Source organism: Thalassococcus sp., from assembly GCF_982780845.1.
The window spans coordinates 165,090-221,277 of the sequence record NZ_CEYADA010000005.1; the positions used below are offsets into that span (position 1 = coordinate 165,090).

At 57.4% G+C, this 56,188-nt stretch carries 55 protein-coding genes, 1 tRNA gene and 1 other RNA gene (1 of these 57 running past the window's edge); 33 read left to right on the forward strand and 24 right to left on the reverse strand.

Annotated elements, in window-relative coordinates; translation table 11 throughout:
* Positions 1–175: 175 nt before the first annotated feature.
* Positions 176–394 (reverse strand): DUF1127 domain-containing protein, encoded by a 219-nt coding sequence (locus AC4FIA_RS07640; protein ID WP_490365360.1) that lies wholly within the window; start codon positions 392–394, stop codon positions 176–178.
* Between the two features lie 1,147 nt (positions 395–1,541).
* Here AC4FIA_RS07640 and mraZ point away from each other — a divergent pair.
* The 8 genes from mraZ to murD all read left to right on the forward strand — a co-directional run bounded on the left by mraZ (position 1,542) and on the right by murD (position 10,754).
* Positions 1,542–2,051, forward strand: coding sequence for a division/cell wall cluster transcriptional repressor MraZ (mraZ, locus tag AC4FIA_RS07645; RefSeq protein WP_490365361.1), 510 nt, complete (start codon positions 1,542–1,544; stop codon positions 2,049–2,051).
* A 4-nt stretch (positions 2,052–2,055) separates the two neighbouring features.
* Positions 2,056–3,051, forward strand: a complete 996-nt coding sequence (gene rsmH / locus AC4FIA_RS07650; RefSeq protein WP_490365362.1) for a 16S rRNA (cytosine(1402)-N(4))-methyltransferase RsmH — start codon at positions 2,056–2,058, stop codon at positions 3,049–3,051.
* Entirely contained in the window at positions 3,051–3,398 is a 348-nt protein-coding gene (ftsL, locus tag AC4FIA_RS07655; protein WP_287476501.1) for a cell division protein FtsL, read from the forward strand. Before rsmH ends, ftsL begins: the two co-directional genes overlap by 1 nt.
* Entirely contained in the window at positions 3,395–5,173 is a 1,779-nt protein-coding gene (locus AC4FIA_RS07660) for a peptidoglycan D,D-transpeptidase FtsI family protein (RefSeq protein WP_490365363.1), read from the forward strand. Before ftsL ends, AC4FIA_RS07660 begins: the two co-directional genes overlap by 4 nt.
* 91 nt (positions 5,174–5,264) lie before the next feature.
* Positions 5,265–6,746, forward strand: coding sequence for a UDP-N-acetylmuramoyl-L-alanyl-D-glutamate--2,6-diaminopimelate ligase (locus AC4FIA_RS07665; RefSeq protein WP_103911163.1), 1,482 nt, complete (start codon positions 5,265–5,267; stop codon positions 6,744–6,746).
* The gene (locus AC4FIA_RS07670; protein WP_490365364.1) at positions 6,743–8,179 is read left to right on the forward strand and encodes a UDP-N-acetylmuramoyl-tripeptide--D-alanyl-D-alanine ligase; all 1,437 of its coding nucleotides are present in this window, start codon (positions 6,743–6,745) and stop codon (positions 8,177–8,179) included. Before AC4FIA_RS07665 ends, AC4FIA_RS07670 begins: the two co-directional genes overlap by 4 nt.
* A gap of 57 nt (positions 8,180–8,236) precedes the next feature.
* Positions 8,237–9,319 (forward strand): phospho-N-acetylmuramoyl-pentapeptide-transferase, encoded by a 1,083-nt coding sequence (gene mraY / locus AC4FIA_RS07675; RefSeq protein WP_490365365.1) that lies wholly within the window; start codon positions 8,237–8,239, stop codon positions 9,317–9,319.
* 28 nt (positions 9,320–9,347) lie between these two features.
* On the forward strand, positions 9,348–10,754 hold the full coding sequence (gene murD, locus AC4FIA_RS07680; RefSeq protein ID WP_490365366.1) for a UDP-N-acetylmuramoyl-L-alanine--D-glutamate ligase: 1,407 nt from the start codon (positions 9,348–9,350) through the stop codon (positions 10,752–10,754).
* Here murD and AC4FIA_RS07685 read toward each other — a convergent pair.
* Positions 10,751–11,932 carry a BaiN/RdsA family NAD(P)/FAD-dependent oxidoreductase gene (locus AC4FIA_RS07685; RefSeq protein ID WP_490365367.1) on the reverse strand — a complete coding sequence of 394 codons (1,182 nt, stop codon included), beginning with the start codon at positions 11,930–11,932 and terminating at the stop codon, positions 10,751–10,753. The two genes, murD and AC4FIA_RS07685, sit on opposite strands and share 4 nt — an antisense overlap.
* Positions 11,933–12,110: 178 nt before the next feature.
* On the opposite strand from AC4FIA_RS07685, the gene AC4FIA_RS07690 reads away from it, so the two are divergent.
* From AC4FIA_RS07690 to AC4FIA_RS07705, 4 genes are all read left to right on the forward strand, one after another.
* Positions 12,111–12,821 carry an alpha/beta fold hydrolase gene (locus tag AC4FIA_RS07690; RefSeq protein WP_490365368.1) on the forward strand — a complete coding sequence of 237 codons (711 nt, stop codon included), beginning with the start codon at positions 12,111–12,113 and terminating at the stop codon, positions 12,819–12,821.
* Positions 12,822–12,884: 63 nt separating this feature from the next.
* Positions 12,885–13,287, forward strand: an RNA gene (gene rnpB / locus AC4FIA_RS07695) — RNase P RNA component class A.
* Positions 13,288–13,386: 99 nt separating this feature from the next.
* Entirely contained in the window at positions 13,387–13,554 is a 168-nt protein-coding gene (gene rpmG / locus AC4FIA_RS07700; protein WP_011454349.1) for a 50S ribosomal protein L33, read from the forward strand.
* Positions 13,555–13,678: 124 nt separating this feature from the next.
* Complete coding sequence (locus AC4FIA_RS07705) at positions 13,679–14,191, forward strand: GNAT family N-acetyltransferase (RefSeq protein WP_490365369.1); 513 nt, start codon at positions 13,679–13,681, stop codon at positions 14,189–14,191.
* 75 nt (positions 14,192–14,266) lie between these two features.
* Here AC4FIA_RS07705 and AC4FIA_RS07710 read toward each other — a convergent pair whose 3' ends face one another.
* On the reverse strand, positions 14,267–15,049 hold the full coding sequence (locus AC4FIA_RS07710) for a Bax inhibitor-1/YccA family protein (protein ID WP_287476962.1): 783 nt from the start codon (positions 15,047–15,049) through the stop codon (positions 14,267–14,269).
* Between the two features lie 113 nt (positions 15,050–15,162).
* Positions 15,163–15,372, reverse strand: coding sequence for a DUF1127 domain-containing protein (locus AC4FIA_RS07715; protein WP_490365370.1), 210 nt, complete (start codon positions 15,370–15,372; stop codon positions 15,163–15,165).
* Positions 15,373–15,491: 119 nt separating this feature from the next.
* On the opposite strand from AC4FIA_RS07715, the gene AC4FIA_RS07720 reads away from it, so the two are divergent.
* Positions 15,492–16,340 carry a LysR family transcriptional regulator gene (locus AC4FIA_RS07720; RefSeq protein WP_490365371.1) on the forward strand — a complete coding sequence of 283 codons (849 nt, stop codon included), beginning with the start codon at positions 15,492–15,494 and terminating at the stop codon, positions 16,338–16,340.
* Positions 16,341–16,344: 4 nt separating this feature from the next.
* On the opposite strand, the gene AC4FIA_RS07725 is transcribed toward AC4FIA_RS07720, so the two are convergent.
* Positions 16,345–17,304, reverse strand: coding sequence for an NADPH:quinone oxidoreductase family protein (locus AC4FIA_RS07725; protein ID WP_490365372.1), 960 nt, complete (start codon positions 17,302–17,304; stop codon positions 16,345–16,347).
* Between the two features lie 287 nt (positions 17,305–17,591).
* On the opposite strand from AC4FIA_RS07725, the gene AC4FIA_RS07730 reads away from it, so the two are divergent.
* The 3 genes from AC4FIA_RS07730 (at position 17,592) to AC4FIA_RS07740 (ending at position 20,203) form a co-directional block, all read left to right on the forward strand.
* A complete protein-coding gene (locus AC4FIA_RS07730) occupies positions 17,592–17,963 on the forward strand; it encodes a helix-turn-helix domain-containing protein (RefSeq protein ID WP_103911250.1) in 372 nt (123 codons plus the stop codon).
* Positions 17,964–18,042: 79 nt separating this feature from the next.
* On the forward strand, positions 18,043–18,846 hold the full coding sequence (gene hisN / locus AC4FIA_RS07735) for a histidinol-phosphatase (RefSeq protein ID WP_490365373.1): 804 nt from the start codon (positions 18,043–18,045) through the stop codon (positions 18,844–18,846).
* A 19-nt stretch (positions 18,847–18,865) separates the two neighbouring features.
* Complete coding sequence (locus AC4FIA_RS07740) at positions 18,866–20,203, forward strand: 8-oxoguanine deaminase (RefSeq protein WP_490365374.1); 1,338 nt, start codon at positions 18,866–18,868, stop codon at positions 20,201–20,203.
* A gap of 44 nt (positions 20,204–20,247) precedes the next feature.
* On the opposite strand, the gene AC4FIA_RS07745 is transcribed toward AC4FIA_RS07740, so the two are convergent.
* On the reverse strand, positions 20,248–22,521 hold the full coding sequence (locus AC4FIA_RS07745; RefSeq protein ID WP_490365375.1) for a hypothetical protein: 2,274 nt from the start codon (positions 22,519–22,521) through the stop codon (positions 20,248–20,250).
* Between the two features lie 218 nt (positions 22,522–22,739).
* On the opposite strand from AC4FIA_RS07745, the gene AC4FIA_RS07750 reads away from it, so the two are divergent.
* Positions 22,740–23,429, forward strand: coding sequence for a thiamine diphosphokinase (locus AC4FIA_RS07750; RefSeq protein ID WP_490365376.1), 690 nt, complete (start codon positions 22,740–22,742; stop codon positions 23,427–23,429).
* Here the strand turns inward: AC4FIA_RS07750 and AC4FIA_RS07755 are convergent.
* Both AC4FIA_RS07755 and ettA read right to left on the reverse strand, forming a co-directional pair.
* Positions 23,377–24,270: a DMT family transporter gene (locus tag AC4FIA_RS07755; RefSeq protein ID WP_490365377.1), complete on the reverse strand. Its 894-nt coding sequence runs from the start codon at positions 24,268–24,270 to the stop codon at positions 23,377–23,379. The genes AC4FIA_RS07750 and AC4FIA_RS07755 overlap by 53 nt on opposite strands.
* 100 nt (positions 24,271–24,370) lie before the next feature.
* Complete coding sequence (ettA, locus tag AC4FIA_RS07760; RefSeq protein WP_488050354.1) at positions 24,371–26,026, reverse strand: energy-dependent translational throttle protein EttA; 1,656 nt, start codon at positions 26,024–26,026, stop codon at positions 24,371–24,373.
* A gap of 225 nt (positions 26,027–26,251) precedes the next feature.
* Here ettA and AC4FIA_RS07765 point away from each other — a divergent pair, with 225 nt between their 5' ends.
* The 3 genes from AC4FIA_RS07765 (at position 26,252) to AC4FIA_RS07775 (ending at position 29,081) form a co-directional block, all read left to right on the forward strand.
* Positions 26,252–26,887: a nicotinate-nucleotide adenylyltransferase gene (locus tag AC4FIA_RS07765; RefSeq protein WP_488050355.1), complete on the forward strand. Its 636-nt coding sequence runs from the start codon at positions 26,252–26,254 to the stop codon at positions 26,885–26,887.
* Positions 26,888–26,936: 49 nt separating this feature from the next.
* On the forward strand, positions 26,937–28,442 hold the full coding sequence (gene dacB, locus AC4FIA_RS07770) for a D-alanyl-D-alanine carboxypeptidase/D-alanyl-D-alanine endopeptidase (RefSeq protein ID WP_490365378.1): 1,506 nt from the start codon (positions 26,937–26,939) through the stop codon (positions 28,440–28,442).
* Between the two features lie 84 nt (positions 28,443–28,526).
* Positions 28,527–29,081 carry a hemerythrin domain-containing protein gene (locus AC4FIA_RS07775; RefSeq protein WP_490365379.1) on the forward strand — a complete coding sequence of 185 codons (555 nt, stop codon included), beginning with the start codon at positions 28,527–28,529 and terminating at the stop codon, positions 29,079–29,081.
* Here the strand turns inward: AC4FIA_RS07775 and AC4FIA_RS07780 are convergent.
* Positions 29,078–30,379: a sensor histidine kinase gene (locus AC4FIA_RS07780; RefSeq protein ID WP_490365380.1), complete on the reverse strand. Its 1,302-nt coding sequence runs from the start codon at positions 30,377–30,379 to the stop codon at positions 29,078–29,080. The genes AC4FIA_RS07775 and AC4FIA_RS07780 overlap by 4 nt on opposite strands.
* A gap of 59 nt (positions 30,380–30,438) precedes the next feature.
* On the reverse strand, positions 30,439–31,113 hold the full coding sequence (locus tag AC4FIA_RS07785; RefSeq protein ID WP_490365381.1) for a winged helix-turn-helix domain-containing protein: 675 nt from the start codon (positions 31,111–31,113) through the stop codon (positions 30,439–30,441).
* 185 nt (positions 31,114–31,298) lie between these two features.
* Here AC4FIA_RS07785 and AC4FIA_RS07790 point away from each other — a divergent pair, with 185 nt between their 5' ends.
* The 3 genes from AC4FIA_RS07790 (at position 31,299) to AC4FIA_RS07800 (ending at position 33,382) form a co-directional block, all read left to right on the forward strand.
* Positions 31,299–32,441 (forward strand): S1C family serine protease, encoded by a 1,143-nt coding sequence (locus AC4FIA_RS07790; protein ID WP_490365382.1) that lies wholly within the window; start codon positions 31,299–31,301, stop codon positions 32,439–32,441.
* A 178-nt stretch (positions 32,442–32,619) separates the two neighbouring features.
* Positions 32,620–32,907, forward strand: a complete 288-nt coding sequence (locus AC4FIA_RS07795; RefSeq protein ID WP_490365383.1) for an I78 family peptidase inhibitor — start codon at positions 32,620–32,622, stop codon at positions 32,905–32,907.
* A gap of 67 nt (positions 32,908–32,974) precedes the next feature.
* Positions 32,975–33,382, forward strand: a complete 408-nt coding sequence (locus tag AC4FIA_RS07800) for a universal stress protein (RefSeq protein WP_287475761.1) — start codon at positions 32,975–32,977, stop codon at positions 33,380–33,382.
* Between the two features lie 43 nt (positions 33,383–33,425).
* Here the strand turns inward: AC4FIA_RS07800 and AC4FIA_RS07805 are convergent, their stop codons facing one another.
* From AC4FIA_RS07805 to uvrB, 4 genes are all read right to left on the reverse strand, one after another.
* Positions 33,426–33,611 (reverse strand): PLD nuclease N-terminal domain-containing protein, encoded by a 186-nt coding sequence (locus AC4FIA_RS07805; RefSeq protein WP_490365384.1) that lies wholly within the window; start codon positions 33,609–33,611, stop codon positions 33,426–33,428.
* 86 nt (positions 33,612–33,697) lie between these two features.
* Positions 33,698–34,099 (reverse strand): hypothetical protein, encoded by a 402-nt coding sequence (locus AC4FIA_RS07810; RefSeq protein ID WP_490365385.1) that lies wholly within the window; start codon positions 34,097–34,099, stop codon positions 33,698–33,700.
* Between the two features lie 2 nt (positions 34,100–34,101).
* Positions 34,102–34,569 (reverse strand): hypothetical protein, encoded by a 468-nt coding sequence (locus AC4FIA_RS07815; RefSeq protein ID WP_490365386.1) that lies wholly within the window; start codon positions 34,567–34,569, stop codon positions 34,102–34,104.
* Positions 34,570–34,729: 160 nt separating this feature from the next.
* The gene (uvrB, locus tag AC4FIA_RS07820) at positions 34,730–36,922 is read right to left on the reverse strand and encodes an excinuclease ABC subunit UvrB (RefSeq protein ID WP_490365387.1); all 2,193 of its coding nucleotides are present in this window, start codon (positions 36,920–36,922) and stop codon (positions 34,730–34,732) included.
* 159 nt (positions 36,923–37,081) lie between these two features.
* Here uvrB and AC4FIA_RS07825 point away from each other — a divergent pair, with 159 nt between their 5' ends.
* The gene (locus AC4FIA_RS07825; protein ID WP_287475758.1) at positions 37,082–37,393 is read left to right on the forward strand and encodes an ETC complex I subunit; all 312 of its coding nucleotides are present in this window, start codon (positions 37,082–37,084) and stop codon (positions 37,391–37,393) included.
* A 96-nt stretch (positions 37,394–37,489) separates the two neighbouring features.
* On the opposite strand, the gene AC4FIA_RS07830 is transcribed toward AC4FIA_RS07825, so the two are convergent.
* Both AC4FIA_RS07830 and AC4FIA_RS07835 read right to left on the reverse strand, forming a co-directional pair.
* Positions 37,490–38,227, reverse strand: a complete 738-nt coding sequence (locus AC4FIA_RS07830) for a glycoside hydrolase family 19 protein (protein WP_490365388.1) — start codon at positions 38,225–38,227, stop codon at positions 37,490–37,492.
* A gap of 7 nt (positions 38,228–38,234) precedes the next feature.
* Positions 38,235–38,456 carry a hypothetical protein gene (locus AC4FIA_RS07835; RefSeq protein WP_490365389.1) on the reverse strand — a complete coding sequence of 74 codons (222 nt, stop codon included), beginning with the start codon at positions 38,454–38,456 and terminating at the stop codon, positions 38,235–38,237.
* A gap of 239 nt (positions 38,457–38,695) precedes the next feature.
* Between AC4FIA_RS07835 and AC4FIA_RS07840 the strand changes: the two genes are divergently transcribed.
* On the forward strand, positions 38,696–39,325 hold the full coding sequence (locus AC4FIA_RS07840) for an alpha/beta family hydrolase (protein WP_490365390.1): 630 nt from the start codon (positions 38,696–38,698) through the stop codon (positions 39,323–39,325).
* On the opposite strand, the gene AC4FIA_RS07845 is transcribed toward AC4FIA_RS07840, so the two are convergent.
* Positions 39,322–40,593 (reverse strand): DUF2254 domain-containing protein, encoded by a 1,272-nt coding sequence (locus AC4FIA_RS07845; protein WP_490365391.1) that lies wholly within the window; start codon positions 40,591–40,593, stop codon positions 39,322–39,324. The two genes, AC4FIA_RS07840 and AC4FIA_RS07845, sit on opposite strands and share 4 nt — an antisense overlap.
* 240 nt (positions 40,594–40,833) lie before the next feature.
* On the opposite strand from AC4FIA_RS07845, the gene acuI reads away from it, so the two are divergent.
* Complete coding sequence (gene acuI, locus AC4FIA_RS07850) at positions 40,834–41,817, forward strand: acryloyl-CoA reductase (RefSeq protein WP_490365392.1); 984 nt, start codon at positions 40,834–40,836, stop codon at positions 41,815–41,817.
* 69 nt (positions 41,818–41,886) lie between these two features.
* Here acuI and AC4FIA_RS07855 read toward each other — a convergent pair whose 3' ends face one another.
* From AC4FIA_RS07855 to AC4FIA_RS07880, 6 genes are all read right to left on the reverse strand, one after another.
* On the reverse strand, positions 41,887–42,921 hold the full coding sequence (locus tag AC4FIA_RS07855; protein ID WP_287475747.1) for a fatty acid desaturase: 1,035 nt from the start codon (positions 42,919–42,921) through the stop codon (positions 41,887–41,889).
* A 203-nt stretch (positions 42,922–43,124) separates the two neighbouring features.
* The gene (locus tag AC4FIA_RS07860; protein ID WP_490365393.1) at positions 43,125–44,126 is read right to left on the reverse strand and encodes an endonuclease/exonuclease/phosphatase family protein; all 1,002 of its coding nucleotides are present in this window, start codon (positions 44,124–44,126) and stop codon (positions 43,125–43,127) included.
* Positions 44,123–45,169, reverse strand: coding sequence for an ABC transporter ATP-binding protein (locus AC4FIA_RS07865; RefSeq protein ID WP_103911197.1), 1,047 nt, complete (start codon positions 45,167–45,169; stop codon positions 44,123–44,125). Before AC4FIA_RS07865 ends, AC4FIA_RS07860 begins: the two co-directional genes overlap by 4 nt.
* A 12-nt stretch (positions 45,170–45,181) precedes the next feature.
* Positions 45,182–46,078, reverse strand: a complete 897-nt coding sequence (locus AC4FIA_RS07870) for an ABC transporter permease subunit (protein ID WP_103911198.1) — start codon at positions 46,076–46,078, stop codon at positions 45,182–45,184.
* An 8-nt stretch (positions 46,079–46,086) separates the two neighbouring features.
* Positions 46,087–46,968 (reverse strand): ABC transporter permease subunit, encoded by an 882-nt coding sequence (locus tag AC4FIA_RS07875; protein ID WP_490365394.1) that lies wholly within the window; start codon positions 46,966–46,968, stop codon positions 46,087–46,089.
* 86 nt (positions 46,969–47,054) lie between these two features.
* Positions 47,055–48,359, reverse strand: coding sequence for an extracellular solute-binding protein (locus AC4FIA_RS07880; RefSeq protein WP_490365395.1), 1,305 nt, complete (start codon positions 48,357–48,359; stop codon positions 47,055–47,057).
* A 235-nt stretch (positions 48,360–48,594) separates the two neighbouring features.
* Between AC4FIA_RS07880 and AC4FIA_RS07885 the strand changes: the two genes are divergently transcribed.
* The 7 genes from AC4FIA_RS07885 to AC4FIA_RS07915 all read left to right on the forward strand — a co-directional run bounded on the left by AC4FIA_RS07885 (position 48,595) and on the right by AC4FIA_RS07915 (position 55,441).
* A complete protein-coding gene (locus AC4FIA_RS07885; RefSeq protein ID WP_490365396.1) occupies positions 48,595–49,611 on the forward strand; it encodes a LacI family DNA-binding transcriptional regulator in 1,017 nt (338 codons plus the stop codon).
* A gap of 54 nt (positions 49,612–49,665) precedes the next feature.
* Positions 49,666–50,133, forward strand: a complete 468-nt coding sequence (locus AC4FIA_RS07890; protein ID WP_490365397.1) for a GNAT family N-acetyltransferase — start codon at positions 49,666–49,668, stop codon at positions 50,131–50,133.
* A 55-nt stretch (positions 50,134–50,188) separates the two neighbouring features.
* Positions 50,189–50,265 (forward strand) — tRNA-Arg (locus AC4FIA_RS07895).
* A 370-nt stretch (positions 50,266–50,635) separates the two neighbouring features.
* Entirely contained in the window at positions 50,636–51,964 is a 1,329-nt protein-coding gene (locus AC4FIA_RS07900) for a DEAD/DEAH box helicase (RefSeq protein ID WP_490365428.1), read from the forward strand.
* 424 nt (positions 51,965–52,388) lie between these two features.
* Positions 52,389–53,762, forward strand: a complete 1,374-nt coding sequence (locus AC4FIA_RS07905) for a peptidoglycan-binding domain-containing protein (RefSeq protein WP_490365398.1) — start codon at positions 52,389–52,391, stop codon at positions 53,760–53,762.
* Positions 53,759–54,202 carry a hypothetical protein gene (locus AC4FIA_RS07910; RefSeq protein WP_490365399.1) on the forward strand — a complete coding sequence of 148 codons (444 nt, stop codon included), beginning with the start codon at positions 53,759–53,761 and terminating at the stop codon, positions 54,200–54,202. The genes AC4FIA_RS07905 and AC4FIA_RS07910 overlap by 4 nt, the downstream gene beginning before the upstream one ends.
* A gap of 138 nt (positions 54,203–54,340) precedes the next feature.
* Positions 54,341–55,441 (forward strand): alpha-hydroxy acid oxidase, encoded by a 1,101-nt coding sequence (locus AC4FIA_RS07915; RefSeq protein WP_490365400.1) that lies wholly within the window; start codon positions 54,341–54,343, stop codon positions 55,439–55,441.
* Here the strand turns inward: AC4FIA_RS07915 and AC4FIA_RS07920 are convergent.
* Positions 55,434–56,188: the 3' portion of an energy transducer TonB gene (locus AC4FIA_RS07920; protein WP_490365401.1), read on the reverse strand. 97 nt of this gene lie beyond the right edge of the window; the window shows 755 of its 852 coding nt (coding positions 98–852); its start codon lies off the right edge, out of view; its stop codon occupies positions 55,434–55,436. The genes AC4FIA_RS07915 and AC4FIA_RS07920 overlap by 8 nt on opposite strands.

Consider the following 56,188-nt stretch of genomic DNA (forward strand, 5'->3'; position numbering starts at 1 on the left):
GATCAGCAGCGCCTTGCGCCGATATCCCTATGTTAGGTGCGACAGGATCAAAGGGAGGAGCAGATCCCGTCGCTATAAAATGAAGACCAAGGGAGGGAGGAGATAGGTCTTCAAATTTGTGGAAACAAGTTGCTTCCGAATTCTTTCCGGTGCCTTCCGGCCCCGAACGCGTCGTTTACTTCGCGTTAGCAGCTTCCAGAGCGATAGAACGGATCATGGAGCGGTTGATGCCCAGGTCCGCCAGTTCGCGGTTGGAAAGCGACTGCAGCTCGTTGAAGGTCTGCTTGAAGACACGGCGGCGCGCCGCTGCTTCTTTGACCGATGCAACAACGTTTGCTGCGATTGCGGAGAGGCCGTTGCCCCGTGCGGAAGTGATGTTTGCTGCGAATGCCATTTTGACGTCCTCGCGATGTGTGTGTCGTTTCGTTGAGTTGAAAATGGGGGATTTGCTGCGCTTGCACAATGGACAGTACGGCAATGCTGCTATGCAGAAAATGCATGGAGGAAACCGTTTGTTTTCAATGCTGTATCTTGATGGCGGAATGTGACGTGGGGTCACTTCTCTCTCAAAAGAGGGGCTTTAACGCGTTAGATACCGCGTAAATTGATCGCTGAATCAACTTTGCGCGCGTAAAAATGGCGACTCGTGTGATTGAAGGGCGGGCTGATTCACAATGCGTGGTCAGGGGGGCTCTGAAAGGTGCCATCGAGTCGTTGAAAAAGGGCAGGTGGCCTGGATGCATTAAATGCAGGTCAGATCGCTGCTTTCGATGCGCGCAGAATCTGCCTGCGCTTAGCTGTGCGGCTGACTTTATTATAAGGCTTGGTTTCAGATCGGGCTGGCTGGGGTGGAGTTGGGTGGTCTTTCTCTTCTGTATAAAAGAACTGCGCGGCGCTTGATTGTGATCGTTTTAACCGGTCATGGGAAAGCATGGGCGCCCCTTATGGGAATGTATGGTCTGATTTGGGTTTTGGGGTGATTTGGCCATGGTCCCGTATGGGACGAGGCGCGATTCTTCGAAAAATGCGGCCAATTTTGTGCCAGAAGGCAGGGAAATCCTGACCTGTGAAAATTTTTTTGGGAAATCGTGGGTCAGGTGATCCAGCTTTGCGTGGCACTACATATAGTGTACTGAGATCACGTTTACGCGAAATAAGTGCGATTGAAATGTGAATCTCGTGCCTTTATTTAGTTATCCACAGGTGTGGAAAACAAGATGTAGCAATTTCCCCTGAAAATTTTTGTTGCTTCCCATGAAATCCCGTGGCATCCCTAGTAACACGATGAGGGTCGAGTGAAGCGGATAAAAACAAAAACCGCGAAACAAAATCCCGAATAAAAACAATAAGCAGGTTTCATACAGGCCTCGCCCTTCATCGAAAAAACGGAATTCCGGCGTGCGAGCGAGCAGACATCCCCCCAGGTGGCGCGCGCGATCGGGATCCTCCCGCCCAAGCGGGACCAGGCGGCGGGTTGATCATTGGCAGCAGATCAACCCGCCGTTTTTCGTTCAGGGGGACAGGTAGAAGGGGCCGGGCACGTGGGCCGCAGGCTGAGGTTCAGAGGCGAGAGTCGACATAAGGTCGACACTAAGGGGCGGGTGTCTATCCCAGCCTCTTTTCGTCGTGTCCTCGAAGCGGGTGATCCCGGTTGGGTCGATGGTAAGAGCCCCGAGTTCGTCATCGTCTATGGCGACAGCCGCCGCAAATACCTTGAGTGCTATACGATCAATGCCATCGAAGAGGTGGACGAAAAGATCGAGGCGCTGCCCCGCGGGTCCAAAGAACGTAAGATGCTTGAGCGTCTCTTCTCGGGTCAGTCGGTTGATACGTCCGTAGACGAGACAGGCCGCATCGTTCTAAGCGCGAAGCTGCGCGAAAAAATCGGTTTGTCCGGCGAGGCGTTCTTTATTGCCTCGGGTGATACGTTCCAGATCTGGAACCCCGAGACCTATGACACCGAAGAAAAAGCTGTCGAAGAAGAATGGCTGGACGATCTTCCCGAAGATGTCGATCCGCTGATCTTCCTTGATCAGGTTCAGGGGGGCTAAGGAGATGGCCGCTGCCGCGTCCGCCAAGCCTGATGCACCTCATATCCCCGTCCTTTTGCGTCCGCTGATTGAGGCCGTTTCGCCCGTTTCCGGCACATGGATCGATGGAACCTTTGGCGCAGGTGGCTATTCCCGTGCCTTGGTCGAAGCGGGCGCTGATCAGGTGATCGGGATCGACCGCGATCCATTGGCCCACCAGATGGCTGCGCCGTGGCTGGATGAGTTCGGCGGCAAGATCAAGCTCGTTCAGGCGAATTTCGCAGATATGGATCAGGTCGCGTCCGACGTTGATGGCGTTGTTCTGGATCTTGGCGTCAGTTCGATGCAGTTGGATTTGGCCGATCGCGGCTTTTCCTTCATGAGGGAGGGCCCCTTGGACATGCGAATGTCGCAAGATGGTCCAAGCGCGGCTGATCTGGTCAACGAACTGGATGAGGTCGAATTGGCCGAAATCCTGTTTATCTATGGCGAAGAACGTGCCTCGCGCCGGATTGCGAAGGCGATTGTTAAAGCGCGCGCTGAAGAGCCGATCACGACAACTCTGCGTCTGGCTGAGATTGTCGAGGGCTGCTTGCCGCGCCCGAAACCCAATCAGTCCCATCCCGCGACACGCAGCTTTCAGGCGCTGCGGATTGCTGTGAACGATGAATATGATGCACTGTACGAAGGTCTGATGGCCGCAGAACGCGCCTTGAAACCCGGCGGTTTGCTGGCCGTTGTGACGTTCCATTCGGTCGAAGACCGGATGGTGAAACGGTTCATGCAGTTGCGGGGCGGGAAAACAGGGCGGGCCAACCGCTATCAGCCGATGCAGGAAGACATTCCAGCGCAGTTCGAAATTCTGACGAACAAGGCCGTCGGACCGGACAAAACCGAGTTGCAAGAAAACCCGCGCTCCCGTTCGGCCAAGCTTCGCGTGGCGCGGCGCACCGACGTGCCGACCGGTGACATCAACCCAAAAGACATCGCAATGCCACAGCTGAAGAAGGGCAAACACTGATGCGTACGCTGATTTATGTCATGACCTTTCTGTCGGTGATTGGCCTCGCGTTTTGGGCCTATCACGAGAATTACAAAACTCAGGCCGCGATTTCCGAGGTCGAGCGTTTGCAGCGCGACATCGGTCTGGCGCGCGAACGTCTGGCGGTTTTGCGGGCCGAATGGGCCTATCTGAACCGTCCTGACCGTCTGCGCGATCTGGCCGAACTGAACTTTGACCGTTTGGGTCTGTTGCCGTTCCGCCCCGACCAATTCGGGCGCGCCGATCAGGTGGCGTACCCCGCACCGCCCAGCCTTGATTTGTCGCAACCGGTTGATGTGACCAGCGCAGGAGCCGAGAAGCCATGATCCGCACACCGCTTCGTCCGCTAGCCCGCATTCTGGACGCCCGTAAAAAGGGCGAAAATCCGGACGCCATCGAACGGGAAAACCTGCGCATCCGTCATGAACAGATGCGCGACAGCGCACGCACCCGCGCCGAGGGGCGTTTGTTGGTTCTTGGCGTCATGTTCTTTTGTGCGTTTTCGGTGATCGGCACGCGGATGGGGATGCTTTCTGCGTCCGAGCCTTCTGAGCCGCGCGCGCAGACGCAGGGCGCGTCTATTGTTGCTGCGCGTTCGGACATTGTGGACCGCAAGGGCCGTATCCTTGCGACCAACATGGAAACCCATTCGCTTTACGCCCATCCCCAGCAGATGATCGAACCCGAGCGGACGGCCAAAGCCTTGGTTCAGATTTTTCCCGAACTGGATGAAGAGCGTCTGATCAAGGACTTTTCCGGCAATCGCAAATTCGTTTGGGTGCGCAAGAAAATCTCGCCCGAACAAAAGCAAGCGGTTCACGATATCGGTGAGCCTGGCTTGCTGTTCGGTCCGCGTGAAATGCGTCTTTATCCCAACGGTGCGTTGGCAGCCCATGTTCTGGGGGGCACCCGTTTCGGTCAGGAGGGCGTGCATTCCGCCGAGGTCGTTGGTACCGCCGGTCTTGAACGTTTCCTTGACGACGACCTGCGCGATCCCGCACGGGAAGGCCGCCCTGTGCAGCTTTCGCTGGACCTGACAGTTCAGGCGGCGGTCGAACGTGTTCTTGCAGGCGGCATGATGCTGATGAACGCGAAGGGCGCGACAGCGGTCCTTATGGATGTTCACACTGGTGAGGTTGTCTCGATCGCCTCGCTTCCCGATTTCGACCCCAACGATCGACCGGCACCGCCTGTCGAAGGTTCGCCTTCGGACAGCCCGCTGTTCAACCGTGCGGTACAAGGCGTTTACGAACTGGGATCGACGTTCAAAATTTTCACCACTGCACAAGCGATGGAATTGGGTCTGGTCAACGCGGAAACGATGATCGACACCAAGGGCCCGCTGCGCTGGGGTAAACACAAGATCCGCGACTTCCATGACTACGGCAAAGAGCTTTCGGTCACCAAGATCATCGTGAAGTCGTCAAACATCGGCACCGCGCGTATCGCGCAGATGATCGGTGTGGATCGCCAGAAGGATTTCCTCGGCAAGCTTGGTTTCTTTGAACCCACCAAACTTGAGATCGCCGAAGCCAAGGGCGGCAAGCCCTTGCTGCCGCCGAACTGGTCCGAACTGTCGACGATGACGATCAGCTATGGTCATGGCCTATCCGCATCTCCGCTGCATTTGGCACAGGCTTATGCGACCATCGCGAACGGCGGCTATCAGGTGACGCCGACGCTTCTGAAGCAATCCGGCCCGCGCTACGGCGAACGCATCATGCGTCCCGACACAGCGGCTGCGGCGCGAACCATGCTGCGCAAGGTTGTGACCGAAGGTACAGCCAGCTTTGGTGAAGTGCCCGGCTACTACGTGGGCGGTAAAACTGGTACCGCCGACAAGCCGAAGGAACGCGGGGGCGGCTATTATAAAGATAAAGTCATCGCGACTTTCGCGTCCATGTTCCCGGCTCATGATCCGAAATATGTGCTGGTCGTGACGTTGGACGAGCCGTCGGAAAACAGCGGCGACAAACCGCGCCGTACCGCGGGTTGGACGGCTGTGCCAGTGGCCGCAGAAATGATCGGACGTATCGCGCCTTTGCTGGGCTTGCGTCCTGAATATGAACAAAACTCACCCGTGGTGATGACCTCGAACTAAGCCTTCGTCATGGCAGGTCTTGCAGGTGGCAGCCGATTACGGGCATGAGGGGCTGGAACAATCGTTCGTGTCACGACATGTGGGGGCTGCTTTGAGCCAGAAGAAGACGTTAAGCGAATTGGGTTTGACAGCGCGCGGCGGGCGCGAGGCCGTTGTGACCGGTTTGGTCGTAGACAGCCGGGAGGTGACGGAGGGCGTTCTGTTTGCCGCACTGCCGGGGACAAATGTTCATGGCGCGCGCTTCATCCCCAATGCTTTGGCCGCAGGTGCAAACGTGATCCTGACGGACAGCGAAGGCGCAGAAGCCGCAGCCGAGGCCATCGCGGAATATGATCCGGCGATGGTTGTCGTCTCTGATCCGCGTCAGACGTTGGCCTTTACGGCGGCGCTTTGGTTTGGCGCCCAGCCTGCGAACATGATTGCGGTCACCGGCACGAACGGCAAAACCAGTGTCGCCAGCTTTGCGCGCCGCATCTGGCAGGAACTGGGGCTTCAGGCGATCAATCTGGGCACAACAGGGGTTGAGGGCGACTGGCATGCGCCGTTGCATCACACAACACCCGAACCGATCACCCTGCATCGCGCTCTGGCCAGTGCCGCGCAGGCGGGGATCACCCACGCCGCGATGGAGGCCTCGAGCCACGGTCTGGAACAGCGCAGGCTGGATGGCGTGACGCTGAAGGCGGCGGGCTTTACGAATTTTACGCAGGACCATCTGGATTACCACGCCACGTTCGAGGACTACTTTGCCGCCAAGGCAGGGTTGTTCGCACGCGTTCTGCCCGAAGACGCTGCTGCGGTGATCAATATCGACGATCCCCGTGGGGTGGATATGGCGGCGATTGCGCAGGCACGCGGGCAGGCGCTTTATACCGTTGGTCGTGCCGAAGGTGCCGATATTTGTCTGATGGGTCAGCGCTTTAACTCGACCGGTCAGGACATTCGCGTGCGGATGGACGGGACGGTGCGCCAGATGCACCTGAACCTGATCGGTGGGTTCCAAGGCGAAAACGTATTGCTTGCCGCTGGTCTAGTCATTGCCTGCGGTGCCGACGCGGATGAGGTGTTCAACGTTCTGCCGCGTCTGGAAACGGTCCGTGGTCGGATGCAACTGGCCGCGACGCGCGACAACGGGGCGTCTGTGTTTGTGGACTATGCCCACACCCCTGACGCCGTCGAAACAGCAATTACGGCTCTGCGTCCGCATGTGATGGGGCGTTTGGTAGCAATCATTGGCGCTGGTGGGGATCGTGATCCGGGGAAACGCCCGCTGATGGGCGCTGCGGCAGCAGAACATGCCGATCTGGTCATCGTCACCGACGACAACCCCCGTAGCGAAGACCCCGCAACGATCCGCGCCGCCGTGATGGAAGGCGCACCGGACGCGCTGGAAATCGGTGACCGGGCCGAGGCGATCTTGCGCGGGATTGATGCACTTGAGGCCGGTGATGTTCTGCTGATCTGCGGCAAGGGGCATGAGACCGGACAAACCATTGGCGACACGGTCTATCCGTTTGATGACGCCGAACAGGCCAGCGTGGCCGTAGCAGCACTTGACGGGAAGCTTGCATGACACTCTGGACCGCATCCGAGGCCGCAGCGGCAACCAAAGGCAAAGCCATCGGCGACTGGACCGTCAATGGCGTTTCCATCGATACGCGTACCATTCAAAAGGGCGATCTGTTTGTGGCCTTGAAGGCCGCACGTGACGGGCATGATTTTGTTGCGCAAGCCTTGGAAAACGGCGCTGGCGCAGCACTGGTCAGCCGCATTCCCGAAGGCGTCGCCGACGATGCACCGCTTTTGCTGGTGGATGATGTTCTGACGGGTCTTGAGGATCTGGGCCGTGCCGCCCGCGCGCGGACCAAGGCCAAGGTCGTGGCAATCACTGGGTCTGTCGGCAAAACTTCGACCAAGGAAATGTTGCGCACTGTTCTGTCAGGGCAGGGCAAGACCCACGCCGCCGAGGCCAGCTACAACAACCATTGGGGTGTGCCCCTGACACTGGCCCGCATGCCAGCCGACACCGATTTCGCAGTGATCGAGATCGGCATGAACCACCCCGGTGAAATCGCGCCCTTGGCCAAAATGGCCCGCCCGCATATCGCCGTTGTGACCATCGTCGCGCCTGCGCATCTGGCGGCATTCGAAAGCATCGAAGGCATTGCCCGCGAAAAGGCGTCGATCTTTGAGGGGCTAGAGGCAGGCGGCACCGCGATCCTGAACGGCGATCTGCCGACGACGCCGATCCTGATCGAAACGGCCGAGAAATATGCCGAACGCGTCGTGACGTTTGGCGAAGGCGCGGATAACCATCACCGCGCCACGGACATTCGCATCAAGGACACCACGACGGTGGCCCAAGGCCGCGGATGGCGCACGCCGCTGCTGTATAAGGTGCAGGCACAGGGACGTCATTTCGCGATCAACGGCTTGGCCGTTCTTGCAGTTGCGCAAACCCTTGGGCTGGATCGGGCCAAAAGCTATGCGGATTTGGGCCAATGGTTGCCCGGCGCGGGCCGTGGCCAACGCGAGGTTATTCCGCTGGACGCCGTCTATCCTGAAATGTCGATCGAGCTGATCGACGATTCCTACAACGCCAATCCCGCGTCCGTTGGTGCCGCGCTCGAGGTGCTGGCGGCATCTGATGTGACCGATGGTTTGGGGCGCGTCGCCCGTGGCCGCCGTATCGCCTATCTGGGGGACATGCGCGAATTGGGCAAAGGCGAAAAGGATCTTCACGCCGCGCTGGCGCAGCACCCGTCGATGACGAAAATCGACCTGGTCCATTGCGTTGGCCCGCTGATGCGCGAGTTGTGGAAGGCATTGCCTGCGGAAAAACGCGGGCATTGGGCCGAAGACGTCGAAGCGATGCAGACGCGTCTTAGCAAAGACCTTGATGCAGGCGATGTTGTGCTTGTCAAAGCGTCGCTGTCCATGCGGTTGGGGCGTCTGGTTGACGCGATACGAAAAATGCGTCAAGGCCCCGCGCAATCTGAGTTATAAGACGATTACCGGTCCCGTTTGGACCCAAAAGACCGAGCAGAGATAAGGGGAAACACCATGCTGTACTGGCTGACCGAGCTTTCGGACGGGGGAGGGGTGTTCAACCTGTTCCGCTATATCACGTTCCGGGCCGGTGGTGCGTTTCTGACCGCTTTGTTGTTCGGTTTTCTGTTCGGCCCGCCTCTGATCAACGTGTTGCGCCGCAAGCAGGGCAAAGGCCAGCCGATCCGGAGCGATGGCCCCGAAAGCCATTTTGTAAAAGCAGGCACGCCCACCATGGGTGGTTTGCTGATTATCGGCGCGGTTATCACCTCGACCTTGCTGTGGGCGCGATTGAATAACCCCTTTGTCTGGTTGGTTCTTTTCGTCACGCTCAGCTATGCCGCCATCGGTTTTGCCGACGACTATGCCAAGGTGAAAAAGCAGAACACGGCGGGCGTTTCCGGCAAGGTGCGTTTGCTTCTGGGCTTCCTGATCGCCGCTGTCGCAGGCTTTTGGGCGACGCAATATCACCCCGATGCTCTGGCCAACCAACTGGCCTTCCCGATCTTTAAAGACACTCTACTGAACCTCGGGTACTTCTTTGTTCCCTTCGCGGTGATCGTCATCGTGGGCTCTGCGAACGCGGTGAACCTGACCGATGGTCTGGATGGTCTGGCGATTATGCCGGTGATGATTGCGGCAGGGACGCTGGGCATCATTGCCTATGCCGTGGGCCGCGTGGACGTGACCGAATATCTGGACGTGCACTATGTGCCTGGAACGGGCGAAATCCTTGTCTTTACCGCCGGTATCTTTGGCGGCGGCTTGGGCTTTCTTTGGTACAACGCCCCGCCTGCGGCTGTGTTCATGGGCGATACAGGCTCGCTAGCACTGGGCGGCGCGCTCGGTGCGATTGCGGTTTCGACCAAGCACGAGATTGTTCTGGCGATCGTTGGCGGCCTGTTTGTGGTCGAGGCGCTGTCCGTGATCATTCAGGTCCTTTACTTCAAGCGTACAGGCAAGCGCGTCTTCCTGATGGCGCCGATCCATCACCATTACGAGAAAAAGGGTTGGGCCGAGCCGCAGATCGTGATCCGTTTCTGGATCATCTCGCTGATCTTGGCGCTGATCGGTCTGGCGACGCTGAAAGTTCGCTAATCCCATATTTGTCCGAAGGAGTTGGGCGATGATACCGGTTCGGGGCTATGAAGGTCGTCAGGTGGCTGTTCTGGGTCTGGGGCGTAGCGGTCTGTCCGCTGCGCGCGCGCTGCGCGAAGGCGGGGCTATTCCGGTCGTCTGGGATGACAATGCCGCCGCCCGAGAAAAGGCCGAGGCCGAAGGGTTCGAAGTGCGCGATCTGTCCCGCGACGGGGCGTTTGAAGATGTGGCCAGCCTGATCGTCAGCCCCGGTATCCCTCACCTTTACCCGAACCCCAACGCCGTGATCGCCTTGGCTTGGGACGCAGGCGTGCCTGTGGACAATGACATCGGTCTTTTCTTTGCCTCGCTCGGGCAAGGAGACTGGAACAGCTACGACACCGTGCCGCGCGTTGTGGCCATCACGGGGTCTAACGGAAAATCCACCACCAGCGCGTTGCTTCATCACGTGCTGTCCGAGGCGGGCCGTTCGTCGCAACTGGCTGGCAATATTGGGCGCGGGGTTCTGGACATTGATCCGCCCGAAGATGGCGGTGTCGTGGTGCTGGAACTGTCCAGCTATCAAACCGATCTGGCGCGCTCGCTGACGCCTGACGTCGCGATTCTGACGAACATGTCGCCGGACCATCTGGATCGGCACGGCGGGTTTGGCGGTTACTTTGCAGCCAAGCGCCGGTTGTTTGCCGAAGGCGGGCCGGATCGTGCTGTGATTGGCGTTGATGAAAAAGAAGGCCGTTATCTGGCGAACCAACTGTCGGTCTCTGCCGAAGATGATCGGGTGATCCGTATTTCGTCGGGTCAAAAGCTGACCGGCCCCGGTTGGCATGTGTTCGTGCGCAAGGGGTTCTTGGCGGAATGGCGCAAGGGACGTCAGGTTGCTTCGATTGATCTGCGCGACATTGCTGGGCTTCCGGGTGCGCATAACCATCAGAACGCCTGTGCGGCCTATGCCGCGGCGCGTGCGCTGGGTCTTGGGCCCCGCCAGATCGAAGCTGCTTTCAAAACCTTTGCGGGCCTTCCGCACCGGTCGCAGGTGATCGCCGAGGCGGATGGCGTGCGCTATGTGAACGACTCGAAGGCCACGAACGTCGACAGTGCGTGTAAGGCGTTGCAGGCCTTTACCAAAATCCGCTGGATTTGTGGTGGCCTGATGAAAGAGGGTGGTCTGGACGATCTGAAGGCAGGTCTACCCTATGTGACCAAAGCCTATGTGATTGGCCGCGAAGCTGCCCAGTTCGCACTGATGATCGATGGGGTCGAGGCCGAGATTTGCACCGATATGAAAACCGCTGTCGCCAAGGCCAAGGCTGATGCGCAAAGCGGTGATGTGGTTCTTCTGGCACCTGCTGCGGCAAGTTTCGATCAGTACGACAACTTCGAAAAACGCGGCGAAGATTTCGCGGCCTGCGTTCTGGCCGAGTTGGGGCAGGGTTAGGCTTTCGCCCGAATGTCCTGACCGGCGGCCCAGCCGGATGACCACGCCCACTGGAAATTATAGCCGCCCAGCCAGCCCGTGACGTCAACGGCCTCTCCGATGAAGTAGAGGTTGGGCAGGTCTTTGGCGGCCATCGTTTTGGACGACAGCCCATCCGTGCTGACGCCGCCCAGCGTGACTTCAGCGGTGCGGTACCCTTCGGTGCCACCGGGAAACAGCTCCCATGCGGTGAAGGCCTGCTCCAGCGCATCAATGCGCGCGTCTGACAGGTCGCCCAGATTGCCGGACAGATCCATTTCCCCTTTCAGGAAATCGACCAACCGCTGCGGCACGAAGTTCGTCAGTTCAGTGGTCAGGTTCCGTTTGCCAATCTGCGTGCGCACGGTTTTCAGGTGCTGCGCCAGCGCGGCGGTGGGCAGCAGGTTGATGTGGATCGGCTTGCCCTCTGTCCAGTAGCTTGAGCATTGCAGCGCAGCTGGGCCTGAAAGGCCGCGATGCGTGAACAGCAGCGCCTCGTCAAAGCTGGGGCCTTGGGCATGCATGCGGCAGGGCTGAGCCACGCCTGCGAGCGCCTTGAAGCGGCCTTCGGGGAAGGTGAAGGGCACAAGGGCGGGGCGCGTTTCTGTGACCGTCTGACCAAACTGGCGCGCGATATCATAGGCCAGTCCTGTCGCACCCATCTTGGGGATGGATTTGCCACCGGTCGCGACCACCAGATTGCGCGCCTTGATCGTCTTACGCTTGCCGCCACTTTCCAGAACAGCCGTAAACATGCCATCCGCGTGGCTCAGGTCCGCCAATGAGGTTTGCAGCCACAAAGACGCACCGGCCTTGGCCATCTCATCCAACAGCATCGCGATGATGTCTTTGGCGCTGTTGTCGCAAAACAGCTGGCCCAGCGTCTTTTCATGCCATGCAATGCCGTGCTGTCCGACCAGTTCGATGAAATCCCACTGGGTGTAGCGGCTTAGCGCGGATTTGTGGAAATGCGGGTTCTGACCCAGATAGTTTTCCGGCTGGATATCAAGGTTCGTAAAGTTACAGCGACCGCCACCAGAAATACGGATTTTCTCGCCCGCGGCCTTGGCGTGATCAATCACCAGCGTCCGCTCACCCGTCTGGATGGCGCACATCATGCCGGCGGCTCCGGCCCCAAGGATCAGCGTGTCGATTTGCATGGTCGTCAGGTGGCACGCCCGTCCGCCTATCGCAAGGGCATTGGTCGGCAAAATTTGGGTCAGCAGCGTGGCGCAGTCTTTCAAAGCGCCAGCGATGTGCTACAAATCGGCCAGTACGCGTTCGCAAAGAAACGCAGGCACGAGTGCACCAAGGGGCCGCTAGCGCGGTATGGGGTTTATGAGCGAAACAATCGTTATGTTGCCGGGCCTTATGTGCGACGCCCGCCTGTTCCAGCATCAGATTGCCACGCTGTCCCGTTTCCGTCCTGTTATGGTTCTGCCGACTGCAATGGGCGAACGGATCGAAGAAATTGCATCGGGCCTTTTGACGGCGCTTCCCAGCAAAATTGCGTTGGTCGGTCACGGATTTGGCGGCGTCGTCGCGATGGAGATCCTGCGCCGCGCGCCGGATCGCGTGGCGCGCCTTGCGTTGATCTCAAGCTCGCCCTTGGCGGAAACACCGCAGAGCGCGGCGGAAAGAGAACCACGCCTTATCGCGGCGCGGGCAGGGCGTTTGGCCGATGTGATCCGCGAAGAAGTCCCGATGACATGTCTGGCGCCCACAGCGTCCCGTGCCGCGGTGGCGCATGAGTTGCAACTGATGGCCGCTGATCTTGGGGTCGAGGCCTATATCCGCCAGTTCCGCGCGCTGCAGCGTCGTCGCGACCAGCAGGGCACACTGCGCCGCTGTAAGGCGCCGACATTGGTGATGTGTGGCGAAGCCGATCAGATATGCACCGAAAAACGACAGGCCTTTCTGGCTGATCTGATGCCGGATGCCCAATTGGCGGTGATCAAGGACGCGGGCCATGTGCCCAGTCTTGAGGCCCCCGAAGCGGTGACGGATGCGCTTTTGGATTGGCTGCGCCGTCCGTTCGTTCTGCGCTAATTGCCAAAGCACTCTGCTATTCCCATTGACCGCTGCCACAGCGATGCGTATGCGCGTCGTCGCGTGGAGGGCTGGATGGCCGCGGGCCTCATGGTCCGAGGAAAGTCCGGACTCCCTGAAGCAACGGTGCCGGGTAACGCCCGGGCAGGGCAACCTGACGGATAGCGCCACAGAAAACAGACCGCCGCGTTCACGCGGTAAGGGTGAAACGGTGGGGTAAGAGCCCACCGGGGGGCTGGTAACAGTTCCCGCATGGCAAGCCCCACCGGGAGCAATGCCAAATAGGGACCCCGCGCGGGGCATGATCTGGGGGCAACTTCAGATATCGCCGTAGGGCCGCTTCAGCCCGAGGGGTCCGGGTTGGCAGCTTGAACCGTTCGGCAACGGACGGTCTAGAGGAATGGTCGTCGAACCACAGACCATGGTTTGTGGGGAACAAAATCCGGCTTATAGGCTCTCCGCGCATATTAAACCGCTGGGGTGGTTGACTCGGGCGCTACCATCGGTAAAAGGCGGGCTTCAAAGCATTCTACGGGCCGCCCGTGCCTGTCGCAGGAGAACTAAAATGGCGAAGCCGACAACGATTAAAATCCGCCTGAATTCGTCCGCAGGCACAGGCCACTTCTATGTGACCAAGAAAAACGCGCGTACGATGACAGAAAAGATGGTTGTTCGTAAGTACGACCCCGTCGCGCGCAAGCACGTCGAATACAAGGAAGGCAAGATTAAGTAATCTTGCGAATCCTTTCGGAATTTTGGCGCCGGTCTGGTTATCAGACCGGCGCTTTTTGCGTTCGTTCACATTAATTCTTGGCGTTTAGGGCAACAGGGCTAATTCCCGTCAGGGAGGTGCCCAAATGGCCAATAAGACCAACCTGATAATTCGCCAAGCGGATCCATCAGATTTTGAAGCAGTTGATAGGTTGTTCGGCCGGTCCTATCCGGTTTTGTTGCAAGGGCACTATTCTCCGGCCACATATATTTCTGCACTTCCGGTCATTTCCCGCGCGCAGCCCGAGCTTCTGGCGTCGGGCCTTTTCTTTGTGGTCGAGGACGAAAACAAAGATGTTATTGCTGCAGGTGGCTGGAGTATGGAGCCGCCTAAAGGCGGACAAGGGATGCGCGGTGTGGGGCATGTGCGTCATGTGGCGACGGATCATCGACGTCTGCGACAGGGAATCGGTCGGGCGCTTATCACGCATATCAAGTTACACGCCAAAGGATCGGGGATGATGAAGCTTCAATGCTTCAGTACATTGAATGCCGAAGCGTTCTATTCCGCAAATGGCTTTACGTCTTTAGGGGAAGGCGAGGTGCAATTGAGCGGTGGCATCGGTTTCCCGGTGATTGTGATGGAATGCCTTCTTTAATCGCACTTGCGGTGTAGGCAAAAGAAAAGGCCGGTCGCGAGGACCGGCCTTTCTATTTTGTTGCTCTGGCTGTGGTTATTCGCGGTTGCCCAGGAACTGCAGCAGGAACATGAACATGTTGATGAAGTCGAGGTACAGGCTCAGCGCGCCCATGATCGCCGACTTGCCCAGCCACTCGCTGTCGCCATAGCGGGCATGTTCGATGTAATCTGTTTTGATCTTCTGTGTGTCGTAGGCTGTCAGGCCCGCGAAGATCAGAACACCGATCACCGAGATCACCAGCGACAGAACGCCGGAACCAAGGAAGAGGTTCACGATCGACGCGACGATCAGACCAATCAGACCCATCAGAAGGAATGTACCGAAGCCGGACAGATCCTTCTTGGTGGTGTAGCCATAGAGCGACAGGCCCGCAAAGGCGATTGCTGTCACAAGGAACGTCTGCGCAATCGAAACGCCAGTGAAGACGATGAAGATCGAGCTGATGGAGATACCCATCACAGCGGCGAAGGCGTAGAAAACGACCTGCGCTGTCGCAGCGGACATGCGGTTAATGCCGGCCGAGAAGCCGAAGACGAACAGCAGCGGTGCGAACATGATGACCCACTTCAGCGGGGACGCGTACAGCGCATAGCCAAGACCTGTCAGGTACTGATCCGCGCCGATCTGTGCAGATGCCTGAGACGGATCGCTTGTGACGGCCAGACCGGACAGGGCCCATGCCGCAGCAAATGTGATCAGCATGCCTACGGACATTGTGCCGTAAACTTTGTTCATGTGGGCGCGAAGGCCCTCGTCGATATGGGCTGTGCGAGCGCCTGTTGCGACGCCTGCACGGACATTATCAAATTCTGCCATGTCTTTCTCCGAATTGGACAAGCCCGGCGACCGCCGGATTTCTACTCCAATATCGGAATGCGGGCCCCTTTTTTCAAGGATTTAAAGGGGCCAAGCACCGAGATTTTTAAATATTATCCGCGCCAGTGGTTCGGGACGTCCCAAAACTGCCGTTCGGCTTCCTGCCGGGCGTCTTCAGGTGTCAGTCCGATGTCCCGTAGTTGGTGGTCATCGAGCGCCGCCAAGGCGCGGCGTTGGCGGGCAAGACGGATCATTGCAACGATTTGGCTGAAAAACTGGCCACTGCGGGGCAGGGGGAGAATGCGTGTGCGAATATCTTGCATGATTGCCTTCCTTCTTGTGATGTATTGGCGTTCAAATATTTCCTGTGTTGATATATCGCCTTGCGTTCCGTATTAGTAAAACGAATGTTTTTGATTTTAATGATCACGGACTGTGATGAATGAGAAATCTTGATCTTGGCGTGCTACGGTCCTTCATGACCGTCGCTGATGCAGGCGGTGTGACCCGTGCGGCTGGCATTCTGAATTTGACGCAATCAGCCGTCTCAATGCAGTTGAAGCGTTTGGAAGAAACGCTGGGCGTGTCCTTGCTGGAACGGTCGGGGCGGGGGCTTCGCCTGACCTCGTCCGGTGAGCAGTTGCTGCACTACAGCCGCAAGCTGGTGGCCCTGAACGATGAGGCATGGGGCAAGCTGACGGCAGAGGACTATGAGGGCGAGCTGCGTCTGGGCGTGCCCCATGACGTGATCTATCCGACCATTCCTCAGGTGCTTAAGAAGTTCTCGGCAGATTTTCCGCGAATGAAAGTGCAGTTGATTTCCCTGCCCTCGCTGACGCTGAAAAAACAGTTCGCTCAAGGGGAGTGCGACCTGATCCTGACGACCGAACTGCAGCCAGACGCAGGGGGCGAAATCCTTGCCCTAAAAAAACTGGTATGGATCGGGGCGATTAATGGCAGCACATGGCGCGAGCGGCCTTTGCGTGTTGCTTTCTGTTCAAACTGCATCTTCCGTCCGGGCACCGTCGAAGAGCTCGGGAAAAGCGGCATCCCTTGGGAATATGCCGTGGATTCAGAAAACGACAACGCGGTCGAGGCCGCTGTTAGTGCCGACTTGGCCATTCACGTAACCATGGAAGGCAATCTGCCTGCGCAGACCGAAGCGATTGATCACGGCGATAGCCTGCCTGATCCCGGACGCACCGGGATCGTAATGTATGTTCAAAAATCGGCTTCGGCCCCCATTGCGGGGATGGCAGATATTTTGCGGGCGGCTTTTGCGGCCGCCTGAGCCGTCACATCGTGATGACGACCTTGCCGGTGGATTTGCGCTTGGCCAACAGGTCCAGACCTTCGGCAGCTTGTTCCAGCGGTAGGACATGGCTGACGTGCGGCTTGATTTTGCCTTCGCAGAACCAGTCCATCAACGTGGCCAGACTGTCTGTCAGGGCCTTTGGGTTAAACGCCAGATAGCCGCCCCAATACAGGCCCATAACCGTGATGTTCTTGACCAACAGGTGGTTGGCTTTGATTTGCGGGACGTCGCCTGATGCGAATCCGATTGGCAGTACGCGGGCCTCGGGGTTGCAGGCGCGGAACGCGGCGATGAATTGATCGCCCCCGACGGGGTCATACACGACATCCGCACCGCCGAGCGCCTTCATTTCGGCGCGAATGTCTTGGCTCGAGGCATCGATCAGGTGATCGGCCCCCATGGCCTTGGCCGCAGCCAGCTTTTCTTCGCCACGGGCACAAGCGACAACTGTTGCGCCCATGACTTTACCGATCTCAACCGCGGTAAGGCCCACGCCACCCGCAGCGCCCAAAACCAACAGCGTTTCACCGGGCTTCAGATGCGCGCGATGATCCAGTGCTAGGTGGCTGGTGCCATAGGCGACCTGAAAAGCGGCGGCATTCACGAAATCCATCTGGTCCGGCAATTTAACTGCGCGCGAGGCATCATAAACGCCGTATTCTGCAAGGCCGCCTTGGCCGCCGAATACCGCAATCCGGTCGCCGATCACGAAATTTTCAACGCCTGCACCCAGTTTTTCGACCGTTCCGGCAACTTCCATCCCTAACACAAAGGGAAGTTGTGGCGTTTCTTGGTAGGTCCCTTTGATCATTAGGAGGTCAGCGAAATTGAGGCCACAGGCTTCAATCTTCACCAGAATTTGATTCTTACCGGGCTCTGGACGGTCGGTTTCGACCAGTTCCGGGCTAGTTTCGTGAGATGTGACTGTAAAAGCGCGCATTCTGCTGTTCCTCCGTCGTTGATGTTTGATGCGGATTTGTGAGTGCAAGGTCAACTGCGACGTCTGGTCCGTTTTACCAGGCGCTAAATTCCTATCGCCTTAAAATTGAGTGAAATTAATCCATTCCACTTTTAGTAATAGATTTGCTTGCCCCGTATAGCGGGAATGTAGTAGAAAGGTCTGACGCTAAGGGGGTGCTGGCGTTTGAGTCGGTGGATCGGGTGCCACGCCGCAAGGCTTGGTCCTTTTTCACTTTTGAAATGGTTTCAAACCCAAGGGGTAATTGGATGACACATCCTGTAGACGTGCATGTCGGAAAACGTATCCGACACCGGCGGTGGCTGGTTGGCATGACCCAGCAGCAGCTCGCCGAAAAAGTTGGGATCAAGTTCCAGCAAATCCAGAAATACGAAACAGGCGCAAACCGCGTCAGCGCATCGCGACTATGGGACATCTCTGATGCACTTGAGGTTCCGGTCAGCTTCTTCTTCGAAGGGATCGACTCGGAAGCGTCTGAAAACACCAGCGCAGCCAGCGTTCCGTCTGATCTGATGGGCGATAAAGAAGCGCTGGATCTTGTGCGTTCGTATTATGCAATTCCGGAAAACCAGCGCCGTCGTTTGTTCGAACTGGCGCGTGTTCTGTCCGACGTTGCATAATTCAGCTTTTCCGGCGGGGCGCGATTGTCCCGCCGGACATTCTCCGATAGCCAAGGCCTGAGCGATACGGAGATGCATGATGACGCAGGCCCAAACTCCTGAAACACAGCAATTGATCGAAACGGCACATGCGTTGGCTGATGCTGCACGTGCTGCGATCTTGCCTGTGTTCCGTGGCGCTGACCTTTCTATCGAAAATAAGTTGGACGGCGGATTTGATCCGGTCACCGAGGCAGACAAAGCGGCCGAGCGTGCGATGCGGGCGATACTGGCCGAACGTCGCCCTGATGACGGTATTCTGGGCGAAGAATATGGCCATGCAGAGGGGACCAGCGGCTGGACGTGGGTGCTTGATCCGATCGATGGCACGCGCGCGTTCATGGCCGGTGCACCGACGTGGGGCGTGCTGATTGCTGTGTCCGATGAGGCTGGCCCAAAGTTCGGCATCGTGGATCAGCCTTATATCGGGGAACGGTTCTGCGGCGGCTTTGGTCTGTCTACCTACTCCGGTCCGATGGGCGACCGGTCCTTAGGCACGCGCGCCACCCGCGATTTGTCCGACGCCCTGATCATGACGACATTCCCCGAAGTCGGCACGCCCGATGAAATGGCGGCCTTTCAAAGGGTTGCCGAAAAATGCAAGCTGACGCGCTACGGGATGGACTGCTATGCATACGCTCTGATTGCTGCGGGGCAGATCGATCTGGTGATTGAGGCCGGCCTGAATGCATACGACATTCAGGCACCCATGGCGGTGATCGAGGCCGCAGGCGGGATCGTCACGGATTGGAACGGAAATCCGGCGCACAATGGCGGGCAGGTTATTGCTGCCGCCAACGCCGATATCCACGCACAGGCGCTTGCCGCAATCCAAAAGCGATAAAAAGACCTAGGGTAGTGATATGACCGAATTTCTGATCCGGAATGCCCACACTATTCTGACCATGAACGACGCCGGATCAGAGTTGACCGGCCACGATCTATTGCTGCGCGACGGTGTTATCGCGGATATCGGTGTCGGCCTGTCGACATCAGGCGAAGTCGTTGACGCGAAAAACTGCGTCGTCACACCGGGTTTGGTCAACACGCATCACCATCTGTACCAAACCCTGACCCGTGCCGTACCGGGCGGGCAGGATGCGCTGCTTTTCGGTTGGCTGAAAACGCTCTATCCAATCTGGTCCCGCTTCGGACCCGAAGAAATGCGTGTGTCTGCGTTGATCGGCCTGGCAGAACTGGCGCTGAGTGGCTGCACACTGACGTCTGATCATCTCTACCTCTATCCCAATGGCGCACGCCTTGATGACACCATTGACGCCGCACGCGAGATTGGGCTGCGGTTTCATGCGACGCGCGGCGCGATGTCGATCGGAGAAAGCAGCGGCGGTCTGCCGCCGGACAGTCTGGTCGAGAACGAAGACGCCATTCTGAACGATTGCATCCGCGTGATTGACGCGTTTCATGACCCAAGCGAAGGCGCGATGGTCCGGGTCGGTGTTGCGCCGTGTTCGCCGTTCTCCGTCAGCCGCGAATTGATGCGGGATGCCGCCATTCTTGCGCGCGACAAGGGGGTGATGATGCACACCCATCTTGCTGAAAACGAAGAAGATATTGCCTATAGTCTGGAAACTTTCGGCTGCCGTCCCGGCCAGTACGCCGAGGATTTGGGTTGGACAGGATCGGACGTTTGGCATGCTCATTGTGTCAAGCTCGATGGCCGTGAAATCCGCCTGTTCGCAGACAGCCGCACCGGCGTGGCACATTGCCCTTGTTCGAATTGCCGTCTTGGCTCGGGGATCGCTCCGGTGCGGGCGATGCGGGATGCCGGGGTGCCTGTGGGGCTGGGGGTAGACGGGTCGGCATCAAACGATGCGGGCAACCTGATGGCCGAGGCGCGCCAGACCATGCTGTTGCAACGCGTGGCCAACGGAGCTGACGCTATGAGCGCGCGTGAGGCGCTTTACATTGCGACACGTGGCGGGGCCGAGGTTTTGGGGCGCACCGATTGCGGGCAGGTCGCTGTTGGGAAACGGGCCGATATTGCGATTTGGGACGTGTCAGGCATCGAAAGCGCAGGTAGTTGGGACCCCGCGGCGCTGCTGTTGGCAGGCCCAATGCAGGTGCGCGATTTGTTTGTGGAAGGTCGCCAGATCGTTCGGGACCGACAGATCACAACCATTCCGTTGGCGCAGGTGATCAATCAGCAAAACTCATTGGCACGCGCCTTGGTTGACGCATAAAAAAAGCGGGCAATGCCCGCTTTTTTGCAAATCAAACTGTGTGATCAGCCGGCAGCCCGTGCTTTGGGCTGAAAGCCGATGTTGTCGGACACTGCGAACTTACCACCTTCCAGCTTTGCAATTTTTCCCTCACGCAGAAGGGTGCCAAAGCTTCTCAGGCGGTCTTCGCGACTGTAGTCTGTCGCATCCGCTTCGCGCATTTTGGCCATAAGCTGCGGGCGCGAGAAGGCATCCTGACCCTCAACAAAGGACATGTAAGCTGCGGCTGCCTCAAGCATTTCTGCAAGATCGGTCGCGCCAACACGTTCCGCATATTCTGCAAAGCCTTCATCATTCGAAGCAGGCTGGGCCACATCCTCGACTTTGCGGGAAACACGGCGCGGGCGGATCGGTGCCGCATCTTCCGGTCGGTCGATGCGCTGTTCAGCCACCAGTTTCAGCGGGGCCGGTTTGTTCTGATCCGGACGTGACGGGCGCGGTGTTTGCGCGGTCGCTTGCGGGCGACGCGGGCGCACAACGGTGGCCAGATCCTCGCGGTAAGGGTCCGCTTCTTCTTTGGCTTTGGATTTGCCGCCCAGAATGCGGTCGGCGCGGGTTGCGGCGACGGCAGCGCGCAGATGCGCGATGGCGTTCCGGCGGCGGTTGCCTTCCGGTTCGTCCAGTTGCTGGTTGGTTTCATCCAGAATGCGCGACACCGATGATCCGTCTTCGCCGACCTTGCCTTCTGTCAGCAGGGCACGGCCCGGGCTGGACATCTTGACGGCGCGGCGTACCTCGGAGACGGCCTCTGACAGGTCAACCTCGATCTCGGGCTCTGCCACCATCGATGGTTCAAGATCCGCAAGGTCGTCTTCAAAATTCTCGTCCGAGAAGACATCTTCCAACTCGCGGCTGAATTCATCGTCTTCATCTTCGTCGTCTTCCTCGGCGAACATGCTGACTTCTTCGTCGTCATCTTCGTCCTGGTCATCAAAGAAGGCATCGACGCTTTTGTCTTCGGCGACTTCATCTTCGTCGTCGAATTCGTCTTCGTCTTGCGACAGTTCCAGAGGCTCGTCTTCGTCCTCAAGGTCGTCGTCGTCTTCGAAGGCGCTGGCAAGTGCTGCGTCGAAGTCATCTTCCTCGTCGTCGTCGGCCACGAATTCGTCTTCCAAATTCGCAAGTTCGCGTGTCAGAGCCTCTTCGTCTTCATCGCTGAGCGAGCTTTCGATGTCAGGTGTCACGCTTTGCGCCACTTCCTGTGCGTCGTCGTTTTCCGCATCATCAGCAGCTTCGACCACACCGGCCGCAACAGCCGCATCAAAGGCGGCGCGTTTTACGCGAACGACCCGTGCACGTGAGCGGATAAGCTGCTTTTTCGGCGCCTCATCCTCAAACTCACCGTCGAGTTCGGCTTCTTCCGCGGCCAGATCATCAGGCGCGTCGATCTGGTCGTCGTCATCCAGGCTGTCCTGATCCGCAAGAACGCTGGCCAGAGTATCGGCAAGCGTGCCGTCATCATCTTCGTCGTCATCAAGCAAAACTTCGGCTTCAGGGGCGTCGGCGATTGCTTCGGGATCGTCCTGATCTGCCATGATACGCGCCATGGCATCGGCGTCGAACTCTTCGTCTTGGACGTCTTCTTTGATCTCGGCCGCTGGCGCGAGCTCATCTTCGAAATCTTCGTCGATCAGATCGTCAAAGGTCAGATGTTCTTCTGTTTCAAAGGCTTCTGCATGCTGATCTTCGGTAAAGTCGTCTGCAATGTCCTCTTCGCGGTGCTCATTGCTTTCAACAACCGCACGAATACGGCTGAGTTTTGCCGCGACGCTGGATGGATCGGTCAGGGCAGGGCGTACGGTTTCCGCTTTGGGGGCAACGACGTCTTCCAAAGCGGAGGCATCGATCAGCTCTTCCTCGGTGTCGATGACACTTTCGGCAATGGCTGCGATACCGTTTGCTTCTTGCGTTTCATCGGCCTGAATGTTGGCTTCGTCAGTTTCCTGAATGGCAGTTATATCTTGATCGGCATCGACGGGCAGGTCGTCGGGCGCAGTCTCAGTGCTTTGCGATTCTTGGGGGGCTGGTGTTGCCTTGGGTGCATCATCTTGCGCAGCTGTGGGTGTGGCAGCAGCGGCGGCAGTTGCTACGGCTGCGGCTTGGCCCAAAGACGGGCGCAAAACGACACCGCCGTTTTCCAGACGGGCATCAACCCGACGGGCGACTTCGCGTTCTGCAATACGGGCCAGCATTTCTGCGTCCGGTGTGGGCGGCTCTGCCCCGAAATAGCGGTCTTCCTGCGCGAGATCGCGGAAGTATTCAGAAATAGCCTTCATCATCTCGAAGGAATCGTCGAATCCCTCCAAGGTGCACGAAAAAGTGCCATAGCTTACTGTTAAAATTTTGCTCGAACTGACCATTTCCTGCTCACTTTCAGTCTTTTCGCAACAAACTGTTTAGCGGTTGAGGTGGACCAAAGACGACCGAATCTGTGCCAACGAGCGTATCATTTCATGTCGTTATTGTGGTCGCTTTCTGAAAAAGCCATTAAGTCGTCATGATTGAACGCCTGATAAATAGCTCAAAACCTGTGCTTCTGGTCGGTGGTGGCGATGTGCTGCCCGCTGATATTACCCAAGTTTTGGAAACAGTTGGCGCCGTAGTGGCGGCTGACAGCGGCGCAGATGTGCTGATCGGGATGGGCGTCATTCCCGACGCAGTGATCGGTGACATGGACTCCATTTCGCCCCAGGTGCGCGCCGCGCTGCCTGCGGGATGCGTGCATCATATTGCCGAACAGGACACCACCGATTTCGACAAATGCCTGCGCAATATCAACGCTCCACTAATTCTGGCGTTGGGCTTTCTGGGCGCGCGGGTTGATCATCAGTTGGCGGTGCTGACGGTTCTGAGCCGCAGGGCTGATCAGCGGATCATGCTTATGGGGCAGTCGGATATTGTTGCGATATGTCCGCCCAATCTGGAGCTTAATCTACCGCCAACCACGCGGGTGTCTTTGTTCCCGATGGGCGCGGTGACAGGGAGATCAGAAGGCCTGCGTTGGCCGATTGATGGCATCGATTTTGCGCCGAATGGAACGGTTGGCACCTCAAACGAGGCTACAGGGCCGGTTAAACTACAGATGGACGGACCGGATATGGTGATCATTCTGCCCGCCGAATACGCCGATGTTCTTAAATCGGCGCTGCTGGACGCGCCTGATACATGGCCCGTTCGCGCAAGATAATATAGACGCCTGCGGCAATGGTCAGCGCGATGCCAAGACTGGCCATGGGGCCGGGCAGGTCGCTGAAGATCAGATAGCCGAACAGCGTTGCCATCGGAATTTCCAGATATTGCATGGGGGCAAGCGAGGCGGCGGGCGCGAAACGCAAGGCCCATGTCATAAGCAGGTGGCCACCGGTGCCCAAGACGCCGATGGCAACAAGCAGCCAGAGAGTCGTTCCGTCAAACCGGAAAGGCGAAGGCGCGCCCAGATAAACCCAGACGGGCAGCAGCAAAATTACAGCAATTACCCCGCTGATCGCCTGTAGCGGCACTGCGTCGACCTCTTTCGCGATCTGGCGGGTGACCAGCATGAACAGCGCAAACACCACCGCGACGCACAATGGCAAAAGCGCGGGCCAGCCGGTGTCGGCAAAAGCGGGCTGTAACACCAGAAGCGTGCCGATAAACCCGATGGCACAGGCGATCAGCCGACGCGGCCCGACCTCTTCGCCCAGAAACACCTTGCCCAACAGCAGCATGATGAACGGCATCACAAAGGCGATGGCCACGGCATCTGCCAGGGGCAGATACTTGAGCCCCGTAAACATGCAACCAATACCGATGATGTGCAGAACCGTGCGCAGAATGATCCGCAAAATGGTTTTGCGGGGCAAGGGCTTTAGCCCGCCGGTCGCCATCACAGGCGGCATCAGCAGCGCCTGAAACAGAAACCGGATCAGGATCAACTCGAGGATAGGGACCGTTCCGCCAACAACCTTGGCCAGCGCGTCGGCCAAAGGCGCCAGCACGCAAAAGCCCATCATCAGGGCGATGCCAAGTAAGGGACGATCAGCTGTCATTCGGGCAGGCTGCGCTGGCGGCCCTTAAATGTCGAGCCACCAAAAGAAAATGGCGCAACCGGTTTCTGCCGATTGCGCCATTGCGTTTTTCTAAGTCGCCTTAGCGTGTGAATTTTTTGAACTTCACGCGCTTGGGCTCCAGTGCGTCGGCACCCAGACGGCGTTTCTTGTCTTCTTCGTAGTCTTCGAAGTTACCTTCGAACCATTCCACGTGGGCTTCGCCTTCGAACGCCAGAATGTGCGTACAAATCCGGTCGAGGAAGAAACGGTCGTGCGAGATGACCACGGCGCAGCCCGCGAAGTCGACCAGTGCGTCTTCCAGTGCACGCAGTGTTTCCACGTCCAAGTCGTTTGTCGGTTCGTCGAGCAGCAGCACGTTGCCGCCGTCTTTCAGCAGGCGCGCCATGTGAACACGGTTGCGTTCACCACCGGACAACAGGCCGACTTTCTTCTGCTGGTCGCCACCTTTGAAGTTGAATGCCCCACAGTACGCGCGGGAGTTCACTTCAGCATCACCCAGCTTGATCAGTTCGGCACCGCCCGAGATCGCTTCCCAAACGTTGTTGTCGGGGTCCAGATCGTCACGGGACTGGTCCACATAGGACAGCTTGACCGTGTCGCCAAAGGAAACCGAGCCTGCATCAGGTTGTTCCTGACCGGTCAGCATCTTGAACAGCGTCGATTTACCCGCACCGTTCGGGCCAATGACGCCAACAATGCCACCGGGGGGCAGCGAGAAGGAAAGATCTTCGATCAGAAGCTTGTCGCCCATGGCTTTCTTCAGGTTTTCGACCTCGATCACCTTGCTGCCCATACGCGGGCCGTTCGGGATAACGATCTGGGCCTTGCCGACGCGTTCGCGCTCGGACTGGTCCGCCATCTGTTCGTAGGCCGCGATACGCGCCTTGGATTTCGCCTGACGGGCTTTGGCACCCTGACGCATCCATTCCAATTCGCGTTCCAGCGTTTTCTGCTTGGCTTTGTCTTCGCGGGCTTCCTGCTCCAGACGCTTGGCCTTTTGTTCCAGCCATGCAGAGTAATTGCCCTCGTAGGGGATGCCGCGACCACGGTCGAGTTCCAGAATCCAGCCTGTGATATCGTCAAGGAAGTAACGGTCGTGCGTCACGCAGAGGATCGTACCCTTGTATTCGATCAGGTGGTTTTGCAGCCACGCGATGGTTTCCGCATCAAGGTGGTTGGTCGGTTCGTCGAGCAGTAGCATGTCGGGCGCTTCCAGCAGAAGCTTACACAGCGCAACGCGGCGCTTTTCACCGCCTGACAGGGTGGATACATCGGCATCATCCGGCGGGCAGCGCAGGGCCTCCATCGCGACGTCGATCTGGCTGTCTAGATCCCACAGGTTGCTCGAGTCGATCTCGTCCTGCAGTTGGGCCATTTCGTCGGCGGTTTCGTCGGAATAGTTCATCGCCAGTTCGTTGAAACGATCCAGCTTGGCCTTTTTCTCGGCCACGCCCAGCATCACGTTGCCACGCACATCGAGGCTCGGGTCCAGTTCAGGCTCTTGTGGGAGGTAGCCAACACGCGCGCCTTCGGCCGCCCATGCTTCGCCCGAGAATTCTTTGTCGAGGCCGGCCATGATTTTCAGCAGGGTCGATTTACCCGCGCCGTTGACGCCGACAACACCGATCTTCACGCCAGGCAGGAATGACAAGCGGATGTTCTCGAAGCATTTTTTGCCGCCGGGGTAGGTCTTGGACACGCCGTCCATGTGATAGACGTATTGGTAAGACGCCATTGTGTGATCCTTCGCAGAACTGGAATTTTGCTGGGATGTATCGAATTGCCGGAATAAGGGCAATGAAACTTCCCTGAAACTTGTGGATTTGATGGGGTTTGTCGCACCTCAGATGGGCAGACAAAAGGCACAGTCGCAACGCATGGATCTGATGTTCCCGTTGCAATCCGTGTCCTTCCAGTGTTTTGAGGGGCTTACCCAAGTGTGCACAGGGTTGTCGGGACAGTGAAAACCGGATTGCATTTGACGAAGGGCCTGCGTGTCGGGCTGTTGGGCGGGTCTTTTGATCCGGCTCATGATGGTCATGCGCATATCACCCGCGAGGCGTTGCGCCGGTTTGGGCTGGATCGGGTGGTGTGGCTGGTCAGTCCGGGAAACCCTTTGAAAGCAAGGGGGCCTGCGCCGCTTGAGCAGCGGATGAACCGTGCGCGGGCTGTGATGGATGATCCGCGTGTCACTATCTCGGACGCAGAAAGCCGGTTGGGCACACGCTATACCGCCGACACGATCGCCGCGCTGAAATCTCTGCATCAGGGGGTGAATTTTGTCTGGCTTATGGGGGCCGATAACCTTCGGCAGTTCCATCGCTGGGATCACTGGCAGGGTATCATGGGAACAGTCCCCGTGGGCGTTCTGGCCCGTCCGGGTGACCGGATATCGGCCCGCACGTCGCCCGCGGCGCGGATATTCCTGCATGCGCGTCTACGGCAGGAAGAAGCGCATCTTTTGCCTTTGTGCGATGCGCCTGCATGGTGCTTTGTGAACGTACCCATGGTGAGCCAAAGTTCAACCGCGATACGTGCGCAGGGGGCCTGGAGGCATCGTGCGGGCGACCAAGGCGCAGAAAACGCCCAAAAGTAACGGCCATTTCACTTGATCTTGCCGCTACGGCACGTCTTAACTCGGCCTTATGATCAAGACGCCCAACACCGCAATTTCGCGCCGCTTTTTTCTGGGAACGACCCTGGCCGCATTGGCGCATCCCGCGCTGGCCGAAGCGCCGCTTACATCTTTGCGGCCCAAGGATCGTGGCCCTGATTTCTTCCGAAAATCTATCCCCTCTGCGCAGCAGTTGGTCGATCAGGCCAATCTGGGGGGTGATGTTGGATTTGCGGTGGTCAATATCCAGACTGGCGAAGTGCTTGAGGCGATGAACGCCGAAGTCGCGTTGCCGCCCGCGAGCGTGGCTAAGGCGGTGACAGCCGGATATGCGCTGGATTCACTGGGTCCCGAACATGTCTTTTCCACGCGTCTATTGGCGACAGCGCCGATAGCGAACGGTGTGTTGGATGGCGATCTGATCCTTGCGGGCGGGGGCGACCCGACGCTTGATACCAACATGATGGCCGACCTGGCTGCACGTGCGAAAAAGGCCGGACTGCGCGAGGTGCGGGGCAAGTTTCTGGTTTGGGGCGGGGCGCTTCCGCGGATGGAGCTGATCGATCCGGCTCAGCCTGATCACGTCGGCTATAACCCGGCGGTTTCTGGCCTGAACCTGAACTTCAATCGCGTGCACTTTGAATGGCGGCGATCGGGGCAGGGGTACGCTGTGACCATGGATGGGCGGTCGGACAAATACCGCCCTGATGTCACGATTTCCAAGATGCGGGTCGTCCAGCGGGATTTGCCGGTTTACACCTACGTCAGCGCCTCGGGCTACGATGATTGGACCGTCGCACGGGGCGCTCTGGGCAAAGGAGGGGCGCGCTGGTTACCGGTTCGCAAGCCCGAACTTTACGCAGGCGAGGTGTTTCAGACGATGCTCGGGGCACAGGGCGTTCGGGTTAAACATCCGCAGGTGATTTCTGCGCTTCCTGAAACAGTCGAAGTCGCCCGCATTTCCAGCGCGCCGCTCAACGACATCTTGCGCGATATGCTGAAGTATTCGACCAATCTGACAGCCGAGATCGTTGGCTTGGCGGCCTCGGTTGCGCGTGGTGGCCAGCCGCAAACTCTGGCGCAATCGGCGGCGCAAATGAACGATTGGGCGCATCAGGGGCTTGGGGTTATGAACCTTGGCTTTGTGGATCACTCGGGCCTTGGCGATCAAAGCCGAATTTCTGCCGGCGCGATGGTTTCGACGTTGATGGAATTGAGTAAATCATTGGATATCAAGTCGATACTTAAGGAAATTAAAGTAAGAGGTGAGGTTCTGCGCCGCCTTGATCCGCCAGATATCGATATCAACGCCAAGACAGGAACGCTGAATTTCGTCAGTTCTTTGGCCGGATTTTGTGATCTGCCAGACGGCACCGAACTGGCCTTTGCTATCTTCAGTGCCGATACGGAAAGGCGCGCAATTATTCCCAAGGCGGAACGCGAACGCCCCCGCGGCGCCTCGAGTTGGAACGGGCGGGCCAAGAATCTGCAGCAGGCTTTGTTGCAACGGTGGGGTCACGCCTATTCTCGCGTCTGAGCGCCAAGGCACAACCGCTGTGCAAGGCGGATGGTTTGACAGCGCAGAACACTGTGCCAAGTAGACGCGAAACAGGATGCGCCCATGACAGATGATCTTCTTGCCCTAGAGCACCGAACTGCTTTGCCGGACGCGCTGCGCGTTCTGCTGGAAACCTATCCTCGTGAAGGGTGGACGCAGCACAAGAACTTTGCCGGTCTGGTCGAGTTCTGGCTGGGCCGCCACATGATGTTTCGCCAGTTGACGGGTGCGCTCCAGGAAGATGCCGAACAAGCCATGGACGGCAAAATGGATCTGATGCTGTACAAGCCCCGACTGGCGCGTTTTGGGGGTGGATTGGTGCAGGAACTGCACGGGCATCACAACATCGAAGACCACCATTATTTCCCGCAATTAAGCGGGCTCGAGCCATCACTTCAGCGTGGCTTTGATATCCTAGACAAAGACCACCATGCCATGGACGGCTTGCTTAGCGGGTTTGCAAATGCTGCGAACGGGGTTTTGCAGGACACATCGGAAATCGGTGTCTTCCGAGAAGAGCTTTTGTCGTTCAACAAAATGCTGGATCGGCATCTTGTGGATGAAGAAGAGTTGATCGTGCCGGTAATCCTGAAGAACGGCAGCAACGTCCTGCACTAAGCAACCTTCGGAAACGTCAGAGACACGCGCAAACCTGGGTTGTTGTCGGCCAGTGTTAGGTCGGCGTCGTGCAGCTGTGCGATGGCTGCGACAAGCGACAGCCCCAACCCATTACCTGGCGTCGTTCTGCTTTGTTCCAACCGGTACAGCCGTTGCAGAACCTTGTCGCGCTCTTCGGCGGGAATGCCGGGGCCGTTGTCCGATACGACCAATCGCGCCCCAGCCTCAGACTCGTCTACAGACACGTGGATGACCTTGCCGCTTTTTCCGTGCCGAAGGGCATTTTCCAAAATGTTTGCAAGCGCTTGGCTGACCATCGTGCGATCCCCGTGCACAAAGACCGGACTGACAGGCAGGGCATGGCCCAAGGCGATGCCTGCATCATCGGCCGAGGGTTCGTAAAGGTCGATCATCTCGCGCACGATGGTCACCAGATCGATGTTTTGGAAATCAGCGGTGGGCGCGCCGCCTTCAATCTGGGCGATTTGCAGCAGAGATTGGAACACCGATACAGCCCTGTTGGCCTCGTCCGTTGCGCGGTCGGCGATTTTCGCTTGCTCGGTTCCGTCTTCCAACTGGCCGCTCAGGTCTGACAATAAAACGGCGATCCGCTGCAGGGGGGTGCGCAGGTCATGGGCGATGTCCGCCGAAACCTGACGCAAGGCTGTGACCGCCGCTTCCTGTTTCTCAGCCATCCTGTTGACGCCTTCGCCAATGCGCGACAGGTCATCGCGGCGGTTTGTTTGTTCGGAATAGCGTGCCGTCAGGTCACCGGCAGCGATCTGGCCCAAGGTGGCCTCGATCCGTGCGACCCTACGGGCTGACCGCCGAGCAATCCAAAGACCCAAGGCGACCGAGGTCAGAGCAGAAGGAAGAAATGTCAGCGCAAGGATGGTGACAAAGGTGCGCCGTAACGCGACCACGGGTTCAAGGCTTTCGGCTACCACCAGAACGCCAGAGGACAGGCGGCGCGTTTCCTGAAGATAGCCTGCTTCGCTTAGCGGCAGCTCTTCGTTGAGTTCTTTCAGGATGACCCGATTGTTTTCGCGCATCGCGCGGGCGTTGCCGGCCGTCCTTCCGTCATCACCCACAAACAGATAGACCCGCGCGGCAGGGTCCGTGGCCCGCGCTTTGGCGTCTACAAGCGTGCGTAAGGCACCCGCAGTGGCGGCAACATCAAAGCCGGACAGTTCCGCGGTGATGTTTTCGCGAATATCGCCTTCGGTGCGGTTCTTTAGGGTGATGTAGGCCCCAGATACAGTAAGGAGATTGATTATTGTAAAGAGTATGATGAGCAAAAAGGCCAGTCTAAGCGGCGTAGACCGTAGCAATCTTGGCCAGTTTTGGGGAATGATGCTCATCCGTCGATCTTATAGCCTGAACCGCGCACGGTTAAGATCAAATCGCGGTTAAACGGCTTGTCCACCTTGGATCGCAATCGGCTGATATGTGTTTCAACAACATTGGTTTGCGGGTCAAAGTGGATGTTCCAGACGCCTTCCAAAAGCATCGTGCGCGTCTGCACGCGCCCCTTGCGGCGCAGCAAGTGTTCAAGCAGGCTGAATTCCCGTGGGAGCAGATCGATGGTCTGACCCGATCGCGTAACCGTGCGGGCCACCAGATCCATCTCAAGATCCCCCGCTTTCAAAACCGTATCCACAGTCGCGGCCATCGGTAGGCGGCGCCCCAGTGCAGCCACCCGCGCCGACAGTTCGCCAAAGGCAAAGGGTTTCACCAGATAATCATCACCGCCCGCGCGCAGCCCGTCGATGCGGTCTTCAAGCCCGCTCATCGCGGTCAGAAAAATCGCGGGGGTGCTGATTTTTGCACTGCGCAGGGATTTGATCAGCGATAAGCCATCCAGATCAGGCAGCATCCGGTCGATGATCAGCACGTCATAGGCAGTGTTCATCGCCTGTGTCAGCGCTTCTTTGCCGGACGCGAAGTGATCGACGCTGTGGCCTTCCTCGGAAAGGCCGCGCATCACATAGTCCGCAGTGGTCTGATCATCTTCGACAAAAAGCAGTTTCATAGACGGGTTCCGGTTCCGATCCTTACAGGATTGGGATGGACGCGCGCGTTTTCAACCCTTTGTGAGCAGGCGAAAGATTATGAATTTGTAATCTTCGCGCGGATGTCCGTGTAATCTTTGACCACGATCTTTGCTGTGATCGCGACGGAGCCAACCGGTCGCATGTGTTGAGCAAGGAGAGTTTCATGCAGTCTTCCAATTCCAATGTCGTCCGTAAGCTTGCCTCAAGCACAGCTGTGGCAGCGCTTGCTATCAGTGCAGCGGCACTGACGGTGGGGCAGGGCGCCACGCCGGTAAACGCAGCGCCGCAGGCCGGTGTGAACTACATCGATCTGGTTGCGGAACTTAGCCCATCTGTCGTGACCATTGAGGTCACCAAGAAAGCGCAGAAAGTGTCGGCTGAGAACGGACAACCGGATTTCCCATGGGAAGAGTTCCAGCGCCGCTTTGGTCTGCCGATGCCGAATATGCCGGGTCAGGGCCCGAACGGCGGCGAAATGCGCGGGGCAGGCACCGGCTTTGTGATTTCGGCTGATGGCCAGATCGTCACCAACGCCCATGTCATCGAAGGCGCGGATGAGGTGAAGGTCACATTCGAGGACGGCACCAGCTATATCGCCGAAGTCAAAGGTGCTGATAACACAACAGATATCGCGCTGCTGGATATCGAGGCAGAAGGTCTGGATTACGTCAGCTTTGGCGACTCTGACGCGCTGAAGGTGGGTCAGAACGTTATCGCGATGGGCAACCCGTTCGGACTGGGCAACACCGTGACCACAGGCATCGTGTCGGCATTGGGCCGCGATATCAATGCAGGTCCGTTTGATAACTTCATCCAGACAGATGCCGCCATCAACCGCGGCAACTCGGGCGGTCCGCTGTTCAACGAAGCGGGCGAGGTGATCGGCGTGAACACCGCAATCATTTCCCCGACAGGCGGTTCTGTTGGTATCGGTTTCTCGGTCCCGTCCGATCTGGCCTCTGATGTGATTGCCGATCTGTCCGACGATGGCACAGTCCAGCGCGGCTGGCTGGGCGTTCGCATTCAGCCTGTCAGCGAAGAGGTCGCCATGGCGCTTGGCTTTGATGAGGGCAAAGGCGTGATGGTGGCTGACGTCACCGCCGATACACCTGCGGAAAAAGCAGGGTTCAAACAGGGTGATATCGTTCTGTCCGTGAACGGTGAAGAGGTCGAGACACCGCGTGATCTGACACGCGCCATCGCGATCAAGGCACCTGGCACGGAAGTTGAAATCACTCTGCTACGCCGGGGTCAGGAACAAACCGTCTCGGTCACCTTGGGTGACCGTGCAGATGTCCCCGCCTGATCTCGGTCTACAAGCACGAGAGCAACTGCGCCCCCATCTTGGGGGCGTTTTTTTTGTTTGGTGGGGTCGAGTGGCCAAATCCCGCCTGCAAATGCCATCGCCAATTTTCATCTTTCGAAATGGGGCTAATTTTGTAGGCTCTGGTTAGTCCGTCATTCAGGCTGAATAAGAGTTTCAGATGCCACTACGCCCATTGATCATTTCATTTCTTGTTCTCGGCTTTTTGGCGGCTTGCCAGACCGAGGACGCGGGCGCGCCTGTTATAGGCCCTGTCGAGGGGAAAGAATGCAAAGCGTCGGACTATGAGTTCTGGATCGGTCAACACGTTGATAGCTTGGGCGTCGAAGCGGGCCGCAAGCTTCGGATTATTCCGCCCGGCACGATGGTGACCAAGGATTACTGGCCGGATCGGGTAAATGTCGATCTGGACGACAAGGGCGTCGTCACGCGGGTTTGGTGTGGCTAACAGAACCTGATCTAGATCAAGGTGGCGATCCAGAATCATAGCCATAGTGCGCCCTAGGAGGTGCGCTATGTACAAAAATATCCTGATCCCGATTGCGCCCGATCATGAAGGCACATTGTTGGAATCCGTCGCCGTGGCACGTGCCTTGGCGGACGAAGACGCCAAGCTGACAGTTTTGTCTGTTGTGGAAATGGCGGCAAGCTACGTCATGGCCGAGGTGCCGCTGACTGCCTTTGACAACTCGCGGGACGAGGTCGAGGCGCAGATGAAAGAAGTTTTGCACGAAGACAGCCACATCGATCTGAAAGTGCTGCTTGGTCATCCTCCGATGATCATCAACGATACAGCGCAGGAAGATGGGTGCGATCTGATCGTCATCCGGTCTCACAAACCGGGTTTGGCGGATTGGTTTCTGGGCTCGACCGCGTCGCGCGTTGTGCGACATGCCGGTTGCTCGGTTCACGTCATCCGCTAAGGGAGGACGGGATGGATGGCTCTATCCATCCCGTTACCTTTTATTAGACGCGAACTGTGTCGCCGCGCGGGCCTGCGACAAGCCATGCGATCAGACCGATCACCGGCAGGAACAGAATGACAAGCGTCCAGACGACCTTAGCTGCGGTCGATGCGCTAGAAGTCAGTGTTTGATAGATTGCATACAAGTCGGCAATCAGAATGATTAATCCAAAAAGACTATAACCCATTGGTTTTCTCCTGTGTTCTGCAGGCTCAACCGTTTCGGGTGCGTTTTGGTTCCAGAAATTTGAAAAATTTTGACTGCGGATCGGCGCTAGGGTGTCGGCTTGTAAGTCGCTTCACATTGCGCGACGGCCAGTTCCGCCTGCGCCTGAACATCAGGCAGCTTAGCTTTGAGAGATGCGAGTTCGGCCGATATCTTTTTCAGATCAACTGAATCGCGAACGTCCTGTGTCCGGAATTCGTATTGGGTGCAGGTATAGCGCGTGACGCGGGCGCCGCTTCCCCGTTCGCAGGTGGATTGAACCGGCACGTAATGGGTGATTTCGCGCAGGCCGTAACCGCGATCAACGGTTGCCTGAAGCTCTTTGATGTCGTTGCGCGTCTTGCGAAGATCAGCCTCGGCATCCAGCGCGCATTTTTGTGCCGGTGTGGCGCAGGACGTCAGCGATAAGAACAAAAATACAAAGAATGTGTATTTCGTTTTTGTTCCCATGATCAAAGTACGCCGCCTAATTGAGATCCGACAAAGAAACAGGACGTCCACAATGCTAAGGTATAAGCCCAGCGATACCGTTTTGCTGACTTTTCGAGAAGCTTGTAATTGCAACGTATTCGAGCATCATTTTCTTCTGCCTGTGATTGTATAACGTCAATATATTTATCCTTATCTTCAATATGACCTTTCCATTCGCTCCAATAATGACCGCGTACGTGAAAACTTCTCGGTAACGACGATGAGATTGCAACCAACGCGCAGCAGATCAAAGCAGCTGCGCTCACGTAAGACAGCAGCGGCGCTGGCAAACTTTTAGCAAAAGCCGCAATAAGTGTCGCCATTGCAGTTAAAATTGTGCCAAAAGCCATGGCTCTTTGATCTGCTGAAGTTGCTAGGGAATTGAAATCCTCCAAGTGAATTTCTGTTTGTCGCAATGCTTCTTTTGAAATAAGTTCGATATCAGTCATCAACTAGCACCAATAAATTTATGGCAAAGAATCCAGCACCACCGCCGACGCGATCTATTAATAAAGGCACGACAAATTCATCTGGTACACTTTCTAATAAACCAGTGCCTGTAAACCCTCCGAGCAAACCAAAACCTTCAAAGCCAAAAAAATAGTTCTTTTACCTTTTGCGTCGCTTGACGCCGCCGCGCTGGCCCGGTCGTCCGGCGGTGGACCGGCCTTTGGATTTGACGGCTTCCTCGGACGCGCGCTCGACCGCTTGCTGGCGGGCCAGCGGGTCATCTGAGACGGCCAGATCGACGGCTTCTAGACGCTTCAGCTCATCGCGAAGGCGGGCGGCTTCTTCGAACTCAAGGTTCTCGGCGGCTTTGCGCATATCATTGCGCAGACCTTCCATAACCGCCTGCATGTTCGAACCGGCGTGTTGTTTGTCGATGGTGGCGGTGACGCGCGCCTGATCGGTGTCGCCTTGGTAAAGGCCCGCCAGAATGTCATCGACGTTCTTCTTGACCGTTTCAGGCGTGATCCCGTGTTCTTCGTTGTAAGCGATCTGCTTTTCGCGACGGCGATTGGTTTCGTCCATCGCCCGTTCCATCGAACCAGTGATCTTGTCAGCATACATGATCACGCGGCCTTCGGCGTTCCGCGCGGCACGGCCGATGGTCTGGATCAGCGATGTTTCAGACCGCAAGAAGCCTTCTTTGTCGGCGTCCAGAATGGCGACCAGACCACATTCGGGAATATCCAGACCCTCGCGCAAAAGGTTGATGCCCACCAGCACGTCGAACGCACCTAGCCGCAGGTCGCGCAGGATTTCGATCCGTTCGATCGTGTCGATGTCCGAGTGCATATAGCGCACGCGAATGCCCTGTTCGTGCAGGTATTCCGTCAGGTCTTCGGCCATGCGTTTTGTCAGAACCGTCGCCAGCGTGCGGAAGCCTTTTTCGCTGACTTTGCGGATTTCATCCAGCAAATCATCGACTTGCATCTCGACCGGGCGAATTTCGACTTGCGGATCGAGAAGGCCGGTGGGGCGAATGACCTGTTCGGTGAAAACGCCGCCGGATTGTTCCAGTTCCCACGCGGCGGGGGTGGCGGATACGAACACCGATTGGGGGCGCATGGCGTCCCATTCCTCGAACTTGAGGGGGCGGTTGTCCATACAGGACGGCAGGCGGAACCCGTGTTCTGCCAGTGTCATTTTGCGCCGGAAGTCGCCCCGATACATGCCGCCGATTTGCGGCACCGATACGTGGCTTTCGTCCGCAAAAACAATCGCGTGGTCGGGGATGAATTCGAACAGCGTGGGCGGCGGTTCACCGGGTGCACGCCCCGTCAGATAGCGGGAATAGTTTTCGATGCCGTTACAGACGCCGGTGGCTTCCAGCATTTCGATGTCGAAATTGGTGCGCTGTTCCAGACGTTGCGCCTCAAGCAGTTTGCCTTCGTTGACCAGAATGTCCAGCCGCTGGCGCAGTTCTTTCTTAATCTCGATCACCGCCTGCTGCATGGTTGGGCGAGGGGTGACGTAGTGCGAATTCGCGTAGATGCGGATACGTTCGAAGTCGCCGGTTTTCTGACCTGTCAGCGGATCGAATTCGGTAATTGATTCAAGCTCTTCCCCGAAGAAGGAAAAGCGCCATGCGCGGTCTTCAAGGTGGGCTGGGAAGACTTCAAGCACGTCGCCACGCACACGGAACGACCCGCGCTGGAACGCCTGATCATTCCGACGGTATTGCTGGGCCACCAGATCGGCAATGACTGCGCGTTGGTCATAGTCTTTGCCAACATACAAATCCTGCGTCATTGCCCCGTAGGTTTCGACCGAACCGATACCGTAGATGCAGGACACCGACGCCACGATGATCACATCGTCCCGTTCCAAAAGCGCGCGGGTGGCCGAGTGGCGCATCCGGTCGATCTGTTCGTTAATCTGGCTTTCTTTTTCGATGTAGGTGTCCGAGCGCGGGACATAGGCCTCGGGCTGGTAATAGTCGTAGTAGCTGACGAAATATTCTACGGCGTTGTCTGGGAAGAAGCCTTTGAATTCGCCGTAAAGCTGCGCGGCCAGCGTTTTGTTGGGGGCCAGAATGATGGCGGGGCGCTGGGTTTCCTCGATGACCTTTGCCATCGTGAACGTCTTACCCGTACCCGTCGCACCCAAAAGAACCTGATTGCGTTCGCCGTCCAGAATACCGCTGGTCAGTTCTGCAATCGCGGTCGGCTGGTCGCCGGCTGCGTTGAACTGGGTTTCCATGCGGAACTTGACGCCACCTTCCAGCTTTTCGCGCGCCGCGACAGGCGGGGCGGCGGCGTGAAGGACGGGCATCTGGTCGGGGCGGTTGTTGTGCATCAAGCATCTCCTGTGACCTGCCTAAAATTGCCCCGCAGGCGTCCGTCTTCAACCCCATGAACCGATATCTGTGTCGCCTGCTGACAGAAACCGTCTGCTGACGCTTGTCTTGGGACGCGGTTTCACCGATAAGACCTGCAAGTAATGAGGAGTCATTCCATGCGCGCACGCATTTTTCAGCCAGCGAAAACGGCCATGTCCTCGGGTCAGGCCAAAACCAAACATTGGGTTCTGGAATTCGCACAGCAATCGTCCCGCGAAGTCGATCCGCTGATGGGCTGGACATCTTCGTCGGATACACAGACGCAAGTGAAAATGACATTCGACAGCAAAGAGGCCGCGTTGGACTACGCCAAAGATCACGGCATCGATGCGCAGGTGATTGAGCCCAAGAAACGCAAGCACAACGTTCGTGCACGTGGCTACGCTGAAAACTTTGCGGTTGATCGCCGCGGCGCGTGGACACACTGATCCTGTCGTCTCCTTGGACGTACAACTGACGAATTGAAAAAACCGGCAGCGGGATAGCACTGCCGGTTTTTTTTTGTGTGCTTTTTAAAATACTTTTCAGGTTTTCCATCCACCGGCGGCTTTGATCGCGGCTAGGAAGGCCTCGTAATAGCCGGCGATTTTCTGCCAGCAATCGGTTCCATTCACACAACGCCGTGCGTCTTTCAGGTCGGGCTGACCATTGGTCGGCAAATAAAAGGCGATGCCCTTGTGTTGACCGTTCCAACGCCCGTCCATCAGACCGCGTATCAGAACACGTGCGGAAATCTTCGGTTCCAGCATCGCATCGGGGTCTTTCACCAGATCGGTCCCTGCATCTGCAGAGCACCCCTGGTAATTTTCAAGCCATGTCAGCTGCATCTGGCCGCGCCCGAAATAGACTTTGCCGTAGGGGCCCGCAGGCTTGCCGTAGCGGGCAGGGGGGCTGTTTGGGCCAAGCTTGCGCGCCAAAGCGGCGACATCGCGAATGGCGGCTTCGTCGGTCGGGGCAAAACCTTCCCTGACCGGAACCATACGCGCGCCGGTTTCGTGGTAGGCCGTGGCCAAAGCATAGGCCAGGGTTTCGTTCCGGTTGTCGCCGACCTCGGCCATTGCGTTCAGAATACCCTCCATCCCTTGTACGCGGGATGTGCTCAGGCTTGTTCCGAACAACTGGGTCTGCGACGCCCGCAAGGCATCGTAAAACGCCGCGCGATCCATGTGCCCACCTGTGGCATCAAGGTGTAGATCGGCGATAGGTTTGAGAAGGCTCGTGACCGACCCGAGCCGCCCCAAAACATTGTCGAGAATACCCATCTTTCCGCTAGCCTGTGTATTCAACGACGTTCGCGCCGTGGGGTTCATTCTGGTTTGCTTGGTAGGAATTGGCTCGCACAGTCCACGCGGTGGGCTGCGGATAGTTTTGGCCCAACCAAATCTCGATTTGCGTAATCAACGCGGCGTTATGGACGTGCTTGTCCTGACGCCAGTAGACCTTCTTTTCCTGCATGCCGGATTCAAATTTTTCGATGCAATACTTGGCCATGATGATGCTCCAATGTTGTTGAGTGTTTCGAAAAGTACAGTGTTTGTAATCCCTTGCCGTCGTTCAGTCCGGCATGGGGGCATCATTGAAATGATGATTCCTTGAAGTGCCTTGATCATGCCCGAGTCGCATAATGCGATCTGTGATTGAGCGCACAGTGTAAAATTCGCGCTTTTGTCTACCTATCGATATCGGATACGGTCGGCCCATCGGTTCAAATGCGTTAGGGGGCATTCGGCGTGGATTTTCTGATAAGCGGTGATGAAACGGCTCGGGCCACGCTTCTTTTGGCGCATGGATCCGGCGCGCCTATGGACACCGATTGGATGAACACCCTAAGCAAAGGGTTGGTCGACCGCGGGGTGCGCGTTGTCCGGTTTGAATTCGGCTATATGGCGGCGCGGCGGACCGGCGGTTCGAAACGCCCACCGCCTGATGTTGCCTTGCTGAGCGATGAATACCGCGCTGCGATCACCGCGCTGGAATACGCAGGGCCGTTGTTCATTGGCGGGAAAAGCATGGGCGGTCGCGTGGCCAGCATGATTGCAGAGTCGGTGCGTGACCACGTGTCCGGCGTTGTGTGCCTTGGCTACCCTTTCCATCCGCAAGGCAAACCGGAAAAACTGCGCACGGCGCATCTGGCGGATTTGAAGGTGCCGACGTTGATTGCGCAGGGGACCCGCGATCCTTTCGGAACCAATGAAGAGGTCGCTGGATACACGCTGTCGGATGCGATCAGTATTCACTGGCTGGAAGATGGGGATCACGACCTAAAGCCGCGCAAAACGGTGACGGGCAAAACGCTGGACGATCACCTGAGTGAGACCTGCAATGCGATCTCTGACTGGATAGGTAAGCACTTAGGTTAAACGCGGACCTGTTCCGTTTCGGAAGTTTCCTTGTAGCACGCCACGGCACGGATCACAGACCGCTCGTCATCGTTCAGATCAACCATATCGATACGCTCAAGCGCATAGCGCGACATTTCCAGTGCGGGGTCCGAGAAGCCCTCCGGATGCAGGTCTTTCAAAGCAGTCAGACCTTTTTGCAGGCGCATTTGCACCTCGACCATCGCCGCGCCATCGCGCGCGATGGGGCGGAAGCCGTCTTCGACGAGGTCCGATACCTTGATGCTAGGCACAACAACGCGCGGATAGATAACTTCGGACTCGGCATCACTGCGCCAGTCGGACATGACGCGCACCAATCTGCCGATTACATCAATGGCTGTTCCAGGATCATTTACAGCGGGAGAAAGGGCCCGCGATGCGATTTCGGCAAGAACGATCAGGCCAAACCGGGGATCCTGATCAAAGCTTCGCTGTTGGCCGATACTAATGGCGTTGCGCAGTGTTTTGATCTGCTCTTCGTTTGGTGTGGCCCCTTCGATGCTTAGAATAGGGCGCGTGTCATGGGCAAATGATCCGGGCAGGACCAGCAGCTGAATTTGGGCTTCCAGCTCGATCGCGCATTCAGACAGAGCTTTCATATCGACATACTGTACGTAGCCGATTTCATTCGCATTGATCTGAACCCCATCGTGGCGTGGCGGCGCCACACGGGGTTGTCCACCCATCCATGGGCGCTCCATCCGGTTTTTGACCGAGCGGGATGCGGCCCTTTCAACACGGTTCAGCGTGTCCTCGATCCGGCCGAATGTCATCAAATGGCTGATCCACCGCAACAATGCGGCAACCACAAACACAAGGACTGCGCCGGTTGCGATGAACAGGACAAGCAATCCGGGCTCATCATAGTAGCCGGCTTTCAGGGCGATGATGCCCAGAAGGCTGAACAGGAAGGCCCCCAGAAACGTGGCAAGAACGTTCTGGGTCGTCGTGTCTTCCTGTAGCAGCGCTGTCGCGCGCGGCGTGGCGGAGCTCGCGGCGGCGGCAAAGGCAGAAACAGCGATGGAAAGAGAGAAGGTGGTGACTGCCAGCATGGACGACGCCAGAATGCTGAGCACCTGATCAACAGCTTGGGCACCGACCTGATCAGTCCATTTCGACGGGATAAACCCGCTTAGAAACTGCGCCATCACAACTGTCAGAATGGCAAGCGCCGCAAAGCTGACCACACGTACCCAAATCTTCCGCAGTTGTTGCAGAACAAGCCACAGGAATTTGGACGTGATCATATAGGGGTGCTTTCATATTTGGCTGTGCAGCGTGTCTGCAAAACGCGCGTGGCGTGCAAAAGTTCCCGTTCTCCGCTGAACTTTGTAAGCTTTCATGCAGGTTTTGCGAAAATGCCTGTGCGGGCTGCATTGCAACGGTATGTGTGCAAGGCATTTCACATTGCCCCGGACCCGAGACTCGGGCACGTTTCACCCTAAGTTTCCAATGGCGCAACCCGCGCCGTGGCTATGGGAGGAAGTATGTTCAAAGCGTTGCTCGTAGAAAAGGATGATGAGGGTAAAACATCCGCATCCGTGACCGAAATCAGTGAAGATCAACTGCCCGAAGGCGATGTGACGGTTGCCGTTGAATATTCGACCGTGAACTACAAAGACGGTCTGTGCATTGGGCCGGGTGGCGGATTGGTACGCAACTATCCCCATGTGCCGGGGATCGACTTTGCCGGTACTGTCGAAAGCTCGTCCGATGATCGTTACAAACCGGGTGACAAGGTCGTGCTGACCGGCTGGCGCGTCGGCGAAAACCGCTGGGGTGGCTACGCGCAAAAGGCGCGGGTTAAGGCCGATATGCTGGTGCCGCTACCCGAGGGGCTGACAACCCGTCAGGCGATGGCTGTGGGGACGGCTGGCTTTACCGCTATGCTGGCAGTCATGGCGCTGGAAGATCACGGCATCAAAGAGGGGCCGGTTCTTGTTACAGGCGCAGCAGGGGGCGTCGGTTCGGTGGCCACGGCTATCCTTGCCAACCTGGGGCATCAGGTGGCGGGCGTTACGGGCCGTCCGGAAACTGCCGACTACCTGCGAGAGTTGGGCGCGACGCAGATCGTTGCCCGCGAAGAGATCAACGAGACAACCAAACGTCCGCTTGAGACCGAGACATGGGGAGGCTGTGTAGATGCTGTCGGTGGCGCGATGCTGGCCCGCGTTCTGGGGCAGTTGCAGTATGGCGCAAGCGTTGCGGCTGTGGGTCTTGCCGGTGGCGCGAACCTGCCTGCGACCGTCGTGCCTTTCTTGCTTCGCGGTGTGAACCTTTTGGGCATCGACAGTGTGATGCAGCCCTATGACAACCGCCTGCGGGCGTGGCAGCGGATCGCCAAGGATCTGCCTATGGATAAGCTGGAAGCCATGGTGCGCCCCGCGACGCTGGCGGATCTGCCGCAACTGGGGGCCGATATTCTGAAGGGGCAGGTTCAGGGCCGTGTGGTGGTTGACGTCAACGCCTGATCCCTGAGGCTTACAAACAAAAAAGAGCGGTCCAAACGTGCCGCTCTTTTCGTTTTCGATGACGGAAACTTATACGCCGTAAAGCTTGCGCGCCTCGCGGAAGGACAGCAGACGACCCAGTTTTTCATCCCACAGGTGGATGTTGATAGTCTTCAGGCTTTCCAGCGGTGTGAGACGGTTCATATCGTTCAGCTCTTTATGGTCGCGCAGGACTTCGGGCAGACGATAGAACGGGATGCGGCTGTACAGGTGGTGCACATGGTGGATGCCGATGTTGGCAGACAACCACTGCAGCGGCTGGGGCAGCACATAGTGCGATGAGCCTTCCAGCGCATATTCATGCAGTTGCCAGTCGTCTTCCTTGGCCCAGTGCGTTTCTTCGAACTGGTGCTGGACGTAGAACAGCCAAACGCCGATCGTTGCCGCGATAACGGATGTCGGAATATAGATTAGCAGGAAGGGCATCAGACCGCCGAACCAGATGATCAGGGCAACAAGAATGGCCATGGCCGCGTTGGTGCCCATTGCGGAAATCCAGAACTTCCAACCTGAACGCATGTGGCCGATGGGAAGACGGTTTTCCAGAATGAAGATATAGCTGGGTCCAAGAACAAACAGCACCAGCGGGTGGCGATAAAGGCGGTACATCAACCGGCCCCACCAGCCGCGTGCGCGGTATTCTTCAACCGTTAGCGTCAGGATATCGCCCATGCCGCGCTGGTCCAGATTGCCGTGGCTGGAATGGTGGATCGAATGGGACTGACGCCAAACATCGTAGGGGGTCAGTGTCAGCACGCCCAACGCACGGCCGACCCAATCTTGCAGCTTGCGGTTCTTAAAGAACGACGCGTGGCCGCAGTCGTGCTGGATGCAGAAAATGCGCACCAGGAACATCCCGTTCACAACAGCAAGCCCAAGTGCCAGCCAAGGGCTGATCGACAGCGCCATCCAGGCCAAGGCCCAGAGCAGGAAGAACGGGCCCAATGTCAGGCCGAGTTCTACAAAGCTGCGTGTGTTCGAAGGTTCGCGATAGTTCGCCAGGATGCGTACCCAATCCTTGGCGTGACGCGTCGGTTTTTCCGGCGCATTGTTGTTCGTATCCATCTAGTCTTCTTGCCTTCCATGCCGCCCCGGTCCGCCACCGGAATGCTGTGGCGCTTGTCACGCCTTTTGTTGTGGTTCGTCAACGGGAAGAAACCCGAAATCTTCACCCTTTTGCAACGAAAGTGACGCTGCAAGTTATAAGCCAATGGTCTGGGTATCGACTGCCTTGACCTAGCGACATGTTTTTAGCGGCGGATGAACGTTTAGGCGACGATTAATCGCGCCCACACCGCGTCGTGATCCGAAAGAGGGGTATCCCCTATCCCTATGGATGTAAGGATGCCTTTGTCTTGCAGCTTCAGGTCACGGCCACAGAGCCAATCCAGCTTCATGACACGGTCCGGATGTGGGGTGATCAGACTGGGCCGCGTTGTTGTGCCCCCGGCGGTAAAATCCCAACTGTAACCGGCTGTTTCGGCGAAGGAAAACAGCGTTTCACGTTGCCAGTCAAAGTCCGGAGGAAGGTGGTTTCCGGTGTTCAGGTCCCCGCCAATCATGACAGGCATCTTCGGTGCGAACTGGTCGACGGCTTCCAAAATCTTGACGAACTGAGCGTGGCGATGTGCCACGCCTGCATTGCTTTCCAAATGGGTGGAAACGAAACAAATCGGTCCGTTAACGCTGGGGATCACGGCCAACAGGGCCATGCGGCCTCCAACGCGGGGCTGCTCGGGGTCGGTGGCCCCGTCCTGTCCGGAAAACCAGTGGCCATGATCGTCAAGACGAACCATCGCGACCTTCTGGAACGGCACCTTGGACAGGATCGCGTTGCCGTGCCAGCCGAATTTGTTGAAGTCATCGGTGCAATAGGGGCGTTCTGTCGGCCCACCCAGATCGAGTTCGTGGAACTCGACCCCGAAGGCATAGGTCATGCCCAATCCTTCGGCGACGTCCCGTGTCGTGTGGCGCTGGGCGGTGCGGGCCATGCCGTTGTCGACCTCGGACAACAGAACCACCTGAGGATTGATCTGCTTAATGTGATCAGCGGTTTTATCCGGAAACAGACAGCGTTCTACGTTCCACGCAAGAATAGTCAGCTCTTCCGGCAGCATATCAAGCGACGTCGTGCCGCCCACCTCGACACTGTTCATCGCCTCAATCGAGGATAGCAAAGCACGATGGGCCTCGGCCGTACGCGGGGCCGCGGTGATCTGGCTGCGCATGTCGTCGGTGACGGGGGGCAGCCGGTCCAGAATTTGTGTCATATGCGTTTGCCGGTCTCGCTGTCGAACAAGCAGATGTTGTCGGGGATCAGGCTGAGCCGCGTGGCGCCTTGGGGGGCAGGCTCGTCCTTCATCGCGTGGATTGAGAACGTCTGATCCCCAAGTTGGCCGTGCAACAGACGATGCGCGCCCAGTTCCTCAACCAGATCGACGTGGAACGGGATATCGCCAGCGTCATCAATCCGGACATCCTCGGGACGGATGCCCAGGGTGACGTTGCCTGTCCGCGCTGCGGGGGCTGGCATCACGGGCGTTCCGCCGTTGATCCGCACCATGCCATCTTCGAACCGTGCCTCTAGCAGGTTCATTGGGGGTGCTCCCATAAACGACGCCACAAAGGTCGACGCGGGATTGTGATACACCTCGTGCGGGGTGCCGATCTGTTCGACCTTACCGCCGTTCATCACGATGATGCGGTCGGCCATTGTCATCGCCTCGACCTGATCGTGGGTCACGTAGATCGACGTCACGCCAAGGCGGCGTTGCAACGCTTTGATTTCGATCCGCATCTGGTTGCGCAGTTTTGCGTCCAGATTGGACAGGGGTTCGTCAAACAGGAACAGGGCAGGGTCGCGCACAATGGCACGGCCCATGGCGACACGCTGGCGCTGGCCCCCGGACAGTTGCGCAGGTTTCCGATCCAGATATTCGGTCAGGTTCAGCATGGTGGCCGCTTCCTGTACCTTCTGTTCAATCGTCGCTTTATCGATCTTCCGGTTCTGAAGCCCATAGGCGATGTTCCGGCGCACCGTCATATGTGGGTAAAGCGCGTAGTTCTGGAACACCATCGCGATGTCGCGGTCGGCGGGATCGACGCCGTTCACGACGCGATCGCCAATCGACAGTGTGCCTTCGGTGATATCCTCAAGCCCTGCGATCATGCGCAGCAGGGTGGATTTGCCACAGCCCGACGGCCCGACCAGCACCACGAATTCCCCGTCGGGGATATCGAAACTGGTGGGTGTGACGGCCTCAAACCCGTTGGGATAGATTTTGCGGATGGTTTCTAGGTGTACCCGTGCCATCTGTATTTGTCCTTACTTGTCGGATTCTGTGAGGCCCTTGACGAACCAGCTTTGGAAGAAAATCACGATCAGCACAGGGGGCAGGATCGCAATCAGGGCCAGCATGTTCGCGCGGCCGTATTCAGGGACGTTGGTGCCTTCTAGATCTTGGGTGATCTGCTTGATGCCACGCACCAGCGTGTACATGTCTTCGTCCGTCGTGATCATCGTGGGCCATAGGTATTGGTTCCAGCCGTAGACGAACATGATGATGAACATCGCGGCGATCATGGTTTGGGATAGGGGCACCAAAATATCTATGAAGAACTTGACCGGACCTGCCCCGTCGATGCGCGCCGCTTCGACCAGTTCGTTGGGGACCGAGCGGAAGAATTGCCGGAAAAAGAACGTGGCCGTCGCGGATGCCACCAGCGGGATGATCAGGCCTGAGTAGGTATTAAGCATGCCCAGTTGCTGAACGATTTCGTAGGACGGCAGGATGCGCACCTCAAGCGGCAACAGAAGTGTGGTAAAGATCAGCCAGAAGGCAAAGGTCGCGAACCGCAGGCGGAAGTAGACGATGGCATAGGCCGCCATCATGCCTATCACGATCTTGCCGACCGCAAAGCCGACCCCGAGGATCAGTGAGTTGATCAGCATCGACGTGCCGGTGTTTTCACCGGAAAAGCCCGATGCCTGGAACATCGCCTTGGCAAAGTTGTCATCCAGTTCGGTGCCGATGGTCAGGCCGGGTCCGTTCTTGATCGTTTCCAGATCGGGCGTCGTGACGGTTTGAAGAACCATCAGGATCGGCACCAGCATGAATAGCGACCCAAGGATCAGGACCGTGTGGTCGAAAACCGTACCCCACTTGATCGACTTGCGAGGGCGGGCGACGGTGTTTTCGGAAGTGTGTGTTGTGTCAGCCATCTTGCGCCTCAGGTGTAATGGATGCGGCGTTCAACCAGCCGGAACTGGAAGATCGTCAGGGCCAGAACAAGGACCATCAGGATCACCGATTGCGCCGACGATCCGCCAAGGTCGTTGCCACGGAAACCGTCCACGTAAACCTTATAAACAAGGGTCATCGGGTTATTGCCGGGCTCGCCTTTCACCATGGTGTCGATCACACCAAAGGTGTCGAACAGCGAATAGGTGATGTTGATGATCAGCAGGAAAAACCCTGTGGGCGCCAGCAACGGAAAGGTCACATCCCAGAAGCGGCCAAAGGATGAGCGGTTGTCGATCAACGCGGCTTCGCGCACGGATTTCGGGATGGATTGAAGGCCGGACAGGAAGAAGATGAAGTTCACCGGAACCTGCTTCCATACGGACACAAGGATCATCGCCGAGGCAGTGTCGTTAAAGTTCACGCCAAGCTTGAAATCCCACCCGATGGAACGGGCCAGTTCTGTCAGCGGCCCCCAGCTTTGGTTGAACATCATAACGCCGATAAAGCCCGCCACGGGCGGTGCCACGGCGTAGACCCACATCAGCAAGGTGCGATAGGTCTTGGCCCCGCGTAAAACGTTGTCTGCCTTCACTGCCAGCAGCAGCGCCAAGGCCAGTGAAAAGAACGTCACCAGCGCGGTGAAGACCACCGTGAAGCGCGTGACTTTCATGTATTCGGAAGAAGACAGCAGCGAGCTGTAGTTTTCCAAGCCCACAAAGGTCGACCCAAAGCCGAACGGGTCTTGCAGGTAGAACGACGACTGCATTGCGTACAGCGCGGGCCAATAGAAAAAGATCGCGATGATCGACAACTGCGGCACGAGCAGAAGAATGGGCAGCCAACGGGTTGTGAAGCCGGCACTTTTCACAAGGTAGACCTTTCTGGCAGTGAACCTGAACAGGGTGGACGGCCACAGGAACTCTGCGGCCGCCCGATGTGGATAGGCAGTTTAGCTTAGCCTTGCGTTTTCGCGAAACGAGCCAGCAGTTCGTTGGCTTCTTTCTCGATCGTGGCAAAGGCATCATCCACGGATGTCTCACCTGTCAGGATGCGGCCGTATTCACGGTTCATCACGTCACGGATCTGCACGTAGAAGCCCATGCGATAGCCCTTGGTGTTGTCGCCACCGGGCAGGGACAGCTGCTGGATGCCAACTTCGGCCGCAGGCGCGCGGTCATAGTGGCCGTCGGATTTCGCCAGCTCGTAGGCGGCGTTCGTGATCGGAACGTACCCTGTTTCCGCGTGCCAAAAGTACTGGATTTCCGGCGATGTCAGGAAGCGGAAGAATTCAGCTGTGGCTTTGTTTTCTTCAGCCGATTTGCCCGCCATGGCGAACAGCGATGCGCCACCAATAAAGGTCTGTGTGGGTTCGGTTGTTACCGACTCCCAGTAGGGCAGCAGCGTGGCCGAGAATTCGAAGGGCAGGTCTTTCTTGGACAGGCCGCCGAACGAACCCGACGAACCCAGCCAGATCGCAACCTTGCCTTCTTCGAACGGCGTCTGGTTGTCACCCCAACCGGTGCCGTACCATTCGAACATGCCGTTTTCTTTCCACTCGCTGACCGCTTTGAAATGCGCCTTGATCGCGTCGTTGTTCACAAGGATCTGCGTGTCTGTGCCATCATAGCCGTTGTTGTTTGTCGCAAACGGCAGGTTGTGGCGCGAATGGAAGTTTTCTGTGAAGATCCACGGCAGGTGCGATTGCGACAGCGGGATGTAGCCCGCTTCTTTCAGCGCAGGCGCTGTGGTGGACTGGAATTCTTCCCATGTTTTCGGCGGCTCGACGCCCGCAGCGGACAGAGCGTCCATGTTGTAATACATGATCGGTGTGGACGAGTTGAACGGCATGCCGATCATCTTGCCATCGCTGTCGGCATAGAAATAGCGGACGCCTGCGATGTAATCCTCGATGTTGAAATCAATGCCATTGTCGGACAGTAGATCCTGCACCGGAACAGTCGCGCCTTTCGCGCCGATCACGGTCGCAGCGCCCGCATCAAACACCTGCATGACGTTCGGTTGTTCGCCTGCACGGAACGCGGCGATGCCTGCGGTCAGGGTTTCTTCATAGGTGCCCTTAAATACAGGGGTGATTGTGTAGTCATCTTGCGATGCGTTGAACTTTTCAGCGATCTCGTTGACGGTTTCGCCAAGCGCGCCACCCATGGCGTGCCACCATGTGATTTCGGTTTCCGCAAATGCAGCATTTGCCGCCATCACCAGCGCAGCAACTGATACGCCAAGTTTAAAATTTTTCATCACGTCTCTCCGGTCTGTGATGCCCAAATCGGGCACAGTTATTCGTCGTGCACCGGGCGCGTCAGGCCAGGTCACGGGCAACGTTTGAAAGAGATGAGCCCTCCCAGTTACGTGCGCGACCAACCCTCTTCGTGGTTTTGTGCACACGTGTTCACATACAAGCGGATTGTGATGTTTATGTAAATGTTTTCTGTAATTATTGACAAATTTACCCGAGCGCGCGGATAGCTGTCGTATGAAACAGGCAGACGAAAATAGCGCCAAACGGCGGCGTCGCGTGACGGCGCAGGATGTGGCGGATGCCGCTGGGGTTTCTCGTTCTGCAGTTTCGCGCGCCTTTACAAAGGGTGCCTATCTGGATGCTGAAAAACGCGAAAACATCCATAAAATAGCGGCGGATTTAGGATATAAACCCAATGCTTTGGCGGCCTCTCTTCAGGGGTCGCGATCGCAGCTTGTTGCGATGTTCGTCGGCGAGATGCGCAACGAATACGACAAAGAAGTTGCAGCCAAAATGATTGCAGGTTTGAACGCCGCGCATCATTGGCCTGTGGTCATTGGCGGCAGCGGAGACGCCGCCCGAGAGGCCGTGGACCGCGTTCTCAGCTACCCTTTGGATGCGCTGATTCTCCGATCCGGCAGTCTGGATGCGGACATTGTCGAGAAGTGCGCCAAGCTGAACATCCCCATGATATCCTCTGGGCGGCTGCTTGATGCGCCCAATGTTGATAACGTGTGTTGCAATAATGCAGACGGAATGATCGCTGCGACGCGGTATCTGGTCGGGCAGGGACGTCGGAAGTTTGGCTATATCGGCGGGCCCGAAGGTTTCTTTTCGTCCCCACAGCGGCGTCATGGGGTGGCGGCTGGTCTGGCCGAAAACGGGCTGGCGCTGGTTGCCGAGGAAGCAGGCGATTACACCGCCAACAGCGGATATCGTGCCGTCGAAAAACTGCTGTCGGCAGGGTTCACGTTGGATGCGCTGATCTGCGCAAACGACGCGATGGCCATAGGCGCGCTCAGCGCATTGTCGGAACGGGGGGTGTCTGTGCCCGAGGATATGTCTGTCATCGGGTTCGACGACATCGCCATGGCAAAATGGCCTGCGTTCAGGCTGAGCACGGTCAGAAACCCCATGGACCTGCTGGTGCAGACCGTCATCGATTTGTTGAACCGGCGTTTGGCGACCCCGACACGCCCTGCCGAGACGATTTTTTTAGCAACCGAACTGGTTTTGCGGGAAACACATTAAGCGCCGTGCACTCTTAGCTTGCCAGTTTCAGAATTTCAGAGTGAAGCTGTGCGCATGACACACACGATCCTTATCGAACAAGTAGCTTTACCGGACCCGATGGTCCTGAAGGTGATCGAAACCCACGTGGCGCAGATGCAGTCGCAATCGCCCGAGGAAAGTTGCCATGTGATGCCCGCAGACACGTTGTTTCGGGAAGGCGCGACAGTTTATTCTGCTAAAATCGACGGTCAGGTTCTGGGGGTCGGGGCGTTCAAGCCGATCGAGGGCACGCATGGCGAGCTGAAGTCGATGCATACGCTTGCCGCAGCCCGGGGTCGCGGCGTTGGTCGGGCCATGTTGGCGCGATTGATGGCGGATGCAAAGGCCAGCGGCCTTGATCGGCTAAGCCTTGAGACCGGATCGGATGATCATTTTGCCAGCGCCCGAAAAATCTATGAAGACGCAGGATTTACCTATTGCCCGCCCTTTGCGGGTTACAAGGAAGACCCGTTCAGCGTTTTTATGACCTGTCGTCTATAACGCCGGTCTCGGGCCTCTTGCCCTATCCGGCGAAAGCCTGCAAATAGGGCGCAGCGGTCCCTTAGCTCAACTGGATAGAGCAGCTGACTTCTAATCAGCAGGTTTGGGGTTCGAGTCCTCAAGGGATCGCCAAGTCCACCTTTGTCATCATATGAAACAGCGCCCGATCTGGACGCGGCTGCGGGTTATCTTGCTAGGTCACAGGCCGTGGCGTCACAAACCCGCGTCTAACCAGCGCGCTTGACTTAATCTCAAGAGCCTATATGTGCAGCAGATCGTTGGCTACTGCGTGAGCAATCTGCGCCCGGTTGGAAAGACCCGTTAGGCGCGCCAGCGATTTCTCAGGATCCCATCACGCAGGGTTCTTATGGCTGCGCCGGACTGTACAGAATTCGTCTGTGCAAACCGTGGCTTGGCCGAACCCTCTGCACCGCGTTGGTCGTGGTGTTTTCTATGCAGGTATACGCCCTGATCCCAGGGATATGCCTTGAAAGGACGTTTCTTGTCGCAATTCCAACAGCTCGGCCTGTCGCCGGCGCTTACCGATGAACTGGCCCGTGCCGGTTTCGATCAACCCACCCCTATCCAACAGCAAGCCATTCCGTTGGCTCTGGAAGGGCATGACATTCTGGGTCTGGCCCAGACCGGTACCGGTAAAACCATGGCCTTTGGCCTGCCGATGATCGATCTGATCAAAGGCACCTCTGAAAAGCGCGCGGCCAAATCGGCCAAGGCGCTTGTCCTTGCACCAACGCGCGAGTTGGTGAACCAGATTGCTGAAAACCTTCTGCCGATGGTGCGCTCTCTTTCGTTGCGTATCACCAAGGTGGTCGGTGGCCAGTCTATCAATCGCCAAGTGATGGCTCTGGCCAAAGGCACCGATGTGCTGGTTGCCACGCCGGGTCGCCTGATCGATCTTCTTGATCGGGGTGATGTAACCCTTTCGTCCACGCGTTTTCTGGTTCTTGATGAAGCGGACCAGATGCTGGACATGGGGTTCATCCATGATCTGAAGAAAATCGCGCCAAGGCTGGCGACACCGCGTCAGACGATGTTGTTTTCCGCAACCATGCCCAAACAGCTGGAAGAGCTGAGCCGCTCTTATCTCAGCAACCACAAACGCGTTCAGGTCGCGCCTCCGGGCAAGACCGCTGACAAGATCAAGCAATCGGTTTTGTTCCTTGATAAACCTCAGAAGCAGAAGAAACTGCGCGAGATTTTGTCGGATGATCTGGGCGGGCTGAGCCTTGTTTTTGCACGGACCAAACGCGGTGCGGAACGGCTGTCCAAAGACCTGATCGCCGATGGCTATAACGCGGCGTCGATCCATGGCAACAAAAGCCAAGGCCAGCGTGACCGCGCGATCAAAGCGTTCCGCGAAGGCACGGTCACCGTTCTGGTTGCCACCGACGTGGCGGCGCGCGGGATCGACATTCCGGGTGTTGCCCGCGTGATCAACTATGAACTGCCGAACGTCGCGGAATCTTACGTGCACCGTATCGGTCGTACCGCCCGCGCAGGCCGTGAAGGGGAAGCGATTTCCTTTTGTAGCCCAGATGAACGCAGCCTGCTTAAAGACATCGAAAAGCTGATCAAGCGCGAGTTCGATGGCAAACCTGCCGAGGGCAAATCAGAGCGTCCGGCACCCGCGAAATCTGACCGTGGCGATGGCAAGTCCAAGCCGCCGCGCCGATCGCGCCGTCGTCGTAGCAAGGGCCCGAAGAACGACGCGCCCAAAAGCGCTAACAACGGGTCTCGTGGCAACCAGCGTTCTGGACAGAACCGTGTGAACGAAGGGTCCGGCCCGAAGAAAAAATCATCTGCGGCCTGATCTACCAAGAATAGCGGCGCGGGAAGGAATTCCTGCGCCGCGCAGCTTCTTTTCTGCTGCCATTTCCTAAACTACCGATGATTGTTGAATAGGCGGGCATCTGGTGTGCATCGCTTTTCATTTTCGAAATCTATCGCCAGCTGTTTGCGAAACTGTCGCCTTACAGCTCATGCCTTCTTGAAAGAACCATGCAGTCGCTTTGCGCGGGCATGGGGTTTACCCAATCTCTAAATTCCATTTCCGTGATATTTTGATCGGTTGGTAGATTTTGTGGCTCTGCCGGTTCTCGGAATAGGCCAGAGGTCACTTTGGATCGGACGCAGTTCGTTGTGATCTTGCCGATGCGCGATAGATAGTCGGTGCCCGACTTGTCCGGTATCACGCGGGTTTTAGGCTTCCTCTGTGATTTTTGTAGGAGGTCAGCATGCAGAAAAATTCCGTATTGGGCGGCGTTGTTGCAACGGCGATGATGCTAGGCGGGGCGACCCCTGTCGTGGCCGACGAATTCATCAAGGGAATGATGGGTGCGATGATTGGCGCAGCGATTGCCAATGGCAATCAGGGCAAAACAACCCAGCGCCGAACGACCTCGACCAAAAAGAAATCCAGCAGCGGTGTTTCTTCTGCCGCGCGTGCAGCGAACAGGGAAATCCAGACCGCGCTGAACTATTTCGGTTTTCCGGCAGGAACACCGGACGGGGTTCTGGGCCGCAAGTCCCGCTCGGCCATCTCTTCGTATCAGGCGTGTCTGGGCTATCCGATCACCGGTCAGCTTTCACCCTTTGAGAAGGATTTCCTGATCAATTCCTACCATCGCGGTCAGGCGGGCGGGCAACAAACGATGGTGACGGTTGCACGTATGCCCAACGGCTATTGCGGATTGCTGCAAGCCTACCGGGAAGAGATGGCGCGCCCGGTCCAACCCGCCGCCGTACCAGCACCACCTGTTTCAACGGCTGCCGTTCCGGCGATGCAACCTGTTCAGACAGCGGTTCAGAATACGATCAACGTTTCGAACAACTCGGCCGAGATGGCCAAGCTTCAGGACGAGTTCGATGAAATCGCCCGTCAGATCGAATTGCTGACAGATGTGCTAAGCCACCAGAAAGGGTTGGGCGCGACCGCGTCGCGGTCAGGGAAAATTCAGGCGCTGGAGGCCCGGATTTCCCTGTTTGAAGGTCAGCGCAGCGACATCGTTGAAGAAGCAGAGGGCGCATACCAAACGCCCATCCGGCCTACCAACGCAAACCTTGGGACAACGGCGCTGCGCGCGTCCGAAGTGTTCCCGAAGGTGCCTTATTACATCGCGGGCACAGAGCAGATCGGAGAGTTCTGGGTAGAACCGCGCATCACCGACGAAGGCTATCTGGTCTATAACTTCAATTTCCTTGATCCGGATGCAGAACTGGCCAAGGTCGTCGAAAAGATTTCGATGTCGCCCTCGGATATCAAGAAAACCGTTCAGGGTCTGGAAAAGGTTGATGAGTGGACGCAGGTCGCACAAGAGAAAAACATCCGGCGGCGGTTTTCCAAAGCAGCCGTCTGTTTTCCCGCATCCGACTGTGAAGAGAAGGTTGCTGGTAACACATCGACCGAGATTGTCTTCCTGACCTATGAAGATGGCAAAACTGCTGGTCAGTTCCGCCGCAACAAGGGTCGGAGCGCTGCGACCTATAATCTGTCGAATGAATCCGGCATGCTTCTGGCCGCCTATCTGGAATATATGCTGGACGTCGGCAGCAAGGAATTCGAAGCCACGACAATGACAGACGACGATCTGTCAGCGATGTTCGAATGATGGGCCGCGTGTGGAAAGCCGCCACCTTGATGGCGCTGGCTGCTCTGCCGACTGCCGCTGTGTCTGATAAGGGTGTCAGCATGGCCCAGTTTTCGGAAGCAAAAAACCAGATTTCCGACTTCTCGGAGAGGCTGGGGGCGTATGCTGCCTGCTATGAACTTGTCGGGTTTATCCGGAAGGCCGGGTATCAAACGGATACAGGCGGCGTGATCAAAACGCTGTTTCAAGGGGCCGCTGATCCGGCCAAGGTGCGAACCGGTTTCCTTGAGGCCTTGGAAAAAGACGGCTTCAGTTTTGAACAAATGATGATGTTGGACCGCATGCTGACCGACGCCGAAGAAAAGGCAATCGCCGAGACAAGCGCGCAACTCACGTCGTCGGATGACAAGAACATGATCAGGATCTGTTCCCTAGCGCGCGGGCAAATCAAACGCCAATGATCTGAAAGACAGTTCTTTGCAAAAGGAAAAGGCCGGGACTGAAACGTTCCGGCCTTTGTCTTTTGGTGATGATGTTTTCTATTGTTGATAAAAATAATAGGGAATATGCAGGGCCAAGCGTTTATCCCTATGTGCCCTATGACTTCTGCTGACCATCTTCCTTTGACATTGCCTGACTATCACGCCCGCGCAGCCGAGGCGCTGCAGGCCGAGCATGCCGCTTATTTCCTGTCCGGTGCCGGTGAAGGCGTGACGATGCGATCCAACCGTTTCGATTTCGAAGCCATCGGACTGCGCCCGCAAGTTTTGCAGGATTTGCGCAATGGCGACACCAAGCTGACGCTGTTCGGTACGCAATTGGCGCATCCGATCCTTGTCGCACCCTTTGCCTATCAATCCTTACTGGATGAAGGCGGGGAAACGGCCACCGCTCAGGGTGCCACGGCGCAAGAGGCGCTAATGGTGCTTAGCGCGCAAAGCAGCCAGCGGATGGAAGATGTGCGGGCACAGGGCGGAACCTGTCATTGGTTCCAGCTGTATTGGCAGACCAATCTGGATGGCACGTTGATGCTGGCAAAGCGTGCGGCCAAGGCTGGGTTCAAGGTGTTGGTCCTGACCGTTGATGCGCCGGTGAATGGCGTGCGCGATGATGAAATGCGCACGGGTTTCGTGTTGCCTGACACCGTCCGCCTCGTAAATCTGGATGGATTGCCGAAACCCGTGTTCGACCCGTTGTCAGAGGGTGAGTCCTTTCTGTTCAATCGCATCGCCCATGTTCTGCCACGGTGGGACGACCTGCGGTCATTCTGTGAACAGTCGCCGTTGCCTGTCGTGCTCAAGGGTATCCTGACACCGGAAGACGCGACACGCGCGGTCAAAGCAGGCGCCGCTGGGGTGATCGTGTCCAACCACGGGGGACGTGTTCTGGATGGTGCGCCCTCGGCTATCTCGGTTCTGCCGAACATCGTGCAGGCGCTTGGCGGCTCTGTTCCTGTGTTGATGGACAGCGGTGTGCGGCGCGGGTCGGACGTGTTCAAGGCGTTGGCCTTGGGCGCGGACGCTGTGCTTGTCGGTCGTCCGGTCGTATGCGGACTGGCTGTTGCCGGTGCGCTGGGCGTAAGCCATGTGTTGCGCCTGTTGCGCGACGAACTTGAGGTGACCATGGCCCTGACAGGGTGCCGGACCTTGGCCGATATCACGCCCGACCGCGTCATCCCTGACGCGCATCGGGTTACTTAAAGCTATAGCGCAGCGGAACCATCAGGGTGAATTCATCGCCCGCAAGATGGTTTGGCGGCGTCGGAAGTTTTTCAAGATCGTCAAAGACTTTCAGTGCGGCATTGTCCAGAACCGGCCAGCCCGAGCTTTTGTCGACGTCCCGGTTCAGCACGTTGCCATAGCGGTCGATGGTGAAGCGCACCATGACCTCGCCTTCGATCTTTTTCGTGCGGGCCAGATCGGGATAGCGCTTGGCCTTGGAAATCCGCACGACGATGTCTTTTTGCCATTCGGTGATCTGCGCCATTTCTTCGGCGGTCAGACCCTCTTCTTTGGCCTGCGCTTTGTCCGAAGACTGTTCCGCATCCACGCCTGAAACCGAAGCCTGCGAGGCATCCTGTGCTACGGCCCCCATCTGGGTTTCGGCTTCTACCTTTTCTTCGTCGTATTCCGTGGCTGTTTCATGCGCGATCTCTTCGGTTTCTTCCGCAGGATCGGGCGAGGCGATACCGAACTTCAACTCGTCATCGACCACATCATAGGGAATTTGCTGAAGTGGCGGTTCTTCGGCGGCCTTGGCGGGGTCCACCGCCTCGGCGCTTTCAGTGACCGTTGGCGCATCTTCTGCGGCGGCGACCTCGGCGCTGTCATCGCCCGCATCAGAAGGCGCGCTGATGATGTCTGACAGATCAAACAGGATCGCACCGGTCGCGCCTGCGTTCAGTGCTTCTGGCAGGGGCTTTTGATCAGGCTGTTTCAGCACGAAAT

Coding starts and splice junctions, on each gene's coding strand:
- AC4FIA_RS07640 (WP_490365360.1), bottom strand. CDS start 394: ATGGCATTCGCAGCAAACATCACTTCCGCACGGGGCAACGGCCTCTCC.
- rsmH (WP_490365362.1), top strand. CDS start 2,056: ATGGCCGCTGCCGCGTCCGCCAAGCCTGATGCACCTCATATCCCCGTC.
- ftsL (WP_287476501.1), top strand. CDS start 3,051: ATGCGTACGCTGATTTATGTCATGACCTTTCTGTCGGTGATTGGCCTC.
- AC4FIA_RS07660 (WP_490365363.1), top strand. CDS start 3,395: ATGATCCGCACACCGCTTCGTCCGCTAGCCCGCATTCTGGACGCCCGT.
- AC4FIA_RS07670 (WP_490365364.1), top strand. CDS start 6,743: ATGACACTCTGGACCGCATCCGAGGCCGCAGCGGCAACCAAAGGCAAA.
- mraY (WP_490365365.1), top strand. CDS start 8,237: ATGCTGTACTGGCTGACCGAGCTTTCGGACGGGGGAGGGGTGTTCAAC.
- murD (WP_490365366.1), top strand. CDS start 9,348: ATGATACCGGTTCGGGGCTATGAAGGTCGTCAGGTGGCTGTTCTGGGT.
- AC4FIA_RS07685 (WP_490365367.1), bottom strand. CDS start 11,932: ATGCAAATCGACACGCTGATCCTTGGGGCCGGAGCCGCCGGCATGATG.
- AC4FIA_RS07690 (WP_490365368.1), top strand. CDS start 12,111: ATGAGCGAAACAATCGTTATGTTGCCGGGCCTTATGTGCGACGCCCGC.
- rpmG (WP_011454349.1), top strand. CDS start 13,387: ATGGCGAAGCCGACAACGATTAAAATCCGCCTGAATTCGTCCGCAGGC.
- AC4FIA_RS07705 (WP_490365369.1), top strand. CDS start 13,679: ATGGCCAATAAGACCAACCTGATAATTCGCCAAGCGGATCCATCAGAT.
- AC4FIA_RS07710 (WP_287476962.1), bottom strand. CDS start 15,049: ATGGCAGAATTTGATAATGTCCGTGCAGGCGTCGCAACAGGCGCTCGC.
- AC4FIA_RS07715 (WP_490365370.1), bottom strand. CDS start 15,372: ATGCAAGATATTCGCACACGCATTCTCCCCCTGCCCCGCAGTGGCCAG.
- AC4FIA_RS07720 (WP_490365371.1), top strand. CDS start 15,492: ATGAGAAATCTTGATCTTGGCGTGCTACGGTCCTTCATGACCGTCGCT.
- AC4FIA_RS07725 (WP_490365372.1), bottom strand. CDS start 17,304: ATGCGCGCTTTTACAGTCACATCTCACGAAACTAGCCCGGAACTGGTC.
- AC4FIA_RS07730 (WP_103911250.1), top strand. CDS start 17,592: ATGACACATCCTGTAGACGTGCATGTCGGAAAACGTATCCGACACCGG.
- hisN (WP_490365373.1), top strand. CDS start 18,043: ATGACGCAGGCCCAAACTCCTGAAACACAGCAATTGATCGAAACGGCA.
- AC4FIA_RS07740 (WP_490365374.1), top strand. CDS start 18,866: ATGACCGAATTTCTGATCCGGAATGCCCACACTATTCTGACCATGAAC.
- AC4FIA_RS07745 (WP_490365375.1), bottom strand. CDS start 22,521: ATGATGAAGGCTATTTCTGAATACTTCCGCGATCTCGCGCAGGAAGAC.
- AC4FIA_RS07750 (WP_490365376.1), top strand. CDS start 22,740: ATGATTGAACGCCTGATAAATAGCTCAAAACCTGTGCTTCTGGTCGGT.
- AC4FIA_RS07755 (WP_490365377.1), bottom strand. CDS start 24,270: ATGACAGCTGATCGTCCCTTACTTGGCATCGCCCTGATGATGGGCTTT.
- ettA (WP_488050354.1), bottom strand. CDS start 26,026: ATGGCGTCTTACCAATACGTCTATCACATGGACGGCGTGTCCAAGACC.
- dacB (WP_490365378.1), top strand. CDS start 26,937: ATGATCAAGACGCCCAACACCGCAATTTCGCGCCGCTTTTTTCTGGGA.
- AC4FIA_RS07775 (WP_490365379.1), top strand. CDS start 28,527: ATGACAGATGATCTTCTTGCCCTAGAGCACCGAACTGCTTTGCCGGAC.
- AC4FIA_RS07785 (WP_490365381.1), bottom strand. CDS start 31,113: ATGAAACTGCTTTTTGTCGAAGATGATCAGACCACTGCGGACTATGTG.
- AC4FIA_RS07790 (WP_490365382.1), top strand. CDS start 31,299: ATGCAGTCTTCCAATTCCAATGTCGTCCGTAAGCTTGCCTCAAGCACA.
- AC4FIA_RS07795 (WP_490365383.1), top strand. CDS start 32,620: ATGCCACTACGCCCATTGATCATTTCATTTCTTGTTCTCGGCTTTTTG.
- AC4FIA_RS07800 (WP_287475761.1), top strand. CDS start 32,975: ATGTACAAAAATATCCTGATCCCGATTGCGCCCGATCATGAAGGCACA.
- AC4FIA_RS07805 (WP_490365384.1), bottom strand. CDS start 33,611: ATGGGTTATAGTCTTTTTGGATTAATCATTCTGATTGCCGACTTGTAT.
- AC4FIA_RS07810 (WP_490365385.1), bottom strand. CDS start 34,099: ATGGGAACAAAAACGAAATACACATTCTTTGTATTTTTGTTCTTATCG.
- AC4FIA_RS07815 (WP_490365386.1), bottom strand. CDS start 34,569: ATGACTGATATCGAACTTATTTCAAAAGAAGCATTGCGACAAACAGAA.
- uvrB (WP_490365387.1), bottom strand. CDS start 36,922: ATGCACAACAACCGCCCCGACCAGATGCCCGTCCTTCACGCCGCCGCC.
- AC4FIA_RS07825 (WP_287475758.1), top strand. CDS start 37,082: ATGCGCGCACGCATTTTTCAGCCAGCGAAAACGGCCATGTCCTCGGGT.
- AC4FIA_RS07830 (WP_490365388.1), bottom strand. CDS start 38,227: ATGGGTATTCTCGACAATGTTTTGGGGCGGCTCGGGTCGGTCACGAGC.
- AC4FIA_RS07835 (WP_490365389.1), bottom strand. CDS start 38,456: ATGGCCAAGTATTGCATCGAAAAATTTGAATCCGGCATGCAGGAAAAG.
- AC4FIA_RS07845 (WP_490365391.1), bottom strand. CDS start 40,593: ATGATCACGTCCAAATTCCTGTGGCTTGTTCTGCAACAACTGCGGAAG.
- acuI (WP_490365392.1), top strand. CDS start 40,834: ATGTTCAAAGCGTTGCTCGTAGAAAAGGATGATGAGGGTAAAACATCC.
- AC4FIA_RS07855 (WP_287475747.1), bottom strand. CDS start 42,921: ATGGATACGAACAACAATGCGCCGGAAAAACCGACGCGTCACGCCAAG.
- AC4FIA_RS07860 (WP_490365393.1), bottom strand. CDS start 44,126: ATGACACAAATTCTGGACCGGCTGCCCCCCGTCACCGACGACATGCGC.
- AC4FIA_RS07865 (WP_103911197.1), bottom strand. CDS start 45,169: ATGGCACGGGTACACCTAGAAACCATCCGCAAAATCTATCCCAACGGG.
- AC4FIA_RS07870 (WP_103911198.1), bottom strand. CDS start 46,078: ATGGCTGACACAACACACACTTCCGAAAACACCGTCGCCCGCCCTCGC.
- AC4FIA_RS07880 (WP_490365395.1), bottom strand. CDS start 48,359: ATGAAAAATTTTAAACTTGGCGTATCAGTTGCTGCGCTGGTGATGGCG.
- AC4FIA_RS07885 (WP_490365396.1), top strand. CDS start 48,595: ATGAAACAGGCAGACGAAAATAGCGCCAAACGGCGGCGTCGCGTGACG.
- AC4FIA_RS07890 (WP_490365397.1), top strand. CDS start 49,666: ATGACACACACGATCCTTATCGAACAAGTAGCTTTACCGGACCCGATG.
- AC4FIA_RS07905 (WP_490365398.1), top strand. CDS start 52,389: ATGCAGAAAAATTCCGTATTGGGCGGCGTTGTTGCAACGGCGATGATG.
- AC4FIA_RS07910 (WP_490365399.1), top strand. CDS start 53,759: ATGATGGGCCGCGTGTGGAAAGCCGCCACCTTGATGGCGCTGGCTGCT.
- AC4FIA_RS07915 (WP_490365400.1), top strand. CDS start 54,341: ATGACTTCTGCTGACCATCTTCCTTTGACATTGCCTGACTATCACGCC.